This is a genomic window from Castellaniella ginsengisoli (assembly GCF_040955415.1).
In the GTDB taxonomy this organism is placed as follows: domain Bacteria; phylum Pseudomonadota; class Gammaproteobacteria; order Burkholderiales; family Burkholderiaceae_B; genus Castellaniella; species Castellaniella ginsengisoli.
This window is the reverse complement of the sequence record NZ_CP158257.1, coordinates 2,015,483-2,073,153: the sequence shown is the minus strand read 5'-3', so window position 1 is coordinate 2,073,153 and position 57,671 is coordinate 2,015,483. Positions and strand designations below refer to the sequence as shown.

Genomic DNA, 57,671 nt, shown 5'->3' with positions numbered 1-57,671 from the left:
CAGCCGGTACACCTCGGGCGCGTCGAGGCCTGTGTCTTCGGTGGCGATATCCGTGTACGGCATGGCGACAAATCATATAATCTGCCGACAATGCTAACACCTTGACCAAGGATGCTCCGTGGCCGCGCATGCCCCTGTTTTCTCGAAAACCCTGTCAACCCGCGTCAGGCTGATCCTGGCCTGCCTGTGCATGGCCCTGGCGGCGGGCTGCAGCTCGACCAAGGGCAATGTCGATCCGACCGCCGGCTGGAGCGCAGAACGTCTCTACAGCCAGGCCCGCTCCGACATCAGCTCAGGCAACTGGTCCGATGCCCGCAAGAACCTCGAAGCCCTCGAAGCCCGCTACCCGTTCGGTATCTATGCCCAGCAGGCCCTGATCGATCAGGCTTACGTCAACTGGAAAGATGAAGAGCCCGAGCAGGCCAAGGCCGCCATCGACCGATTCATGCAGCAATACCCGAACCATCCCGGCACGGACTACATGCTGTATCTGAAGGGCATGATCACCTTCACGCCGCCCAGCGCCATCCTGTCGAACTTCACGCGCCAGGATCCCAGCGAGCGCGACCCCAAGGGGCTGCGGGAGTCCTACGAGGCCTTCAACGAGCTGATCAAGCGCTACCCGGACAGCCGCTATACGCCGGATGCCCGCAAGCGCGCGGCCTGGCTGGTCAACACCATTGCCGAAAACGAAGTCCACATCGCCCAGTATTACTACGAGCGCGGCGCCTACGTGGCGGCGGCCAACCGCGCCCAGACGGTGGTCACCGACTTCGAAGGCGTGCCCGTCGCGGAAAAGGCTCTTTATCTGATGATGCTCAGCTACGACAAGCTGGGCCTTCCGGAACTGCGCGACGATGCCAAGCGCGTGCTCGACCACAATTTCCCGGACAGCAAGTATTACTCGCAGGGCCTGGACGAGCCGGCCAATCTCTGGAACCCTCTCAACTGGTTCTGAAGCGGCTTGCGGCTTCAGGCCGCCGGTTCAGCGCCCGGCGGCATCTTCCGCCGCCGCTTCCCGCGCGCCGGGTGGCTGGCCTAGAAAATCCAGGGCCACTTCGGCATCGCGCGTACGGGCAAAGGGCGGCAGCCCTTGCCACAATAAGCGCCCGTAGGGTTTGTCCACCAGGCGGCCGTCGCCCACCATCAGCACCCCCCAATCGGTCTCGGACCGGATCAGGCGCCCCGCCCCCTGCTTGAGCAGCAATGCGGCCTGGGGCAACTGGTATTCCATGAAGGGGTTGCCGCCTTCGGTCCTGCAGGCGTTCAAGCGGGCTTCCAGCACGGGATCGTCAGGCGGGGCAAACGGCAATTTGTCGATCGCCACCAGGGTCAGCGCATCGCCCGGCACGTCGATGCCTTCCCAGAAACTGGTGCTGCCCACCAGCACCGCATTGCCGGCCGCCCGGAAACGCTCCAGCAGCACGCCGCGCGAGGCCTCGCCCTGACGCATGACCGGCCGCTCCGAGGACAACATGCCGCGCAACAGGACATCGGCCACCCGGTCCACCGCGCGCAGGGTGGTGCACAGCACCAGCACCCCGCCCGCACAGGCGTCCACCAGCGGCAGCAACGCCTGGGCAAAGGCATCCGTGAACCCCGGATCGCCCGGCCAGGGCAAGGCCTTGGGCACGTACAACAAGCCCTGCGCCGGATAGTCGAACGGCGAGGCCCAACTGCGCGTCTCGGCGCCGCCCAGTCCCAACTGGCGCTGGAAGTGCTGGAAATCGCCGCGCACCGACAAGGTGGCCGAAGCCAGCACCCAGGACTGGCCGGGCCGGCGAAAACCCGAAAAAATCCGCGCCACCGACAAGGGCGCGCGCTGCAGCCGCACGGAATGCGCGCTGTGCTCGATCCACCGCACCGCCGCCTGCTCTTCTTCGGCGGCCGGTTCGCCCCGCCCGGGGTGAGCCCACTGCCACAACCGGGCGCGCAGCGTGCGCGCCGTGCGGGCGGCCGCCGCCAGATCGGGGTGGCGTTCTTCCTGGGCGCCCAGCGACTCCGTCAGACCGTCCAGCGCCTGCGCCAGGCGGTCCAGCGCGGGATCGAAGGTATCGGTTTCGGGAATCTGCTCGAAAGTCGCCCGGCCGCCCGGCAACCGTCCCACGGGCGCACTGACCAGGCGCAGATCGCGCGCCGCCGCCTCCAGGGCCTGGCACAGTTCGCTCCAGCGGACGGTCTCGCGCGCGTGCGCCAGCCCGGCCGCCTCGGCCTGCCGGGCGCAGTCCAGCACCTGGTGCAGCGACAGGCTCTGGCCAAGAAAGCGGGTAGCGGTGTCGGGCAACTGATGCGCCTCGTCGAAAACCACCAGCCGGGTTTCCGGCAGCAGATCGGTGATGCCCTCTTCCCGCAGCGCCAAGTCCGCCATGAAAAGAGCATGATTGACCACCACCACGTCGGCCTCCTGGGCGTGGCGACGCGCCTTCAGCAAAAAACAGTCGCGCACGAAGGGACATTCCTGCCCCAGGCAATTTTCCCGGGTGGAAGTGACCCGGCCCCAGATATCGGCCGTCTCGGGCACCTCGGGCAGGTCCGCGCGCTCGCCGCTCTCGCTTTCCCGCGTGAAGCGGCGGATGGCGCGCAATTGAGCGATTTCGTCGCGCGATTTCAAGGCGCGCTCGTCCTGCTCCAGGCGCTCCAAGTGGTAGTGGCACACATAGTTTGCGCGCCCTTTGAGCAGCGCGACATCCACCGGCAAGGCCAGGGCGGCGCGCAGGCGGGGGATGTCGCGGCGAAAGAGCTGGTCCTGCAAGGTGCGGGTACCGGTGGACACCAGGACCTTGCCGCCCGAGAGAAAGGCGGGCGCCAGATAGGCCCAGGTCTTGCCCGTTCCCGTGCCGGCTTCGGCGATCAGCACGCCGCCGCTGTCGAGCGTATCGCGGATGGCCTCCGACAGGGCGAACTGGGCCGCGCGCGGCACGTAGCCCGGCAACTGGCGGGCCAGCGGGCCGTCGGGGCCGAAGAGGTCGGCAAGATCGTCGGAAAACATGGTGCGGGGCGCGGCGGAAATGCGGATCAACCCCCGGATGATACGCCAGAGGATTCCGCCATGGCGGGGTGGGTATGGCAAAATGCGCCGCTTGTACCGGCCTGAAACGACTCCTATGACCCTGACCTCTTCCGACTCCCAGTCCCACACCGTCGATCCCGCCCGCGTCCTGCGGCTGCTGACGGCGGAACTCGACGCCCGCCCCGCCCAGATCCAGGCGGCCGTCGACCTGCTGGATTCCGGCGCCACCGTGCCTTTCATCGCCCGCTACCGCAAGGAAGCCACCGGCGGGCTGGACGATACGGTGCTGCGCCAATTGGAAGTCCGCCTGCTCTACATCCGCGAACTGGAAGGCCGCCGCGTCGCGATCCTGGACGCCATCGAGGGCCAGGGCAAGCTCGATGACGCCTTGCGGGCACAAATCCTGGAGGCCGACAGCAAGCAGCGGCTGGAGGACCTGTATGCCCCCTACAAACCGAAACGCCGCACGCGCGCCCAGATCGCCCGCGAGGCGGGCCTGGAGCCCCTGGCCGACGCCCTGCTCGCCGATCCGGCGACCGTGCCCGACAGCCTGGCGGCCGGCTACTTGAACGCGGAGGCGGGCTTCGGGGACGCCCGCGCCGCCCTGAATGGCGCGCGCGACATTCTGGCCGAACGCTTCGCGGAGGACGCCACGCTGCTGGACACGCTGCGCACGGAGCTCTGGAACACAGGCCGGATCACCGCGAAAGTCGTGGAAGGCAAGGAAACCGAAGGCGCGAACTTCCGCGACTGGTTCGATTTCAGCGAGGCCTTGCGCACCCTGCCCTCGCACCGCATCCTGGCCCTGCTGCGCGGCCGCCAGCAAGGCATCCTGGACCTGCGCCTGGGGCTGGATCCCGAGCGCGAAGCCGAGACCCCGCACCCTTTCGTGGCGCGGGTGGCCGGGATCCTGGATCTGGACGCGCGCTTCGATGCCCACGCCACCCCGCGCCAGCACTGGCTGGCCGAGGTCTGCCGCTGGACCTGGCGGGTCAAGCTGCTGACGGGCTTCGAGACCGAGCTGATCGGACGGCTTCGGGAGACGGCCGAGGCCGAGGCCATCCGCGTGTTCGCCGCCAACCTGAAGGATCTGCTGCTGGCCGCGCCGGCCGGCCCGAAAGCCGTGCTGGGCCTGGATCCCGGCATCCGCACCGGCGTCAAGGCCGCCGCCATCGACGCCACCGGCAAGCTGCTGGAAACTGCCACGATCTACCCTTTCGAACCGCGCCGTGATGTGGAGGGCAGCCTGCGGACCCTGGCCGCCCTGGTCGCGCGCCACCGGATCGACCTGGTGGCCATCGGCAACGGCACCGCCTCGCGTGAGACCGAGCGCTTGGTCGCCACGCTGCGTGAACGCCATCCCGAACTGGTGTTCGAGCGCGTCGTCGTGTCCGAGGCGGGCGCCTCGGTCTATTCCGCCTCCGAACTGGCCGCCCTGGAATTTCCCGAACTGGACGTCAGCCTGCGCGGCGCGGTCTCCATCGCCCGCCGCCTGCAGGATCCCCTGGCCGAACTGGTGAAGATCGAACCCAAGGCCATCGGCGTGGGCCAGTACCAGCACGACGTCAACCAGCGCGAACTGGCCCGGTCCCTGGACGCCGTGGTCGAGGACTGCGTGAACGCCGTGGGCGTGGACGTCAACACGGCCTCGGCGCCGCTGCTTACGCGCGTGTCCGGGCTGAACCAGTCGCTGGCGCGCAACATCGTGCAATGGCGCGAGGCAAACGGCGCCTTCCGCAACCGGCGGGCTTTGCGCGACGTGCCCCGCTTCGGCGACAAGGCGTTCGAGCAAGCGGCCGGTTTCCTGCGCATCCCCGGATCCGACAATCCGCTGGATGCCTCGGCCGTCCACCCCGAGGCCTACCCCGTGGTCGAGCGCATCCTGCGGAAAATCGGCCAGCCCGCCGCTGCGGTGATGGGCAACGCCCAATCGCTGAAAGGCCTGTCGCCCGCCGATTTCACGGACGAGCGCTTCGGCCTGCCCACGGTGCGCGACATCTTCGCGGAACTGGAAAAACCCGGCCGCGACCCCCGCCCCGAATTCAAGACGGCCCGATTCAAGGAAGGCATCCACGACATCAAGGATCTGGTTCCGGGCATGGTGCTGGAGGGCGTGGTCAGCAATGTCGCCAATTTCGGCGCCTTCGTGGATATTGGCGTGCACCAGGACGGCCTGGTGCACGTCTCCGCGCTGGCCGACAAGTTTGTCAAGGATCCGCGCGACGTGGTGCGCGTGGGACAGACGGTGCAGGTGCGCGTGCTGGAAGTCGACGTGGCGCGCAAGCGCATCGCCCTGAGCATGCGCAAGGACGATCCGGAACCGCGCCACGCGGGCGGCCCGGCGGGGACGGGCGCCGCGCGGCCGGGCAGGCACGCCGGGCCCCGCAGCGGACGGGCCGACAAGCCGGCCGCCGCGCCCCAGGGCGCCATGGCCGAGGCCTTCGCGCGGTTGCGCCCGTCCAAGGGCTGACCCTCTCCGGGCCGGGCGGCGGCCGCCCACGGGCCTCGCCTCAAGCCCGGGTTTTCTTGATCCGGATCAGTTCAGGAAAGCCGGCGGGCGGCTATAACAACGTCTTTCCAGCCCTTTTTCACGGCAGCCCCGCCATGGACGAACCGCTCTCCCCCTCCCCGCCCGGGCTCGCCGAAATCATCGGCCGGGCGCGCGGCCGCGAACCGATCCGCGTCGCTGTCGTACATCCCTGCGACGAACTGAGCCTGCGCGCCGCCCTGGACGCCCGCCAGGCCGGCTTGATCGACCCGATATTGGTGGCGCCGCGCGCACGGCTGGAGCAGGCGGCCCGCGAACTGGGGGGGTCTCTAGAAGGCGTCCAGACCCTGGATGCCCCGCACAGCCATGCCGCCGCCGAGCAGGCCGTGGCGCTGGTCCGCGCCGGCGGGGCCGAGGCCCTGATGAAGGGCAGCCTGCACACCGACGAACTGATGAGCGCGGTGGTCGCCCGCGAGGGCCTGCGCACCAGCCGGCGCGTCAGTCACTGCTATCTGCTGCAGACGCCGCACTACCCCCGCCCCTTCATCGTGACCGACGCGGCGATCAACATCGCGCCCGACCTGGAACAGAAGGCCGACATCATCCGCAACGCCATCGATCTGGCGCACGCCATCGGCGTCTCCGAACCGCGCGTGGCCATCCTGGCCGCCGTCGAGACTGTGAACGCCGCCATGCCGGCCACGCTGGATGCGGCGGCGCTGTGCAAAATGGCCGACCGGGGCCAGATCTCGGGCGCGCTGCTGGACGGGCCGCTGGCCTTCGACAACGCCATCTCGATCGCCGCCGCACGGGCCAAGGGCATCCGCTCCGAAGTCGCCGGCCGCGCCGACATTCTCGTCGTGCCCGACCTGGAAAGCGGCAACATGCTGGCCAAGCAGTTGATGTTCCTGGGCGAGGCCGCCAGCGCCGGCATTGTCCTGGGCGCGCGCGTGCCCATCATCCTGACGAGCCGCGCCGACGCCTATGAAACCCGCATGGCCTCCTGCGCGCTGGCGCTGCTGCTGGCGCACCACTACCGGAGCTCCCCGCCATGAACGACGCGCGGCGCTACATCCTGGTGCTGAACTGCGGCTCATCGAGCATCAAGTTCGCACTCTTTGACGCCGCCTCCGATCCGCTGCCGCGCCGGCCCGCCTGGAACGGCAAGGTTCAGGGCATTGGCGGCGCGCAGCCGGATTTCGGGGAAACCGGCGTGGCGCCCCGCCCCGTTGAACTGGCCCCCGCCCACCCCTACCGCGACGCATTGAATCTGATCCTGCGGCGCATGCGGGCCTGGCTGGGCGGCGGACGCCTTGCGGCGGTCGCCCACCGCGTCGTCCACGGCGGCAGCAAATATGCCGAGCCAGTGCGCATCGACAGCGCCATTCTGCGGGATCTGCGCGGCTACATCCCCCTGGCCCCGCTGCACCAGCCCTTCGCCCTCGAAGCCATCGAGATCCTGCTGGCCGAGCAGCCGGAACTGCTCCAGATCGCCTGCTTCGACACCGCCTTTCATCACACCATCCCCCAGGTCGAGCGCATCCTGCCTCTGCCCTACGATGCCTGGGAGCGCGGCTTACGCCGCTACGGTTTCCACGGCCTGTCCTACGAATACCTGTCGATCGCCCTGCGGGAACGCCACGGCGCGGCGGCCGAGGGGCGCGTGATTGCCGCCCACCTGGGCAGCGGCGCCAGCCTGTGCGCGATGCGCGGGCTGCGCAGCCAGGCGACCACCATGGGTTTTTCAGCGCTGGACGGCCTGATGATGGGCACGCGCACCGGCGCGCTGGATCCGGGCGCCGTCCTCTATCTGATGGAAATCGAGCGGCTCAGCCTGGAAGAAGTCGGCCGGATTCTCTATCACGAGTCGGGTCTGAAGGGTGTTTCGGGCATTTCGGCCGATCCGCGGGATCTGCTCGCCCGTGAAGCGGACGCCCCGCGGGCCCGGCTGGCCCTGGATCTGTACGTGCGCCGCGTGGTGCGCGAGATCGGCGCGCTGACGGCCGTGCTGGGCGGCCTGGACATGCTGGTCTTCACCGCCGGGATCGGCGAGCACAGCGTCGAGTTGCGCCGGCGGATCTGCACGGGCCTGGCCTGGCTGGGCGTGCAACTGGACGAAACCGCCAACGCTGCCCAGGCGGCCGTGCTGTCGGCGTCCGGCAGCGCGGTCCAGGTGGCCATCGAGCCCACCAACGAGGAATGGATCGCCGCGCGCCACGCCTTGGACCTGGGCGCCTGACGGCGGCGAACCACAGACGCAAGCCGTCAGATCCCGCCCATGCAGAGGTATTTGACGACCAGATAGTCGTCCAGGCCGTGGCGCGATCCCTCGCGTCCCAGGCCGGACTGCTTGACTCCGCCGAACGGCGCGGCCGGATTGGATACCACGCCCGCGTTGATGCCGACCATGCCGTACTCCAGGGCCTCGGCCACCCGCCAGACGCGGCCGATGTCGCGGCTGTAGAAATAGGCCGCCAGACCGTATTCGGTGGCATTGGCCAGGGCGATGACCTCCGCATCATCCTTGAAGCGGAACAACGGCGCCACGGGACCGAACGTTTCTTCGGTGGCGCATTTCATGCCGGCCCCGACATCGACCAGAATGGTGGGTTCGAAATACGTGCCGCCCAGGGCGTGCGGCTTGCCGCCCGCCAGAACGCGCGCGCCCTTGCCTACGGCGTCCTCGACATGGCCGCGCACCTTGCGCAGCGCTGCCTCGTCGATCAGCGGCCCCTGGGTCACGCCCTCGTCCATGCCGTTGCCCACCTTCAGCTCCGCCACTTTTCTGGCCAGACGGCGGGCGAACTCGTCGTAGACGGCATCCTGGATATAGAAGCGGTTGGCGCACACGCAGGTCTGCCCGGTATTGCGGTATTTGCAGATCATGGCGCCCTCGACGGCCGCATCCAGATCGGCGTCGTCGAACACGATGAAGGGGGCGTTGCCGCCCAGTTCCAGGGACAGCTTCTTCACCGTGGGCGCGCACTGGGCATACAGCAGGCGGCCGACCTCGGTGGACCCCGTGAAACTGAGCTTGCGGACCAGGGGATTGCCGGTCATTTCGCCGCCGATGGCGGGCGCATCCCCCGTGAGGACGGAGAACACGCCCGCCGGCACGCCGGCGCGCCCGGCCAGTACGGCCAGCGCCAGCGCCGAAAACGGCGTCTCGGGCGCGGGCTTGACGACGATGGGGCAGCCGGCCGCCAGGGCGGCGGCGGCCTTGCGGGTGATCATCGAAGACGGGAAGTTCCATGGCGTAATGGCGGCGCACACCCCGATGGGTTCGCGCACGACCACGACGCGGCGGTCGCCCGCCGGGCCCGGAATGACTTCGCCGTAGGCCCGTTTGCCCTCTTCGGCATACCACTCGAAATAGGCGGCGCCGTAGGCCACCTCGCCGCGGGACTCGGCCAAGGGCTTGCCCTGCTCGGCGGTCATGATGCGCGCCAGGTCTTCGGCATGGTCGAGCATGAGCTGGTACCAGGCACGCAGAATCTCGGCCCGCCGCTGGGCCGTCAGCGCCCGCCAGCCGCCCCAGGCGGCCTGGGCCGCCTCGATGGCCTCGCGGGCCTCGGCGGCGCCCATGACCGGCACCGTGCCCAGGATCTCTCCCGTGGCCGGATTGCGCACGGGCTCGGTGCGCCCGTCGGGGGCATCACGCCACTGACCGTCGATATAGCACTGCTGGCGCAGCAGGTCGGGTTCCTTCAGTTGCAACATGTCGTCCACTCCTCGTCATCAATGGCCCGGCGCGCGACGCGCCGGGCCGGGTCTCGGTCCTTTACACGACGCCGCGCGCGCGCAAGGCCCTGATCTCATCGGGCGCCACGCCCAGAATCTCTTCCAGCACCTCGGCCGTATGCGCGCCCAGGGCGGGCGGCGGCAGGCGATAGTCCACCGGCGTCTCCGACAAGCGGATCGGGCTGGCCACCAGCGGCACGCTGCCGGTTTCCGGATGCGACATGTCGATGCGCAGGCCGCGCGCGCGCACTTGGGCGTCGTCGAACACCTGCGCCACCGCATTGATCGGGCCGCACGGCACGGCGCGGGACTCCAGCGCCGCAATCCAGGCGGCCGTGGTGCGCGCCGTGGTCAGGTGCCGCAGGATGGGAATCAGCGCGTCGCGGTGCTCGACCCGCGCCCGGTTGGTGGCGAAACGGTCATCCTGCGCCAGGTCCGGGCGGCCGGCCTCTTCGCAGAAACGGGCGAATTGCCCATCATTGCCGATGGCCAGGATCATGTAGCCGTCCGCCGTGGGGAAATCCTGGTAGGGCACGATGCTGGGGTGGGCGTTGCCCAGCCGCTGCGGGCTCAGGCCGGTGGCCAGGAAGTTCATGGCCTGATTCGCCAGGCAGGCCACCTGCACGTCAAGCAGCGCCATGTCCACGTGCTGACCGACGCCAGTGTGCTCGCGCGCCGCCAGCGCGGCCTGGATGGCGTTGGCCGCATACAGGCCGGTCAGGATGTCGGTCAACGCAACGCCGGCCTTCATCGGCCCGCCGCCCGGCTCGCCATCGGGCCGGCCGGTCACGCTCATCAGGCCGCCCAGGCCCTGGACCAGGAAATCGTAGCCGGCGCGCGCCGCATAAGGGCCGGTCTGCCCGAATCCCGTGATGGAACAGTACACCAGACGCGGGTTGAGCGCATGCAGGCTGTCGTAGTCCAGGCCGTACCGCGCCAGCCCGCCGGCCTTGAAGTTCTCCACCAGCACGTCCGACTGGCAGGCCAGCCGGCGGATCAGCGCCTGGCCCTGCGCGCTGGCCATGTCCACCGTCACGGAACGCTTGTTGCGATTGGCGCACAGGTAATAGGCCGCGACGCGCGATTCGCCCCCTTCGGCGTCGGGCATCCAGGGCGGCCCCCAGCCGCGCGTATCGTCGCCCGCGCCGGGCCGCTCGATCTTGATCACGTCCGCCCCCAGATCCCCCAGGATCTGAGTGGCCCACGGGCCGGCAAGAACGCGCGACAGATCCAGAACGCGGATGTGGGACAACGCGCCCCGGGACGCGCCGCCCGGCTCGGTGCTTGCGTGCGGCATGGCCGGCCCCTCAGTTGGCGAAGGCGGCGATGCCGGTGATGGCCCGCCCCAGAATCAGGGCATGCACATCGTGCGTGCCCTCGTAGGTATTGACGACCTCCAGGTTGACCAGGTGGCGGGCAATGCAGAACTCGTCGGAAATCCCGTTGCCGCCCAGCATGTCGCGTGCCGTGCGGGCGATGTCCAGCGCCTTGCCGCAGGAATTGCGCTTGATGATGGAGGTGATCTCGACCGGCGCAGCGCCTTCGTCCTTCAGGCGGCCGACGCGCAGCACCGACTGCAGGCCCAGCGTGATCTCGGTCAGCATGTCGGCCAACTTCTTCTGGATCAATTGGTTGGCCGCCAGCGGGCGCCCGAACTGCTTGCGGTCCAGGACGTACTGGCGCGCCGTCTCGTAGCAGGCTTCGGCTGCGCCCAGGGCGCCCCAGGCGATGCCATAGCGGGCTGAATTCAGGCACGTGAACGGCCCCTTGAGACCCCGCACCTCCGGGAAGGCGTTTTCCTCCGGCACGAAGACTTCGTCGAGCACGATCTCGCCCGTGATCGAGGCGCGCAGGCCGACCTTGCCGTGGATGGCGGGCGCCGACAGGCCCTTCCAGCCCTTCTCCAGGATGAAGCCGCGGATGTCGCCGGCCTCGTCCTTGGCCCAGACCACGAACACGTCGGCGATCGGGCTGTTGGTGATCCAGGTCTTGGCCCCGCTCAGGCGGTAGCCGCCCTGCACCTTTTTGGCCCGGGTGGCCATGGAGCCCGGGTCCGAGCCGTGATCGGGCTCGGTCAGGCCGAAGCAGCCGATCCACTCGCCCGAGGCCAGCCTGGGCAGGTATTTTTCTTTCTGGCCGGCGGTCCCGAACGCTTCGATGGGCACCATGACCAGGGAACTCTGCACGCTCATCATCGAGCGGTACCCCGAATCCACCCGCTCCACCTCGCGGGCGATCAGCCCGTAGCAGACCGTGTTCATTCCCGCACCGCCGTATTGTTCGGAAATCGTGGCGCCCAGCAGGCCCAGCTCGCCCATCTCGCGAAAGATCGCCGTATCGGTCTTCTCATGGCGAAACGCCTCTTGCACGCGCGGCAGCAGGCGGTCCTGGGCGTAGGCGCGGGCGGCGTCGCGCACCATCCGCTCGGTGTCGCTCAGTTGCTGGTCCAGCAGCAGGGGATCGAGCCATTGAAACTGGGGACGGGAAGTGGACATGGAGGCCTCCGGAAAAATGGGAAAATAAATCAACTAGTGATGATTACGCATCCTATCGAGATATTTCCTGAGGGACAAACGATATAAACTGCGTTATTCATGATTTTTACTCACTATTAAAATGAGAAAGCGACTTCCCAGCACACAAGCCCTGCAGGCTTTCGAAGCGGCGGCCAGGCACGAAAGCTTCACCCGGGCGGGGCAGGAACTGTCCCTCACCCAAGGCGCGATCTGCCGCCAGGTCGCCGGCCTCGAAGCCCTGGTCGGCGTGCCGCTGTTCGAGCGCGTGCGCCGGGGCGTGCGCCTGACCGACGCGGGCGAACGCTACAGCCGCCTGGTGCGCCGGCAATTGGATGCAATCGAGCGCGACACGCAGGCCGTCATGGCCCACCAAAGCGGCGGCGTGCTGGAACTGGCCGTCGTGCCGACCTTCGCCACCCGCTGGCTGCTGCCGCGCCTGACGGCGCTGCACGCCGAGCGTCCGGGTCTGCAGATCAACATGGCCACCCGCACCCGTCCTTTTTTGTTCGAGGACACCGAGTTCGACGCCGCCATCCATTCGGGCGACCCGCGCTGGCCCGGCACCCAGGCCTATTTCCTGCTGCGGGAAAATCCCGTCCCGGTCTGCAGCCCCCGCCTGGCCGCCGGCCCACTGGACGCGGCCGGCATTGCCGCCCTGCCCCTGCTGCAGCAAAGCACCCGGCCCACCGCCTGGCGCGACTGGTTCGCCTCGGCGGGCATCGCAGCGCCCGCCGCCCTGGCGGGCATGCGGCTGGAGCTTTTTTCCATGCTCGCCCAGGCCGCTGGCGACGGGCTGGGCGTGGCGTTGATTCCGCCCTTTTTGATCCGGCGCGAACTGGCGCGGGGCGAACTGACCGTGCTCAATCCGCACAGCGGTCCCGGCCAGCGGGCCTTTCACCTGATTGTCCCCGAGCGCAAGGCCGCATCGCCCGCCTTGGCGCACTTTCGCGATTGGCTGGTCACGCAGGCGCAGGATGACGCCGGCGGCCGCGACGGCGCGCCGCGGGGGGCCAGCCGGAAGGCCGGCGTTCCCGCCTGAGCACAGTTTCACCGCGCCGTCCCCGCCTCGTCCAGAGACCGCTCGAAACGATCCGCCAGCGTTTCCGCCTGAGCCTCGGAGATGATGAGGGGCGGGCAGAAAGCCACGCTGTCCTGAATGCCGCGCAGGATCAGCCCATTGTCCTGCGCCTGGCGCACGACCTGGGCGCCGGCCTGGCCGGCCGGATCGAAAGGCGCGCGCGAGGCCTTGTCGGCCACCAGTTCCACCGCCGCAATCAGCCCGATGCCGCGCACTTCGCCGACCAGCGGATGTCCGGCCAGCGCGCGCAGCCGGCGCTGCAGCACCGCACCGGCCGCGGCGGCATTTTCCACCAGGCCGCGCTCCTCGATGATGCGGATGTTTTCCAGCGCCACGGCCGCCGCCACCGGATGGCCGCTGGCCGTGTAGCCGTGGCCGAAAGTGCCCAGTTCGCCGCTGTGACGGGTGATGACGGAGGCCACGCGCTCGTTCATCAGCACGGCGGCCAGCGGCTGGTACGAGGACGTCAGCTGCTTGGACAAGGTCATGAAATCGGGCTCGATGCCGAACAGATCCGAGGCGAACATCCGTCCCGTGCGCCCGAAGCCGGTGATGACTTCGTCGGCGATCACCAGGACGTCGTACTTGCGGCACACCGCCTGCATCTTGGGCCAATAGGTTTCGGGCGGCACGATCACACCGCCCGCGCCCATGACGGGCTCGCCGATGAAGGCCGCCACTGTTTCCGGGCCTTCGGCCAGGATCATCGCCTCCAGTTCGGCCGCCAGCCGATCGGCGAAGGCGGTCTCGGTCTCGCCGGGCAGGCCTTCACGGTACCAGTGCGGGCAGCGCGTGTGCAGAATGCGCGGCAAGGGCAGGTCGAAGCTGCGATGGTTGCCCGGCAGGCCCGTCAAGCTGGCCGAGGCGACGGTCACGCCGTGGTAGCCGCGCTGGCGGGCGATGATCTTCTTCTTGTCCGGACGGCCCAGGGCATTGTTGTAGTACCAGACCATCTTGACGATGGTGTCGTTGGCCTCCGAACCGGAATTGGTGAAAAAGGCCTGGGCCATGCGTCCGCCCGTCAGGCCGATCAGTTTTTCCGCCAGTTCGATGGAGGGAACGTTCGATTTGTGGCTGAAGGTGTGGTAGAAGGGCAGGCACTCCATCTGGCGCCGGGCGGCCTCGGCCAGGCGGGGTTCGCTGAAGCCCACGGCCACGCTCCACAACCCGGCCATGCCTTCGATGTATTCCTTGCCTTCAGTGTCGTACACATGGATGCCGCTGCCCCGGGCCATGATGCAGGGGCCCTCCGCGCGGTGCCGCTCGGCATTGGTATAGGCGTGCAACTGGTAGGCGACATCGCTGCGCGCCAGATGGTCGGGGGTCGTCATGACGGAATTCCTTTTTTCGAAAGTCAAAGATAAGCGCCGACCACGCGCGCGAGCGTGTCGAAGGCGGGCCGGATTTCGTCGGGCGTCGTCCCGGCATAACCCAGCAACAGGCCGGGGCGGGCATTCGCCCGCTCCGCGTAATAGGCGCTCAGGGCGCGCGTGACCACGCCCTGCTGCAACGCGTCGCGCACGACCAGGGTGTCGTCCACCCCGTCCGGCAGCGCCAGGATCAGGTGCAGCCCGGTCTCCCCCCCGACAACATCCAGCGCATCGCCGAAATGCCGGTGGATTTCCTCGATCAGGCAGGCGCGGCGCTCCGCATAGCGCCTGCGCATGCGGCGGATGTGCGAGCCCAGGTGCCCCTCGCGGATGAAGTCCGCCAGCACCGCGTGGGTCATCATGTTGCCCTCGCGATAAAGCTCGGCCACCGAATCGGCAAAAGCGCCGGCCAACGCCTGGGGCACGACCAGGAACCCGACCCGCAGACCCGGGCACAGTGTCTTGCTGAAGCTGCCGGCATACAGGACCCGGCCAGCTTCATCCATGCCCTGCAGCGAAGACAGCGGGCGCATGTTGTAGCGGAATTCGCTGTCGTAGTCGTCTTCCAGGATCCAGCACGAGACCTGGCGCGCGTAGTCGAGCAGCATGTGCCGCCGGGCCAGGCTCATCACCATGCCCAGCGGATATTGGTGCGAAGGCGCCACCACGATCAGCCGGGGCGGACGCACCCGCTCGGCCTCGCCCGGCCAGATGCCTTCCTCGTCCACGCGGATCGGCACCAGGCGCAGTCCCAGGGACGTCAGCAGATTGCGCACGCCCCAGTAGGCAGGCTCCTCGACCCACACCGTATCGCCCGGATCACACAGCAGCCGCGCCGCCACGTCGATGCCTTGATGGATGCCGGTCGTCATCACGACCTGCTGCGCCGTACTGCGCACCGAGCGCACGCTGCCCAGGTAGTCCGAAATCGCCTGGCGCAAGGGTCCATAACCGCCGGCCGGCGCGTAGCGCATCAGATCCCAGGGGCCGGAGCGCCATTGCCGGTTCTGGATGCGGGACCAGGTCTTCAGCGGAAACTCGCGCACATCCGGCACGCCGGGCATGAAGGCGCCGGCCTGGCGGTTGGAAAAACCCAGGCTGGACACGAGTCGGCGCCCCCGGCGCGAAAGATCATGTTTCGCTTCGACCTGCGCAGCGACCGGTTCGCCCTCGGCGCCGTCTGCGACGGACTCGAGCAGATCCTGGCGGATGTCCTCGACGTACGTGCCGCGGCCAACGCCCGCATGCACATAGCCCTCTTCAGCCAACTGCTCATAGACCTGCAGGACCGTATTGCGGGCGATGCCCAGTTCGGCCGCAAGGTCGCGCGTCGATGGCAAGCGGGTTCCCGCGGTCAGATGACCTTCCAGAATGGCTCTACATATCAGCCTATACAAGCGATGATATGCAGGACTATCATCGCTTGGAACGAAGTGCTGTTGCAACCATTCAGAGAGAATGAACGCTTCCAAATTGGCTCCATCAATTTTAATTAAATGGGTCTATTTGACAAACCAAAAGATCAGTATAGTGAAAAAAAAGCAGCGCGGAAACACCCGCCTCACCAGGAGACAAGCATGACGGAACGCAACCAGGACTGGCAGGCCCGCAAGAGCGCGGCAATCCCAAACGGCATTGGCATTGCCTGCGATTTCTATGCCAGCCGCGCCTTGAACGCCGAACTGTGGGACGTGGAAGGCCGGCGGTACATCGACTTCGCGGCCGGCATCGCCGTGGCCAACACCGGGCACCGCCACCCGCTCATCATCGAGGCTGTCCGGGCGCAACTGGACGCCTTCACGCACACCGCCTTCCAGGTCGCCCCCTACGGCTCGTACGTGGCGCTGGCCGAACGCATCAACCGCCTGGCGCCCGGCGATCACCCCAAGAAAACCGCCTTTTTCACGACCGGTGCCGAAGCTCTGGAAAACGCCGTCAAGATCGCACGCGCCGCCACCGGGCGAACCGGAGTCATCGCGTTCTCCGGCGCATTCCACGGCCGCACTTTCATGGGCATGGCCCTGACCGGCAAGGTGGCCCCCTACAAGCAGGACTTCGGTCCGCTGCCGGCCGAGGTCTACCACATCCCCTTCCCCAATCCGCTGGACGGCATCACCACACAGGATTCCCTGCGGGCGCTGGATCTGCTGTTCAAGGCCGATATCGCCCCCGGCCGGGTCGCGGCCATCGTCATCGAGCCGGTCCAGGGCGAAGGCGGTTTCAACGTCGCACCGCCCGAGCTTCTGCAAGCCCTGCGCGAACGCTGCGATGCGCACGGCATCCTGCTGATCGTCGACGAAGTCCAGACCGGCTTCGCCCGCACGGGCAAGATGTTCGCCATCGAGCACTCCGGCGTGATTCCCGACCTGATCACCATGGCCAAAAGCCTGGCGGGCGGGATGCCGCTGTCCGGCGTCTGCGGCCGCGCGGATCTGATGGATGCCGCCCCGCGCGGTTCACTGGGCGGCACCTATGCGGGCAATCCGCTGTCCATCGCCGCCGCGCTGGCCGTGCTGGACGTGATCGAAGCCGAAAACCTGAACACGCGCGCCGAGGCGCTGGGGCGGCGGCTGCGCGAGGCGCTGGCCGGCTTCGCGCATCCGCGCATGGCCGAAATCCGCGGCCTGGGCGCCATGGTGGCCGCCGAGTTCCGGCACGCGGACGGCCGGCCCGATCCCGACACCGCCGCCCGCATCCAACGCCGCGCCCTGGAACACGGGCTGGTCCTGCTGACCTGCGGCGCCTACGGCCAGGTCATCCGCTTCCTGTTCCCCCTGACAATCCCCGATGGTCTGCTGGAGGAAGGTCTGGCTATCCTCCAACAGGCCATGGCCGACTGAGACCCCCGGCCGAATCCCGTTCATCCGCATTCGGAGGTTGCCCCGATGTCCGCAGTTCCCACTTCCGAGCCCCTGGTCCGATTCCAGGGTGTCCAGAAATCCTACGACGGCAGCCATCTCGTCGTCCGGGATCTCAATCTCGACATCCATCCCGGTGAATTCCTGTCCCTGCTCGGCCCCTCGGGGTCGGGCAAGACCACCTGTCTGATGATGCTCGCCGGCTTCGAGTCCCCGACGCGCGGCGACATCTTCCTGGAAGGCCGCCGCCTGAACGACGTTCCGCCCCACCACCGCAATCTGGGCATGGTGTTCCAGAACTACGCACTGTTCCCCCACATGACGGTCGAGCGCAATCTGGAATATCCCCTGAAAGTCCGCAAGACGCCCGCCTCGCAGCGCGCGCAGCGCATCCACGAGGCGCTGTCCATGGTGCAGATGCAAGACTTCGCCAAGCGATATCCCGCCCAGCTTTCGGGCGGCCAGCAGCAGCGCATCGCCCTGGCGCGCGCGCTGGTCTTCCAGCCCAAGATCGTGCTCATGGACGAACCCCTGGGCGCGCTGGACAAGCAACTGCGGGAACACATGCAGCTCGAACTCAAGGCGCTGCACCGGCAACTGGGCATCACCTTCGTCTACGTCACCCACGACCAGAGCGAAGCGCTGACCATGAGCAACCGCATCGCGGTGTTCGACCAGGGCGTCATCCAGCAGGTGTGCGCCGCCGACACGCTGTACGAAACCCCCTGCAACCGCTTCGTGGCCGGCTTCGTGGGCGACAGCAACCAATTCCCCGGCACCGTGCGCGCCACCGAGGGCGACTTGTGCGTGGTCGAACTGGCCGGCGGCACGCAACTGCGCGGGCTCAACGTCCAAGGCCTGTCGGCCGGCGCGCCCTGCATCGCGGCCATGCGCCCGGAGCGCATCCTGCCGGCCGCCGAGGGCGAAACCAATGCGTTCCGCGCCCAGGCGGTCGACGAAGTCTACTTCGGCGACCACGTCCGGCTGCGCTGCCGCCTGGACGGCGGTGAAACTTTTTTCGTCAAAATGCCCCTGGCCGCGGACGCCGGGGCGCATGCCTCCGGAACCCGCATCCCCCTGCGGATCGATCCCGGGCACGTCCGCGTGTTTCTCCCCTGATACCTTCTCATAATGACAGGAGACATTCCATGAAGAACCAAGCTCTGCTCACGGCCCTGGCGCTCGCGCTACCGCTGGCTCTGGCCCAGGCGCCGGCCCAGGCGCGCGACCTGACGGTCGTGAATTTCGGCGGCGCCAACGGCGACGCCCAGAACGCCGCTTTCATCGAGCCCTATGAAAAGGAAACCGGCAAGAAGGTCATCCCCGTCGCCTACAACGGCGAGCAGGCCAAGGTCAAAGCCATGGTCCAGTCCAATAACGTCGTCTGGGACGTGGTCGAGGTCGAGACCGGCGACCTGGGCCGGGGCTGCGACGAAGGCCTGTATGAAAACATCGACTGGAGCACCATCGTCAACAAGGGCGACATGGTGCGCGGCGCGCTGAAATACTGCGGCGTGGGCACCTTCGTCTGGTCCACCGTCCTGGCCTACAACGCCGAAGCCCTGAAGACCCCGCCGACCGGCTGGGCCGATTTCTGGGACGTGAAGAAATTCCCCGGCAAGCGCGGCCTGCGCAAGGGGGCTCACTACAACGTCGAATTCGCATTGATGGCCGACGGCGTGCCGCCGCAGGACGTCTACAAGGTTCTGGCGACGCCCGAAGGCGTGGACCGCGCCTTCAAGAAACTCGACGAACTCAAGCCCCACATCCAGTGGTGGGAAGCCGGCGCTCAGCCGCCGCAGATGCTGAGCGCGGGCGACGTCGTCATGTCCGCCGCCTACAACGGCCGGATCGATGCGGCGCAACGCGAAGGCCGGCCCCTGAAGGTCGTCTGGAACCAGAGCGTCTACGACTTCGACTACTGGGTGATCCCCGTCGGTTCGCCCAACAAGGACCAGGCGATCGAGTTCATCCGCTACGCCAGTTCGCCCAAGGCTCAGGCGGCCTACTCGCAACACATCGCCTACGGCCCCGTCAGCAAAGCGGCCATCGGCATGCTCAAGCCGGAAATCCTGGCCAACGTGCCGAACTCTCCGGCCAACGCCCGCAACGCCTTGTTCAACGACCTGGAGTTCTGGACCGATCACGGCGAAGAGCTTGAACAGCGCTTCACGGCCTGGGCCGCCCGCTGATCCGGCAAGGGGTCGGCCCGAAGCCGGCCCCGCCCGCATCCTTGAGGAATCCCGCCATGGATACGACCTTCGACGACCCCGGCGCCATCCGGCGCGCGATGCAAGCCGCGCAACGGCGACGGACCTGGCGCGCCCTCCTGCTGGTCGGGCCGCTTGCCCTGTTTTTGCTGGCGATCTTCGTCATTCCGATCGCCTCCCTGCTGACCCGGGCGGCCGACAACCCCGAAGTCACCGATACCCTGCCCCGCACATTGCAGGTGCTGGCCGGCTGGGACGGTCATTCAGAGGTGCCCGGCGCCGCCTTCCAGGCGCTGGTCCAAGACCTGACGGACGCCAAGAACACCCCAGACTCCGGCGAACTCGCCCGCAGGCTCAACTATGAAATCTCCGGCTACCGCTCGCTGATCTTCAAGACCCTGCGGCGCATGCCCCTCGAAGTCGCCGGTGACGCCGACGCCCGCGACCAGTTGATCAAGCTGGACAAGCGCTGGGCCGACCCCGCCTACTGGGAGGTGATCGCCAGTAACGACCGGACCTGGACGCCCTATTATTTGCTGGCCTCGCTGGACCTGAAGCTCGACGCCAACGGCAGCATCGTGGCGGTGCCCCCCAACACGTCGGCCTTTCAGGCCATCTTTTCACGCACTTTCGTCATCAGCCTGGTGGTCACGCTGATCACTCTTGCGCTGGGCTACCCCCTCGCCTACTGGATCACGCGCCTGCCCAAGCGGCGCGCCAACCTGGTCCTGATCTGCATCCTGATCCCTTTCTGGACCTCGGTGCTGGTGCGGATCGCCGCCTGGGTCGTGCTGCTGCAGCGCGAAGGCCTGATCAACAGCACCCTGGGTGACCTGGGCCTGATCGCCGAGCCCCTGCCCCTGCTGTTCAACCGCCTGGGCGTCTATATCGCCATGGTCCACATCCTGCTGCCCTTCATGGTGCTGCCCCTGTACAGCGTCATGCAGTCCGTGCCGCCCAGCTATCAGCGCGCCGCCATTTCCCTGGGCAGCCATCCTTTCGCCGCCTTCTGGCGCGTCTATGTGCCGCAGACCTACCCCGGCATTGCCGCCGGTTCGCTGCTGGTGTTCATCATCGCCATCGGCTACTACATCACGCCGGCCTTGCTGGGCGGCGCGGGCGACCAGATGATCAGCTACTACGTGGCTTATTTCACCAACCAGACCATCAACTGGGGCATGGCCAGCGCATTGGGCCTGATCCTGCTGGCGGCCACCTTGCTGCTCTACGCCTTGTACCGCCGGATCTCCGGCAAGGAACTGGCCCTGAACTGAGGACGAACAGATGTTCAAGACCGAATTTCCGCCCTACCTGTCGCTGACCGAGCGCACCTGGCACTACGCGTTGCGCATCCTGTGCGTACTGACCCTGGTGTTCCTGCTGCTGCCGATCCTGGTCATCATCCCGCTGTCGTTCAACCAGAGTTCGATGCTGCTCTATCCGATCAAGTCGTTCTCGCTGCGCTGGTACGAAGCCCTGTTCACGTCGGACGACTGGGGCCGGGCGGCCGCCAACAGCTTCATCGTGGCCCCCGCCGCCACCCTGCTGGCCACCGTCCTGGGCACGCTGGCCGCAGCGGGCCTGCACCGGGTGCAGTTCCGGGGCAAGGGGTTGCTGATGGCCGTGCTGATCTCGCCGATGATCGTGCCGCTGGTAGTCACCGGCCTGGGCATCTACCTCTTCTTCGCCCCCTACGGACTGGTCAACAGCTACGGCGGCCTGATTCTGGCGCTGGCCGCCATCGGCGCGCCCTTCGTGGTCACGACCGTATCGGCCACGCTGCAGGGCTTCGATCCCAATCTGCTGCGCGCCAGCTACAGTTTGGGCGCCGGCCCCATCCAGACATTTTTCCGGGTGACGCTGCCCATCATCGCGCCCGGCGTCATCGCGGGCGCCCTGTTCGCCTTCGCCACCGCGTTCGACGAAATCGTGATTACATTGTTTCTGGCGGGACCCGAGCAGGTCACGCTGCCGCGCCAGATGTTCACAGGCATCCGCGAGAACATCAGCCCGGTGATCGCCGCCGTGGCGACCATCCTGATCCTGTTCTCGACGGCGCTGCTGCTGGCCCTGGAATGGCTGCGGGGCCGCACGGAAGCCAAGATGGTGCGGCTGGACGACTGAGCGTCCGGGCCGCGCCTCTTCAGACCTGCGCCAGCGCCTCCTGCACCGCCGCCAGGCGGTCGGCCGGCACGCGCGCCCAGCGCAAGCCATCGGCTTCCAGGTCGACGTGGCCGTCGGCGCCCGGCGCCAGGCCCGACAGATCCCGCCCGGCGAAAGAGCGGCCCAGGCTGTTCAGGGTCTTCGGATCGCCAAAGGGCTCGGACAGCAGCAGTTCGGCCCCGTCGGCGCCGAACAGGCGCTGGCGGAACCGGCCGTCCTCGTCCCTGAAGGATACGATCCGCGCGCGGCCGGCGCGCGTCGCACCCGCCGCGCGCGGGACGCGGCCCGTCCCGGCGGCCCCGCGCAGGCCCACGGCTTCGCGCAGGCGGGCCATCAAGGGCGTCGCAGTGCGCCGCGCCTTGGCCGCGCCCGCCCGCAGGATGTCCTCGATGCGTTCCGGATGGGCCATCAGGTCCGCATAGCGTTCGCGCATCGGGCCGATCTGGGCCTCGATCCGCTCGCACAGCGCCTGCTTGGCCTCGCCCCAGCCCAGCCCCCCCTCCAGCGCGGCGCGGAAATCGGCCGCCTGCCCGGATGTGGCGAAGGCCCGGTACAAGGTGTACAGATGCGCGCCTTCGGCGTCCTTGGGTTCGCCGGGCAGGCGCGAATCCGTGACGATCCGCGCCACTGCGGCCTTCAGCGCTTTCAGTCCGCCCTCGAACAGGGGGATGGTGTTGTCGTAGCTCTTGGACATCTTGCGCCCGTCCAGGCCCGGCAGCGTGGCGACGTCCTCGTCGATCTGAACTTCCGGCAGCACGAAGAGGTCTTCGCCCCGGCCGTACAGGTGATTGAAGCGCTGAGCGATGTCGCGCGCCATCTCCAGATGCTGGATCTGGTCGCGCCCCACCGGCACGCGATGCGCGTTGAACATCAGGATATCGGCGGCCATCAGCACCGGATACGAAAACAGCCCCATGGTGACGCCGTCGTCCGGCTCCACGCTTTTGGCGACATTGGCGTCCACGGAAGCCTTGTAGGCATGCGCGCGGTTCATCAGCCCCTTGGCCGTGACGCAGTTCAGCATCCAGCACAGCTCTGGAATCTCAGGAACGTCCGACTGGCGGTAAAAGGTCGTTCGGTCCGTGTCCAGGCCGGCTGCGATCCAGGTCGCGGCGATCTCCAGCCGCGATCGCGCGATGCGCTCGGGATCGTCGCATTTGATGAGCGCGTGGTAATCGGCCAGGAAGAAGAAAGCGTCCACCCCCGGCTGGGTGCTGGCCTGGATCGCCGGGCGGATGGCGCCGGCGTAATTGCCCAGGTGGGGAGTGCCCGACGTGGTGATGCCGGTCAGGACGCGGGTGACGGGTGTGCTCATGGGATTTCCAGGCGGAGAATATGCGGACGGCCGGGGGTATCCGTCTCTACAGGACGACCGAGGCCCGACGCGTTTCGGCCAGGTATTCGCGCGACTGCATTTCCATCAGGCGCGACACGGTGCGGAAGAACTCGTTGGACATCGGGCCTTGAGTATAAAGCTCATCGGCCGGGCACTGGGCCGACAGGATCAGCTTGACCTTGTGGTCGTACAGCACGTCCACCAGCCAGGTGAAACGGCGCGCTTCGGAGGCCTGGCGCGGGCTCATGCGCGGCACGTCCGATACGATCACGGTCTGGAAGCGGTCGGCCAGGTCCAGGTAGTCGTTCTGCGAGCGCGGCGTGCCGCACAGGGCCTGGAAATCGAACCAGACCACGCTGCCCGCCAGCGCCACCGCCCGGATCTCGCGGTCCGCGATGGTCAAGACGGGTTTCTGCTCGGCGGTATCGGCCAGGCGGTCGAAGGCCGAACGCAGTTCGTCGTGGGTCGCGGCCACGATGGGCGTGATATAGGTGCGCAGTTGCGCCAGGGTGCGGCGCCGGTAGTCCACCCCGGCATCGACATTCAGCACGTCCATCTTTTCCTGGATCAGGGCGATGGCCGGCAAAATGCGGTCGCGGTGCAGGCCGTCCGGGTACAGGGTGGACGGCTCGTAGTTCGAGGTCATGACGAAAGACGTGCCGTGCTCGAACAAGCCAAGCAGCAGCCGGTACAGGATCATGGCGTCGGCCACGTCGGAGACGTGGAACTCGTCGAAGCAGATCAGGCGGTAGCGCGCGGCGATCTTGCGCGCCACGTGGTCCAGCGGATCGGATTCCCCGCTGACGGCGCGGATCTCGCGGTGCACTCCGCGCATGAACTCGTGGAAATGCAGGCGCACCTTGCGCTTGACGGGAACGGTCAGGTAGAACGCATCCATCAGGAAGCTCTTGCCGCGCCCGACGCCGCCCCACAGGTAGACCCCGCGCGGCACGGCCGGGCGCAGAAACAGCTTTTTCAGGCCATTCGAGCGCTGGCGCTTGAACTCGATCCAGTCATCATAGTAATGCTGCAGGCGCTCGACCGCTGCGCGCTGGGCTTCGTCGGCGACAAAGCCCCGCTCGCGCAGGGCCTGCGCGTAATACGCGCTGACATCCATGGGTAGAAGTCAGCGGCTTACAGGTTCAGCGTGCGCTTGTCGACGGCCAGGGCGGCTTCCTTGACGGCTTCGGACAGGGTCGGATGCGCATGGCAGATGCGCGCGATGTCCTCGGCGGCGCCGCGGAATTCCATGATGGTCACGGCTTCGGCGATCAGTTCGGAGGCCATCGGGCCGACGATGTGCACCCCCAGCACTTCGTCGGTCTTGGCATCGGCCAGGATCTTGACGAAACCGGTGGTGTCGCCCAGTGCGCGGGCGCGGCCGTTGGCCATGAAGGGGAAGCTGCCCGCCTTGTAGTCGCGGCCCTCGGCCTTGAGCGCCTGCTCGGTCTTGCCCACCCAGGCGACTTCGGGAGAGGTGTAGATGACCCAGGGGATCGTGTCGAAATTGACGTGCCCATGCTGGCCGGCGATGCGCTCGGCCACCGCCACGCCTTCCTCTTCGGCCTTGTGCGCCAGCATCGGGCCGCGCACCACATCGCCCACCGCCCAGACGTTGGCCAGGTTGCTGCGGCAATCCTCGTCGACGGCCACGAAACCGCGCTCATCGAGCTTGAGACCCACCACGTCGGCACCCAGGCCCTGCGTGTTGGGCACGCGGCCGATGGAGACGATCAGATGGTTCACCGCCAGTTTCTGCTCGGCGCCGGAGGCGTCCGTGTACTGCACGTTCACGCCCTTGGCGGAGGTCTTGACCTCGCCGATGCGCACGCCGGTCTGGATGTCCAGGCCTTGCTTGACCAAAGCCTTCTGGGCTTCTTTGGCCACGTCGCGGTCCACCGCGCCGAGGAAATCGGGCATGGCTTCCAGGACGGTGACCTCGGCGCCCAGGCGGCGCCAGACGCTGCCCATTTCCAGGCCGATGACGCCGGCGCCGACGATGCCCAGCTTCTTGGGCACGGCGGGGATGCGCAAGGCGCCATCGTTGGACAGGACCAGTTCCTCGTCGAAGGGCAGCCCCGGCAGTTCGCGAGGGCTGGAACCCGTGGCGATGATCACGTGGCGGCCTTCGAGGTCTTCCTCGGTCTTGCCGGCGACCTTGACGGACCAGCCGAAGTCGGTCTTGGCGGCCAGCGAGCCCGTGCCGTGGAAGAAGGACACCTTGTTCTTCTTGAACAGATACAGGATGCCTTCGTTGTTCTGCTTGACCACCGTGTCTTTGCGGCCGATCAGCGTGGCCAGATCCAGGCTGACGCCTTTGGCGGTGATGCCGTGCTCGGCGAAATGATGATTGAGCTGCTCGTAGTGCTCGGAAGACTGCAGCAAGGCCTTGGACGGGATGCAGCCCACGTTGGTGCAGGTGCCGCCGGGCGCCGGCTTGCCGGCCGCGTTCGTCCAGGCGTCCACGCAGGCCACGGCCAGGCCCAACTGGGCGGCGCGGATGGCGGCGATATAGCCGCCGGGGCCGGCGCCGATCACGATCACATCAAATTGTTTTGCCATGTTCTTCTCTCAAAACGACGCACCCCGAAGGGTGCGTCTTGTCACTTTACATCAGATTGCCGATCAGACGCCCAGCAGCATGCGTTGCGGATCTTCCAGGGCCTCTTTCATGGCGACCAGGGCCAGGACGGCTTCGCGGCCGTCGATGATGCGGTGATCGTAGGACAGGGCCAGATAGTTCATCGGGCGGATGACGATCTGACCGTTTTCCACGACCGGACGCTCCTTGGTGGCATGGATGCCGAGGATGGCCGACTGAGGCGGGTTGATGATCGGGGTGGACAGCATGGAACCGAACACGCCGCCGTTGGAAATGGAAAAGGTTCCGCCGGTCAGCTCGTCGAGCGTGAGCTTGCCGTCCTGGGCGCGGCGGCCGAAGTCGGCGATCTGCTTTTCGATGTCGGCCAGCGACAGTTGATCGGCGTTGCGCAGGACGGGCACCACCAGGCCGCGCGGACTGCCGACCGCCACGCCGATGTCGAAGTAGCCATGGTAGACGATGTCCTTGCCGTCCACCGACGCGTTGACGATCGGGTAGCGCTTGAGCGCGGTCACGGCCGCCTTGACGAAGAAAGAGGTAAAGCCGAGTTTGACGCCGTGCTCTTTTTCGAAGGAATCCTTGTATTTCTTGCGCAGGTCCATGATGGCCTGCATGTTGACCTCGTTGAAGGTCGTCAGGATGGCGTTTTCGGATTGCGACTGGATCAGGCGTTCGGCCACGCGGGCGCGCAGGCGGCTCATGGGCACGCGCTGTTCCGGGCGGCCGTCCAGGCTGACCGGCACCGGAGCGGACGCCGCTGCGGGCGCCGCCGTGGTTTGCGCGGCGCCCAGGGCGTCGCCCTTGGTCACGCGGCCGCCGCGGCCCGTACCCTCGACCGTGGCGGGATCGATGCCCTTCTCGGACAGGATCTTGCCGGCGGCGGGGGAAGCCACCGAGGACTTGGCGGCCGGAGCGGACGGAGCGGCCGCCGGAGCCGGCGCGGCTTCAGCCTCGGCCTTGGGCGCGGCGGCGGCGGCGGCGGCCTTGGCGGCGGTGTCGATGCGGGCCAGGACTTCGCCCGAGGTGACGGTGCTGCCGTCGCCCTTGACGATCTCCGAGAGCACGCCCGAGGCCGGCGCCGGGACTTCCAGCACGACCTTGTCGGTTTCGACTTCGATCAGGATCTCGTCGGCCTCCACGGCTTCGCCGGGCTGCTTCTTCCAGTTGAGCAAGGTGGCTTCCGACACCGATTCGGAGAGTTGCGGAACGAGAACTTCGGTAATGGCCATGATATTTTTTCCGTGTTGTCTGTATTGGAAAGGGGTCGGATTATTTGATCAGCGAGAAGCTCTTGAGCTTGGCGGCGAAAGCCTGCTCAAGCAAGGCGCGCTGCTGCTCCTGGTGCTTGGCCAGGTAGCCGACGGCGGGCGAGGCCGAGGCCGGGCGGCCGGCGTAGCCGAGTTTCTGCCCGTCGCTCATGTTCTCGTACAGGTGATGCTGCACGTAGAACCACGGCCCCTGGTTCTGCGGCTCGTCCTGCACCCAGACCAGTTCCTTGGCGTTGGGGTATTTCTGCAATTCGGCCTGGAAGGATTTGTGGGCGAAGGGATAGAGCTGCTCGATGCGCAGGATGGCGACGTCCTTGCGTTCCTGCTCGGCGCGGGCGTGCACCAGGTCGTAGTAGACCTTGCCGGAGCACACCAGCACGCGCTTGACGTCGGCCGGCGCGATGTTCGCATCGGCTTCTCCGATCACCGGCTGGAAGGTGCCCGTGGCCAGGTCTTCGAGGGGCGAGGTGGCGGCCTTGTTGCGCAACAGCGACTTGGGCGTGAAGATGACCAGCGGCTTGCGGAAGGGCCGGATCATCTGGCGGCGCAGCACATGGAAGATCTGCGCGCCGTTGGTCGGCTGCACGACCTGCATGTTGTTGTCCGCGCACAGTTGCAGGAAACGCTCGATGCGGGCCGAGGAGTGCTCGGGCCCCTGGCCTTCGTAGCCATGCGGCAGCATCAGGGTCAGGCCGCACTGACGGCCCCACTTGGCCTCGCCCGACGAGATGAACTGGTCGATCACGACCTGGGCGCCGTTGGCGAAGTCACCGAACTGGGCTTCCCAGATGGTCAGCACGTTGGGCTCGGCGGTGGCATAGCCATATTCGAAGCCCAGCACGGCCGCTTCGGACAACACGGAGTCGATCACCGTGAATGGCGCCTGGCCCTCGGCCACATTCTGCAGGGGCACGTAGCTGCCGTCGTCCCAGCGCTCGCGCTTTTGATCATGCAGCACGGCATGGCGGTGGGTGAAGGTGCCGCGGCCGGAGTCCTGGCCGGTGATGCGGATGGCGTAACCATTGGCCACCAGCGTGGCGAAGGCCAGGTGTTCGCCCATGCCCCAGTCGATGGGATGCTCGCCGCGCGCCATGGCCAGGCGGTCGCCCAGCAGTTTCTTGACCAGGGGGTGCACGGTGAACCCCTCGGGCACCTGGGTGAGCTTTTCGCCGATGCGGGTCAGCTCGGCCAGAGGAACGCCGGTATCGGCGTGATCCGTCCATTTGGCGCCCAGGAACGGCGACCAGTCGGTCGAGTACTTGTTCTTGTAGTCGGTCAGCACGGGTTCGACCGTGCGCTGGCCGTCTTCCATCAACTGGCGGTAGTCCTTGACCATCTGGTCGGGTTCGTCGGCGGCGAGAATGCCCTGGGCCACCAGGCGGTCGGCGTAGAGCTTGCGCGTGCCGGGGTGTTTGCCGATGCTTTTGTACATCAACGGCTGGGTCAGGGACGGCGTATCTTGCTCGTTGTGGCCCAGCTTGCGGAAGCAGACGATGTCGATGACGACGTCGTGCTTGAACTGCTGACGGTAGTCGAGGGCCAGGCGGGTAGCGAAGACCACGGCCTCGGGATCGTCGCCGTTGACGTGGAAGACCGGGGCTTCGATCATTTTGACCACGTCCGTGCAGTACAGCGTGGAACGCGTATCGCGCGGATCGGAGGTCGTGAAGCCGATCTGGTTGTTGATGACGATATGCAGCGTGCCGCCCGTGCCGTAGCCGCGCGTCTGGGCCAAGTTCAGGGTTTCCATCACCACGCCCTGGCCGGCGAAGGCCGCGTCGCCGTGCACCAGCACCGGCAGGACCTGATCGCCGTCTTCGTCGCCGCGGCGGTCCTGGCGGGCGCGCACACTGCCCTCGACCACCGGGTTGACGATTTCCAGGTGCGAGGGGTTGAAGGCCAGGGACAAGTGGACCGGGCCGCCCCGTGTGGACAGATCGCTGGAAAAGCCGTTGTGGTATTTGACGTCGCCGTCGCTGAGCGCCTGGCTGTGCTTGCCTTCGAATTCGGCAAACAGGTCGCCGGGCATCTTGCCCATGATATTGACCAGCATGTTCAGGCGGCCGCGGTGGGCCATGCCCACGACGATCTCCTGGACGCCGTTATCGCCGGCGTGGTTCACGACCTCGTCCATGGAGGCGATGAAGCTCTCGCCGCCTTCCAGGGAGAAGCGCTTCTGGCCGACGTACTTGGTGTGCAGGAAGCGCTCCAGGCCTTCGGCCTCGGTCACCTGGCGCAGGATGTGGCGCTTTTCATCGACGGACAGCTCGGGCACGCCCAGCGTGGATTCCAGGCGCTCCTGGATCCAGCGTTTCACCGCCGGATCTGAAATATGCATGAATTCGGCGCCGACATTGCGGCAGTACGTGTCCCGCAGGGCCTTGAGGATGTCCCGCATGGTCATCGTATCGGCCTTGGTGAAATACGTATTCGTGGCCGAATAGATCTGATCGAGGTCAGCCTCGGTGAGGCCGTAGAAAGCGGGATCCAGTTCCGGGATTTCCGGACGGTCGCGGCGCTTCAGCGGATCAAGCTGGGCGATGCGTGAACCCAGCGAGCGATACGCGGCGATGATGGACTGGACGTAGACCTGCTTGCTGGCGATGGCCAGGGCCTGGTCGGAAGCCTGCGCGGGACGGACCTGGAAGGTGTTTTCGCGGGCGCGCTGGGCGAAGGAGGCGACAATCGGGGCGTGAGCCTGGTCCCGGGTGGCCTCGCGGCCATCCGCGGCGGGTTGATGCTGCAACTGATCGAAATAGGTGCGCCACTGATCCGGGATGGCACCTGGGTTGTCCAGGTAGGTTTCGTAGAGTTCTTCTACGTAGGGCGCGTTGGCGCCGAATAAATAAGAATTGGACTGGAGTTCTTGTTCCGTGGACATTGTGCGCTTCACCTGACGGGTGCTTCACCCGAAACGATGCAGATTGAGAAACCTTCCGCGACTCGGCCAGACCGATGGGCGGATAGCAGGGGCAGAAGGCAGCGGTACGACGCCTTGCATAAGCCGTATTAAGGTCAAAGTATACCCGTCCGGCGGCATGGGTTTAAACTGATCGGCCGAAAACGCCCATTCCAGGCCGCTTTTCGCCGGTTTGGCGTTGGGATTAACAAACACTCGGGCGAAACCCGCCTCGCGCCACGCAAAACCCGAAACGGCCCGGCGAACAAAAGACGAACAGCAAAAATCATTCCCTCACCGATACCCACGACATAAAACCTCGCAGGAGCACAGGCATCCATGGACCTGAAAGACGACCGCGCCAAGATGGCGCTCGATTATCACGCGTTCCCCACCCCGGGGAAAATTTCCGTCGTGCCCACCAAACCCCTGGCCAACCAGGATGACCTGTCTCTGGCCTACTCCCCGGGCGTGGCGACCGCCAGCATGGCCATCCACGCCGAGGGCGAGGCCGCCGCGGCCCAGTACACCTCGCGCGCCAACCTGGTGGGCGTGGTCACCAACGGCACCGCCGTGCTCGGCCTGGGCAACATCGGACCGCTGGCGGCCAAGCCCGTGATGGAGGGCAAGGGCTGCCTGTTCAAGAAATTCGCCGGCATCGACGTCTTCGACATCGAGCTCAACGAGCACGACCCCGACAAGTTGGTGGACATCATCGCCGCGCTGGAACCGACGCTGGGCGGCATCAACCTCGAAGACATCAAGGCGCCGGAGTGCTTCTATATTGAAAAGAAGCTGCGCGAGCGCATGAAAATCCCCGTCTTCCACGACGACCAGCACGGCACCGCCATCATCTCCTCGGCCGCCCTCCTGAACGGGCTGAAGGTCGTGGGCAAGGACATCGGCCAGGTCAAGCTGGTGTGCTCGGGCGCGGGCGCCGCCGCCATCGCCTGCCTGGACCTGATGGTCAAGCTCGGTGTTTCCCAGCGGAACATCACCGTCGTCGATTCGCGCGGCGTGATCTGGCAGGGCCGCGACGAGCACATGGAGCCCAACAAGGCCCGCTACGCCCAGAAGACCGAGGCCCGCACCCTGGCCGACGTTTGCAAGGGCGCTGACGTGTTCCTGGGCTGCTCGGCCCCCGGCGTGCTGACCCAGGACATGGTGCGCTCCATGGCCGAACACCCGCTGATCCTGGCCCTGGCGAACCCCGACCCCGAGATCCGCCCGGAAGACGCCAAGGCCGCCCGGCCCGACTGCATCATCGCCACCGGCCGTTCGGACTACCCGAACCAGGTCAACAATGTGCTGTGCTTTCCCTTCATCTTCCGGGGCGCCATGGACTGCGGCGCGACCGTCATCAACGAAGAGATGAAGCTTGCCTGCGTCAAGGCCATCGCCGATCTGGCCCAGGCCGAGAGCAGCGCCGAGGTGGCCGGCGCCTACGCCGACCAAGACTTGTCCTTCGGACCGGAATACATCATCCCCAAGCCCTTCGACCCGCGCCTGATCATCCAGATCGCCCCGGCCGTCGCCCAGGCGGCGGCGGATTCGGGCGTGGCCCGCCGCCCCATCGAGGACATGGATGCCTATCGCCAGTCCCTGATGAGCATCGTCTACCACTCCGGCCAACTGATGCGCCCGCTGTTTCGCCAGGCCAAATCCGCGCCCAAGCGCGTGATCTACGCCGACGGCGAGGACGAGCGCGTCCTGCGCGCCGCCCAGACGGCCCTGGACGAGAAGATCGCCTTCCCGATCCTGGTCGGCCGCCCCTCCGTGATCAACATGCGCATCCAGAAATTCGGCCTGCGCCTGCAGCCCGGCCAGAACATCGAGATCGTCGATCCCGAAGACGATGCGCGTTTCAACGAAACCTGGAGCGCCTACTACAAGCAGCGCGGCCGCGAGGGCGTCACGCCCGACATTGCCAAGGCCATGGTGCGCAAGCACAACTCCCTGATCGGGGTGATGCTGCTGCAGCGCGGCGATGCCGACGCCATGATCTGCGGGGTGGCCAGCCGCTTCGACAACCAGTTGAAGTACGTCGAGGAAATCATCGGGCTCAAGCCCACGGCCCGCACCTATGCGGCCATGAACGTGCTGATGCTGCCGACCCAGACCTTGTTCATCTGCGACACGCACGTCAACGAAGATCCCACCGCCGAGCAGATCGCCGACATGACGATCCTGGCCGCCGAGGAAGTCCGCCGCTTCGGCATCGTGCCCAAGATCGCCCTGCTCTCGCATTCCAACTTCGGCAGCCGCCCGACGGCGTCCTCGCGCAAGATGGCCGAAGCCCGGCGCCTGATCGCAGAACGCGCGCCCGAGCTGGACGTCGATGGCGAAATGCATGCGGATTCCGCCCTGTCCGAGGCCATCCGCATCAAGGCCTACCCCGATACGACGCTCAAGGGGCCGGCCAACCTGCTCATCATGCCCAACCTGGATGCCGGCAACATCACCTACAACATGCTGAAGATGACCGGCAGCCACGGCGTGGCCATGGGCCCGGTGCTGCTGGGCGCCGCGCGCCCGGTGCACATCCTGACCACCAGCTCCACCGTGCGGCGCATCGTCAACATGACGGCCCTGGCCGTCGTGGATGCGCAGCAGGAGGCGGGCGAAGCGGTGTGACCCCGCTCGCGGGATCCCACCATGGCCGACCGGCTGGCGCGACCTTCAATGCCGCGCCAGCCGGTCGATGAATATCCTGCCGGCCGAATTGATCCGCACACTGATCGAAAAAGGCAGATCCGGCGCATCTGCGCGGCTGGCCGCCAACAGGCCGCTTAACTCGAAACGCAAGGCGATCACGTCCCGATGCTCGGACGAAACCGAAATCCGGCATTGCCGCAATCTCGGCTCGTACAGGCTGATCTGGCGCAGAATGGCTTCGGACAAGGCCTCGGATGTCCCGACGGCGAAAGATCCCGCGATATTGCTCATATCGGCCAAGCCATACTGGGCATCGATGGGCACCGACCCTGCTCGGGTATTGAGCAGCCGCGTCAGATGCCGCGCAATGGAATCCGCCAGTTGACGATCCGGCGGCGCACCCTCGGACAAGCCGGGGTCTTCAAAATGGGTCAGGCGTTCCAACAGGCGAATCTGGCTCATGCCGGGCTATCCTCGCGTCAGCGCCGCCCTGAATGGGGCGCAAACCCGCATACTACTCTCTTGACACCCATCCGTGGCATCCTGCACCATCGATGGCTCGATTGCCTCTGATCTTGCCCATGGCCACCCGCTTCAACCGGTTCTACGCTACCGAACTCGCCCACCTGCGCACCCACTCGCTGGAATTCGCCCAGGCCAACCCCGCTGTCGCTCCGATGCTGGGATCGGTCTCCACCGACCCGGATGTCGAGCGTCTCCTGGAAGGCGTAGCCTTCCTGAACGGCCTGACGCGGCAGAAACTGGACGACGAGTTCCCCGAAATCGTCCAGGAACTGGCCAGCGTCCTGGTGCCTCAGTTCCTGAGGCCGCTGCCCGCCACCTCCATGGTGGCCTTTGCGCCCAAGGCTGCGCTCAATGAAACGGCCGTGATCGAGGCCGGCACCGAGATCGCCGCCACGCCACTGGAAGGTATTTCCTGCCTCTTTCGCACCACGGCCAGGCTGCACATCTCGCCCCTCACGCTGGAAGCCGCGAGCGTGGAAAAAACCCAGGACGGCAATCACGTCCTGCAACTGCAGTTCCACGCGCCCGGCGCCTCGGACGCGCCCGCCCTGCCGGATCGCCTGCGGCTGTTCCTGACGGGCGACCCCGTCGATGCGGCTAATCTTTTCATGCTGCTCAACAGCCAGGTCCAGGCCCTGCGTCTGCGCGACCAGTCGGGCCGCACCGTACCGCTCTCCCCGAAACTCGGCGCTCCCGGCTTCGACGAACCCCTGCTGCCCTATCCCGACAATGCATTTCCCGCCTTCAGCTGGATGCAGGAACTGCTGTTCATGCCGCAGAAATTCCTGTTCATCGAACTGAACGGCCTGCACAAGGGAAATGGCATTCTTCAGGGCAGCCGCTTCCGGATCGAGTTCTTCCTGTCCAGACACAGCCAGGATCTGCCATCCCTCAGCACCCGCAATTTTGCCCTGCACGTCACGCCGGTGGTCAATCTATTCTCCGCCGAAGCCGAGCCCATCAAGCTCGATCACGAGCTGTCCGAATATCCGATCCTGCCCCACGGCACGCAGCGCGCCTATCACCAGATCTACTCCATCGACTCGGTGAGCGGTTACCAGCAAGGCGGCGCGCCGCCCCGATCTTACGTTCCGTTCTCTTTGCTGTCCCACGCTCGCCAGTCGGCCCAGGCCAGCTATCGCACCTCGATCCGGCCAGCCATCGTGGGCAACACCATCGACACCTACCTGTCCGTGGTCTACGATCAACAGAACGTGCCGGCCAACGAAACGCTCTCCCTCACCCTGACCTGCACCAATCGGACGCTGCCCGAGCGGCTGAAACTGGGCGATATTTCCCGCCCCACCAGCTCCTCGCCCGAACGTTTCACCTTCCGGAACATCACGCCCATCACGGCGGCCATCGATCCGCCGCACGGCGAAAAGCTGTTGTGGGACGTGATCAGCCATACCACGCTGAACCTGCTGTCGCTGGCCAGCATCGACAACTTGCGCGCCATCCTGCACCTGTACAACTCCACCTGCTCCCACGACAACAGCGTGCGCAGCGCCAATGAACGCCAGATCGAGGGCCTGCAGGACATCACCATCACGCCCGAGTCCCGCCTGGTACGCGGCAGCCTGTTGCAGGGCCAGCACATCGTGCTCAGTTGCGATGAGAAAAACTGGCCGGGAACGGGCACCCTCTATCTCTGGGGCTGCGTGCTGGACCGATTCCTCGCCAGCTACATCAGCATCAACACCTACACCCGTTTCGAAATCCACGACAAAAACACAGGAACCCGATTCACATGGCCGATGCGCATGGGACTCAAGACAGTTCTTTAAAGACACGGCTGCTCTCGCAGGGCGAGCGGTTCGCATTTTCGCAGGCCTACCGGTTGCTGCGGCTGCTGCCGCGCCCGGCCCCGGACAGCACGCCCGACATCCGCGCCCGGCCCCATCTCAGCCTGGACTTTCCCGGCATGGACCTCAGCGGCATTGAGGAACTCGCCCCAGGACAGTACCGCCTGACCGCCAATTTTCTGGGCCTGTACGGGGTCACATCCCCGCTGCCGAACTTCTACACCGAAGACCTGCTCGACGAGCGCCACGATGGCCGCCACAGCAATCGGGACTTCCTCGACATCATCAGCCAGACGCTGTACCCGCTGTTCTTCCGGGCCTGGCTGAAATCCCGCGCCCACATCCGCATCAAGGAGTTCGGCGATAACCGGCTGCTGGAGATCTTCCACACCTTCGTAGGCATCTGCCGCCCCCTGCGCTACCTGGACCGCCCCGGAGTCTCGCACCTGCTGCGCTTCGCCGGCCTGTTCAGCCAATACCCGCGCTCCGCCATGGGCCTGCAGACCATCATCGCCGCCCTGTATCCGGACACGGACGTCGAAGTCATCCAGCAAGACATCCGGAAACAGCCCATTCCACGTCCGCAGCGACTGGCCCTGGGCCGGCAGAACTGCGCCCTGGGCGAAGACGCCCACCTGGGCAGCGAAATCCGCTGCCGCACCAGCAACCTGACTGTGCACATCCGCCGGGTCGACGAAGCCTTGTTTGCACGCCTGCTCCCGGGCGGCGAAGCTTTCGAGGAACTAAAGTTCCTGGTTCGTTACTACCTCATTACCCCTTTGCACATCCGTCTGGTGCTGCAACCGGCGCCCGGCGTGGTGGGCCCGCTGCATCTGGGCACACAAGCCTGGGGGGCGCTGGGCAAAAACAGTTGGTTGCCGGCTCGTGACGCGCACGCCTACCAGTCGCTGACCTTCACGCTATGAACCATGACGCGAAGATCACCGGGGCGGCAGCCGCGCAGGCCTTTTCTGCTGCCCAAAGCCAGTCTCACGAAGGATCACCATGGCCATCGCCGACAAAGAACTGATCTTCACCTTCGAGCTCTCCCCGTCTTCCGCCTCATTCCAGGTCATCCGGCTGGAAGGCCACGAAGGCATCTCCCAGCTCTTCGAGTTTCAACTGACTCTGGTCTGCGACCAGCGCGACATCGACCTGGATGCCGCCCTGCAGGCCTCGGCCACCCTCACCATCCGATCCCGGGACGCGACCCGGACAGCGCCCTACCACGGCATGCTGGCCAGCATCGAACAACTGGGTTGCGTCGATCAGTACTATTTCTATCAAGCAACCCTGGTGCCCCGGCTCTGGAAGGCCGGCCTCAACCAAATCAACGAAGTCTATCTGGACGAACAGACCCTGCCGCAACTGATCCCGAAAATCCTGCAGCGCAACAACCTGCGCGGGCCCGATGTGCGTATGCTGCTCAAGAACCCGCAGGCCTACCGCGAACGCAGTTTCATCTGCCAGTTCCAGGAAAGCGACCTCAATTTCCTCTCGCGCTGGATGGAGCAGGAGGGCCTGTACTATTACTTTGATCACGACAGCAGCCCCTCGGGCGAAGTGCTGACGATCCTCGATCACCAAGAAGCGCAGCCGGCAACCGTCACCACACTGCGCTACACCCCGCCCGAAAATGTTCAGACTGACCGCCAGGACAGTTGCGTCACCGCCTTTACCTGCCGCAAGACACATCTGCCGGGCGCCACGCTGGTGCAGGACTTCAATTACCGCAAAGCCAGCCTGGCCGACGACGTCCGGCATCAGAGCCGCATCCCGCAGGGCACCCAGGGAACATACATGCTCTACGGGCAAAACTTGCGTACGCCGGAACATGCCCGCCAGCTCGCAGACATCTGCGCCCAGGCCATCGATGCTCAAGGCAGCGTCTATCATGGCAGCACCCCGGCGACAGGCCTGCGCAGCGGTTACTTTCTGGAAGTCACCCATCATTTCCGGGAAAGCTGCAACGCCCGTTACCTGATCACCGGCGTGCAGCATCGAGGCTCCCAGGCCGGCGTGGTGCTTGCAGGAAAGAACACCGCCTACAACCGCAACGAACAAGGCTCCATCTATACAGCGGAGTTCCAGGCCATCCCGGCGGCCCTGCAATACCGGTCGGCCCGAATAACGCCCCGGCCAGTCATCAGCGGCGTCCTCAGCGCCTGGGTCGATGCCGAGGGCAGCGGCAAGCTGGCCGAAATCAACGAGTTCGGGCAATACAAGGTCCAGCTACCCTATGATCTGTCCGACAAACCTCTGAACAAGGGCTCTTCATGGCTGCGCATGGCTTCACCCTATGCCGGCAGCAGCGAGGGTATGCACTTTCCACTGCGGCGCGGCTCCGAGGTGCTGCTGGCCTTTAACCAGGGGGATCCGGATCAGCCCATCATTCTTGCCGCCGTGCCCAATTCCGAACACCCGAGCATCGTGAGCCGGGTCAATCAGACCAGCAACGCGATCCGTTCGGTCAGCGGCAACTACCTGAATATGTCCGACAAACCCGGCCAGGAATCCTTCGGGATGTATTCGCCCGTCAAGCACACCATGGTCTACATCGGCACGATCCCGCAAGCCCAGTCGGAATCCCAGTCGCCCTCTCCGCCGGTTGACCCCACAGCCGCCCTGAACACGCTCTAACCCATTCTCTTCTTCCGAAAAAATCATGGCAGATGACAGCGACAAAAACGGGCTGGTCCAGTACACCCAGGGCAAATACTTCGCCTGGTACGGCAGCGGCGCCTGCACCATCACATCGGCTTCCAGTTTCGATCTGACGTACGGCGTCAAGAACAGCGTCACGATCGGTCTTTTCACCGATCTGACGATCGCGATGAAAACCGACGTGTTCCTCGGCGGCCAGATGTCGGCCAATCTGTCTACCAGCGTCGAATTCAAGAAAAGCCACGCGATCGCGGAGGCCCAGGATGCCTCTAGTCACGGCTTGAACAACAACGTCCTGTCCGCAGGAAACGACATCCCCAACGCGACAAAAATCGCGACGCTCCGAACCATCCTGAAGGTGCTCCTCAGCGCACAGGTCGTTGCCTTGCTGGCGGCGACGACCACTGCCATCGCCATGGACAAAACCAAGGTCGAGGAAAGAGTCAAAGAAGCCGACGCGGCCACGCCGCCCGACGAGCCCACGAATACGCTGATGCTGGAGAATCCGATTCCAGGCCATGTGTTCTCCCTGATCAACGGGGGCATGAACATCCTCAGTGCAATCAGCCTGATCGTCGGCACCATCATTTCCAAGGTTTCCGGCAACCAGCAATCCGACAACCCTCCTGCCGTCCTGTCCCTGGACAAACTATCCACCGCATTTCTCGGCGTCCGCAGCCCCACACCCGCCAACAGCGGAACAGCGGGGCTCTCGGTCAGTACCACCGCCCTCGAAATTTCAGCCACCGCCACACAACGCGGCTATGAAAAAAACCAGGCCCTCACCACCATTACCGATTTCAACCCGGCACAGGCGCCCGATGCCGCACTGATCCCCGGCGCGCGGGTCCGGCTCAATGCGACTGGAGACATCCAGTCCTGGGGCAGCAACTGGCTAGCCACCATGAGCGGTGAAAATCAGCAGGCGGCGCCCAGCCATCTGCTTCAGGTCACGGACGCGCAAGGAGTCAACTCCACTACAAAACTGACGGCGGACTCGAACGGGGTCGCCCTGACCGCCGATCCCAACAACGTCGTCAGCGCGACGCCAGGCGGCGTCAGTGCAATCGCCACGGCGTCCTTCATGCGATTGACGGCGGACGCAGCCTCGCTCGGGCAGGGTGGCAACACCGTGGGCGCAACAGCCGATCACGTCCAGCTCAAATTCGGCCCATCCACCACCCTGACACTTGACAGCACCGGCATCTCTATCGGCGGGGCGCTGACCATTCTGGCGCCGGGCGGACCCTTGCCCACAGGCCCCGATCTGGCGGCACTCAAAGCCCAGATCACGCAAGAGATTGCCGCTCAAGCAGCCAGCCAGGCCAAGATCACGGCCAAGATCGCCCGCCTGGCCGTCGCAGCCAATGCAAGCGCACTGTATGCGCAAACGCTGCTCCAGACACGGGCACTGACCGATTCAGTGACAGACGACACCCCCACCAAATGAACCCAAGGCTCCCATCCCTCCAGGTTTTTTTGCCGCCCCGCATCGAACTTCTGCAACGCAGTCTGAAACTGGGCGACGACCGCTACGCCATGGCACTGGGTGTGATCCAGCCCTTTGCCCTGCACCCGTCAGGCCCAGAGGCCGCTGGCGTCCCAGAGGGAAATCTCTGGGACGCGGTCGGTCAGGTCCTTGGAAAAAACGGGGAAATCGATGAAGGCTGGCCCAAGGTCCGCGGCGAATGGCTGGCGTTCGGCCAGTGCCACCCGCCGGCCGGCTACACCGAATGGCCAGTGTCCGCCCGCATCACGGCCGGGCCGCTGGACAAACAGTTGGCCATTGCGCAGGATCAGCCTGTGGTCCAGGGCTTTGCGCCATTGGCGCCCGACGACCCCGAACGCCAACAGCATCAGGGCCGGCACGATGATGCCTGGCTGGCCAAACGCTGGCCGCACCATCCCGTCGATACCGACCCCGCCTTCTTCCAACTGGCGCCGCCGGATCAGCGGCTGGACGACGGCTATTGGCAGGGCGGTGAAACCATCCTGGTGCGCAATATGCACCCGCAGTACCCGGACCTGCATGGCCGCGCACCCGCACAACGCCCACGTTTCTTCGTCCACCAGACACCGCCCGACGGCCCCCCTGATTTTGTCGAACTTCAGGTGCATGCCGACACGCTCTGGCTGCTGCCCGAGGCGCAGCTCGGCCTGATGATCTACCGCAGCCTGGTGCCTGTCCATACACCGGACGGCCGAGATCTGAACGCCTTTCTGGGAACCTTCGAGGATCCGGCCAGCCCAGAGCAATCACCGGAGCACTATCTCCAGCAATACCTGGCACTGGCGGCACCGAATCTGGCGACACAGCAACAGGCGTTGTTCGCGCAGCGGCAGCAAGAGTACGCACAACTGTCCGGCCCCGAGCTTCTGGAAAAAATCACCGAACAGAAAACGCTATTCAAAGACATGCTGAAGCAGCATGGCACGGATGACGAAACCCTGATGCAGCAGATGCTGGCCACGCCCCAGACCCGCCAGTTCGCACAGGCCATCGCACAACGCAGCGGCACGCTCAGCGGTTTTTTTACCGAGATCGAGTCCTTGCTGCGCGAGATCGAAAGCATAGACGCGCCCCAGGCCGCCCCCAGCCCCACGCTGGAATCCGTCCAGCCCCAGCCGATGGTCACGGCCTCCCAGGCCCCCGAGGCGCCTCCGTCCCCTCCCCGCCAGGATCTGATGCTGCAGGATCAGGCCCTGGCGACACGCCATCGCCTGGCCGTCCAGCGACGCCAGGCGCAGGGTCAGTCCTGCGCCGGCATGGATCTGAGCCAGGCCAATTTGGCGGGTCTGGATCTGGCCGGCATGGACTTTACCGGCGCCGTGCTGGCCGGGGCCAATCTGGCCGGCGCCCAATTGCCGGGCGCGATGCTCAACCAGGCCATCCTGCAGGGCGCCCGGCTGGATGCGGCCAATCTGGCCGGCAGCCAGATCATCCAGGCCACCCTGGACCGGGCGACACTGACAGGTGCCACTCTGAAAGGCGCCATACTGGATGACAGCAACTGCTATGGCGCCAATTTTGCCGGCGCCGACCTGACCGGCGTCAGCCTGAACCGCACCACCCTGACCCAGGCTTGGCTACAGCAGGTGCAGGCACCGCAAATCCAGGCGGACGACGCCAATTTCTCGCACGCCAACCTGGAAGGCTGCAATCTGTCGCGGTCCCGACTTCAGCAGGCCAATTTCACCGGCGCCCGGCTGGCGCGCATCCAGTTGGACGATGCCGACTGCAGCCGTGCCAATTTCACCCTGGCTGATCTCAGCCAGGCCAGCCTGCAGCGCTGCACGCTCAGCGACAGCCAGAGCACGGCCGGATCCCAGTGGCAGGGCGCCAACCTGCAGCAGGCCGTCCTGAACGGCGCCAGTTGGGTCGGCGCCGCCCTGGAGGGCGTGCAGATGGACGGCATCCTCGCCCAGGGAGCCGACTTCTCCGACACACAGCTGACCCATGCCCGCCTGGCGCAGGCTGACCTGCGCCAGGCCCGCTTCGACCGCGCCAGCCTGTGCCATGCCGTGCTGAACCGCAGCAATCTGATGGAAGCCTCGTTCAACTATGCCGATCTCCGCCACTGCCAGATCCAGGACGCCAATCTGTACGCCGCCAGTTTCATCGACACCGAACTGACGCACGCCGCCTTGAAAGGCAGCCAGATCGACGCCACCATTCTGCCCGTGCGCCTCGGCGCCCCCACCTGAGCCCCCGACCATGACCGCTCCGCAAATTATCGACGGCGTCCTCGAAGACGCCAATCTTCGCCAGGCCAAGCTGGCCGGCACGGATTTTGCCGGCATCCGGTTTCGCCACGTGGACTTCAGCCAGGCCGACCTGACCGAGACCAACTTCACCCAGGCCGATTTCCAAGGTTGCAATTTCACCGGCGCGCAACTGAACGGCAGCCTGCTGCTGGGCGCATCGTTCAAGGAGTGCGTGCTGGATCAGGCCTGCCTGGCCAACGCCAATCTGTCCACGGCCACCCTGACGCAGGTCAGTCTCGACGGGGTCCAGGGCGACCAGGCGGATCTGTCCGCCTGCCTGCTGGACCAGTGTTCGCTGAACGAGGCCACGCTCACTGCGGCCGATCTGTCCCTGACACGGCTGAAGGCATGTTCTCTGGACAATACCGATCTGGGCGGCGCCAACCTCAAACGTCTCATGGCACTGGACACAGACCTGAGCCACGCCCTGTTTCGCGACAACCCCATGGCCAGCGCCATGCTCATGAAAACCAAGCTGACGGGCCAGCGCTTTCCTGGCTGCACGCTGGATCTCACCCTCTTCATCGAGGCCGACCTGCAGGGGGCGGATTTCTCCGGCGGCCAACTGACGGACACGCAGTTTGCCCAGGCCAAACTGACGGGCGCCAGCTTCAAGGGCGCCCGGCTCGCCAACGTCAGCCTCGTCCTGGCCGACCTGACGGGGGCCGATCTGTCCGAGGCCCAGTTCGAGCTCTGCGATTTCACGGCGGCGATCCTGAACAGCGCCCGTTGCCAGAACAGCCGCTTTTCCACCTGCCTCATGCTCAAGCTGCAAGCAGCATCCAGCATCTGGGACCAGGCCTCTCTGCGGCTGTGCGACTTGTCCCATGCCGTACTGAACCAGGCCAGCGCCCGCCGCGCCACGCTGGACATCTGCAATCTGCATGAACTGCAGGAAGAAGGCACCTTGTGGGACGGCGCCACTTTCAATGACAGTGCGCGCACCAATCCCGCCCGCGCTGCCGCCGAAACCTGGGCCCCTCCCCTGTAACCCCCCGAGACGCGACGCCATGCCCAATGTCCTGCCCCTGTTCCAGCCCGCCCCCGATCACGCCAGCCTGCTGCAGGCCTACGTCACCGGCCAGAACGGCTCCGATTACCTCACCAGCCATCCGGACTGCCCCGCGGCCCGCCCGGCTTTCAGTTGCCTGGTGGAACCCCAGGAAGGCGATCTGGTGCTGTTGGCGTGCCCCACAGGCGAAGCGTCGGGCCATATTCTGGCCATCCTGACCCGCCCGGGAACGCAGCAGGCCAGCCTGACGCTGCCGGGGGGCGCCCGCCTGCAGGCGGGTGACGATCAATTGCGCCTGCAGGCCGGGCTCCTGCAACTGGATGGCCGCGAGTCCCTGCATCTGCAGGGTACCCGGATGGATATTCGCGCAGTCCACGCCCAGACCACCATCACCCACTGGCAAGGCTGGTTCGACACGCTGCAGGCCCACGCCGTCTCCATCCAATATGGCGCCAAGACTCTGTCCGCCACGCTGGGCCGGCTGCTGTCGCGCTCGATCGAGAGTTTCCGCTCCGTGCAGGGTCTGGACGAGACCCGTGCGGGCCGCAGCAGCACCATCGTCCAGGACCACCATCAGCTCCAGGCCGGCCACATCACCGCCCGCGCCGAGGGCTTCGTGAAAATCGACGGTCAGAAGATCGACCTGGGTTGATCCCGCCAGGAACTGCCATGCCCTTTGTCGCCACCATCCAAGCCGGTCAGACCAACTGCACCCCGGACGTCTGCAAGACCCCGGCCCCGCCGGGGCCGCCCATCCCCACCCCCTATCCGAACTTCGGCATGACGACGCTGGCCACCCCGCCGACCACCAAGGTGCTGGTGGGCGGAGCGCCCGCAGTGACCAAGTCGTCCAAAATTCCGCTCAGCAACGGCGACACCGGCGGCACAATGGGCGGCGTAGTCTCGGGAACCATCATGAGCGAGTGCGAATTCATCACCGCCAGCTTCAAGATCAAATTCGAAGGCAAGCCCGTCGTGCGTCAAGGCGACAGCGTCAAGGCCAACAAAGGCAATGCCATCGGCGCTTTATTGCAGCCCAGTCAGGTCAAGGTCAACTGCAACTAGGGACGTTCATTGAGGGACTTCGCGCATCCGAACGAGCGAGGCAGGGGACGGCGGCGCCTGCACCGGCCAGCCAGCGGCATCCAGTTCAATGGTCTCGCCGGGAAAACGCGACACCATGGCGGTACGCCGCTCACCCCGATAGACGTAGGCCACACGGTAGGCGCTCTCGGTGTATTGCACCTGGGTTCTGGGCAGGCAACTGGTCTCGATGTAGAAATGCTGTTCCGGCAAATAAACGCCGGGGGCTGTGGAAGCCAGCAGATTCGAAGAGACCGCATCCGGAAACAGGAAGTTGAACACCACATTGCCCAGGATGGCGCCCACCAGGGAGACGCCGGCCACCACCGGCAGCTTGGTCGGGAAATATTCATAGGCCAGCGTCCCCAAGCCGTAGCCGCCCATCACCGCGCCCGGACCTGCCAGCGCGCCCACCGCCATGCCGCCCGCCACCGTGGGATACACCCATTTCCGGTGGTTCGGACCATAGTGAGCCGTGTAGTGATAGCCCAGCGCCCCCCCCAGAATGCCGCCCAGGACCGGCTTCCAGTATTTGACCACCCAAGACTGCTGCTCGTACTGGCGCCGCGCCCGCTCGCGGTCGCTGACGATGACATCCCAGCAGACCTGCGGACGGCTGATCCGGGCCACGGTATCATGCGTAACAGTCAGTACGTGCACACGCGGGCCCGCCACGGCGGAACCGCCGGCACAACTCATGAGAAACCACATGGACAACAGCGTGCAAGCGCCTGATTTTCCGTGCCTGAAGGCCCTCATGCGGCACAGCCGAGAGATCAACATAAGATATACTTCCATGTTCTGGAAAAGAGTCTCTCCATCCAGGGGCAGTGTATTTTTTTGCCCACCTTTGCACAAGGTTTCATTTTGCATGCCCCTTTTGCGCCTGTTTTCACTGTGGATGCCGGCCTGCCTGCTGTCGCTGACGGCGGCGTGCACCAGCGTGAATTCCGCTCTCGGCGGCAATACGGCCACCGAAGCCAAAGCGGAAGTCCAGTGGGATTACGCCCGGGATGCCATCCAGATTGAACTCGACAGCAGCCCTGATCTCAACGAATTCTTCAGCCAGCCCCACACAGCGGTTCTAGGCGTATTTCAGGTCGCCGACGCCAAGACCTTCGCCGCACTCCTGAAAGACACCGACAAGCTCAAGCAAATCCTGGCCAGCGGCCATGCGGGTTCCGACGTGCTGCAACTGGATCGCTTCGTCGTCAGCCCCGACAAACACGTCATCCTGACGCTCGACCGGGTCCAGGAGGCCCGCTATGTGGGTCTGGTCGCGGGCTTTTATTATTTTCAAATCGACAACGCGGCCCGACTTTTCCGCATTCCACTCAACATGGACAGCAGTGGAATCATCAGCACCACGTACACAGCGCAACCCGCACATCTGGCTCTGAAACTGCAACTGGGTCGGCAGCGCATCACCAATGCCCGCAGCCTGACCTTCGATGCCGACAGCAAACCCAATATCGAAACCGTTCCGCTGAATAACGACAAGCTGGAAGTCGATATCGACCAGCAGGCCAGGGACGCGGCGCATGCGTCGACCTCCGCCGCCCGAAAGCTGAGAAACTAAGGATCTTGCACATGGACTTCCGCACGTCCACATACTGGCACCAGGGATTATTCCTGCAACCCCAGCACTTGCAACGCCAGGATCTGCATCAGCAGTTCTTGCAAAAACCGCTCTACGACCTGGGCGCCCCGCACGCCTGGGGGGTCGGCAAACTGGAGTTCGCCCCGGACGGTCTGGCGGCCCAGCATATCGACATCCGCGAAGCGCGGCTGATTTTCCGCCCCAACACTTACGTCGAATTCCCCGGCAATGCCCTCATCGCGCCGCGGGACTTCAGCACGGCCTGGACCGACACCGATCAGCCCCTGGATGTCTACCTGGGTTTGCGCAAACTGACTACCGCTCACCCGAACGTCACCGTCGTCGATGCATTCGAGGATGCCACCAATGCGTCCACCCGCTATGCTTCGCAGGCCGACGGCCAGGAAACCCCCGATCTGTATGGCGACGGCCCGGTCGCCCAGATCCCCATCCTCATGCACATCGTGCGGGTGTTTTTCGGTACCGAACTCGATTCACTGGATGACTACGATCTGATCCCCATCGGCCAGTTGCAGCGCGTCAACGACATGGTGCAGTTCAGCGCCACCGTGATGCCGCCCTGCTATCGCCTGTCGGGCTCTACCCTCCTGCCCAACCTGCTGCGCGACATCCGGGACGAGCTTTCCGGCCGCATGCGCCAGCTAGCCGAATACAAGGTTTCCCAGGATCTGCAGCAGCAGGAACTCGACCCCGGTTACTTCATGCTGATGCAGGCGCTGCAGGCCCTGAACCGTCAGGTACCCACCCTGACCCATCTGGCAGAAACCCCCCAGGTCCACCCCTGGACGATTTACGGCGCCCTGCGCTGCTGCGTGGGCGAGCTGAGCACGTTCAGCGAGCAATACGATGCCCTGGGCCGACGCCGCGATCTGCCCACCGACGAAGGTCTGCCGGCCTACGACCATCTGCAGCCCTATCCTTGCTTCCAGGCGGCACGCCAGTTGATCAGCCGGTTGCTCAACGACATATCCGCCGGCCCGGAATTCCGCGTCACCCTGGAACCTGTCGACGGCTATCGCGTCGCCACGATCGCACGCGATCATTTTGCGGCACGCAACCGTTTCTATCTGATGTTGCAATCTTCCAAAAAATGGGACGGCACCACCCAGGATTTTCTGCGCCTGGCCCGGCTGGCGGCGCCCCATGCCCTGCCTGCGCTCATCGACCATGCCCTGCCCGGCACCGATCTCATCGAAATCAACACACCGCCCCAAGGCATGCCCAAGCGGGCCAATGCGCGCTACTTCCGTATCGAGCAAATGAGCGCCGAATGGGAGCAAATCGTCCAAGCCGCGGAAATCGGCCTGTTCTGGCCTGACGCCCCGGACGATCTGCGGGCGCAGATCATCGTACTGCGAGGCTGAGCCATGACACTCGTCGACTGCTTCACGCTTCTGATGGCCCGTATCCAGGACTTCCAGCGCCAACCCGAAGACGTCTCGCCCGAAGCGTTCTCCCGCAGCCTCGATCAATTGATCGACCAAGCCCAGTCCCAGTCGCTCCAGAACCGCGTCGATACGGACACGTTCCGAGCCGCCCTCTATCCCGTACTGGCCTGGGCCGACGAAACCATCTCACGCAGCCATCGCTGGGCCGACGAACACGCCTGGCAGCCCTTTCTGCTGCAGCGCCGCTATTTCCAGACCGGCCTGGCCGGCCGCGAATTCTTCGAACGCCTGGAGCAGCTCACCCCCCAGGATCACGCCTTGCGCGAAGTCTACCTGCTGTGTCTCTGCCTGGGTTTCCAAGGCCGCTACAGCTCCGCCAGCAGCATGTCCGACCTGGCGAACATCCGCATGAAACACTACCGCCTGCTGCCCCAGACCGGCCCCCATACGCCCCAGGCAGACGCCCATCTGTTCCCCGAGGCCTACCCCGGGCACGGCGCCGCGACGGCGCGACGCAACCGATCCCGGCGCCTCACTCTGCAGCGTCTGCTCCTAATCCTGGCGCCCCCCTTGATCGTCCTGGCGCTGGCGCTGATCATGCACACCCGATTAACGCAGGCCGTGCTCGAATTCCGCCAGACCATCAACCTATGAAAACCTTCCTGCTCCAGTTTCTGCTGCTGATCGCCCTGGCCTTGTTCAGTTGGATCCTGGCCATGTATCTCATGTGGCCCGCATGGGGGGCGCCCGCCATCTTCTTCGGCCTGATCGGCGGCTGGCTCAGCTACAAGCTGTTGCGGCGGTTGTGGCGGGTGGCCCGCTCACGCGCCAAGCTGGCAGCCTCCGAGGCGCACGGACGCACGCGCTCCGATACGCCCACCAGCCTGACCCGCCTCAACCAGAAATGGAAGCAGGCCATCAACCTGCTGCGTCATTCCAGTCTGCGCCGCCACGGCAATCCCGTCTACGCCCTGCCCTGGTTCATGGTCATCGGCCAACCGGGCAGCGGCAAAACTGCGGCCATCACCCAGTCCCAGCCCGGCAGCCTGATCCGCGGCACAGCCCCCCAGGACGCCACGGGCGCAACCGAGAACTGCGAATGGTGGTTTCTCAATCGTGCCGTCATTCTGGATACGGCGGGCCGCTATGTGGCCCCCGGCAACACGGACACCGACCAGGCAGAATGGCTGCGCACGCTCGAACTGCTGTCGAAATATCGCGTCCGTGAGGGCATCAACGGCCTGGTGCTGTGCGTCACGGCTGACCAGGTGCGCCACACGCCCGAAGACGTCCTGGCTCGCCAGGGACAGGCCCTGCGCGAACGCATCAACCAACTGATCCGCCTGTTCGACCGGCGGTTTCCCATTCATCTGCTGGTCACTCAGTGCGATCACATCCCCGGATTCGAGGCCTGGTCCGAGATCCTCCCGTCCGATCAGTTGGGCCAAGCCATGGGCTTTACGGGCGTGCTCACGGAGGGCGACGGCGCCGAGGCCCGTTTCGCCGATCAGGCGATCGACACCATCACCGCTCGCTTGCGGCAACTGCGTCTGGACAGGGGCATCCAGGGGCAGGACCTCAGCCCGGAACTGCTGCTGTTTCCCGACGAGATCGAACGGCTGCGCACCGGACTGAAGCAGTTCCTGGCCGCCTGCATGGGCAACAGCCCCTATCTGGAGCAGCCCTTGCTGCGCGGCGTGCACTTGACCAGCGCCAGCCAGGACGGCCAGCATTGGGCCGACATTCTGAATGACCGAGCGGGCGCGCCCCGCCCCGCCCCGCCCCGCAAAGGCCTGTTCCTGCACGACGTCTTCGAATACGTCCTGCCCGCTGACCGGAACGCCTGGCAACCCACCGTCATCATCGACCGCTGGCGTCTGGCGACTCGCAATCTGGCCATGGTCGCCTGGTTCTGCCTGTGTCTGGCCGCCCTGGTATTCCTGCTGGTGTCCTACTATCAGACTCGCAGCAGCCTGCGCGAGATCCAGAACGCCTACCCCAGGATCGCCCTGGACCAGCGGGATCAGCCGATCGCGCATCGTGTCCAGGCGCTGCAGGACATCTTGCGCATCATCAACCTGATCGGCGATCACGAACGGCAATGGACCAGCCGCTGGCTGGCCTTCAGTCCGGAGTTGCTAGGCCTCGAGAACGACATCAAGGCCAAATATGTCGAGGGCTATCGCAGCTTGCTGCAGCGCAACCGACATGATGTCATCGTCCCGGCATTGCAATATGGCGGCACAAAGGACGAACAAGCCTATACCAACGCCATCCTCACGCTGGTGCGCGGCATCAACCAGACCCAGGCGCGCATCGACGGCGCCGACTACAGGCAACTGCTGCAGATGCCGCAAGCTCCGGCACAGATCAGCACCACGCTGGGCATGGATCTGCCGTCTTCGCTGGAAGACGCCTCGGCGCAGATGGCGGCGGCCTTCAAGGCTTGGAGTCCGAGCCAAGCCTCCTGGCTGCATGACAACCTGGATTCGGACCGCGCCTTGCTGCAGCAAGCTGTGGGACAGATCGACCATCTGCCCTGGCTGCTGGATTGGGCCAACCGCCAACCCGGCCTGACGCCGGTCACCCTCCGCGATTTCTGGCTGCCCGGTTCGCAAGGCCCCAACCAGGGCGAGATTCCGCCCGCCATGACCTGGGCCGGCTACCAACGCATCGAAGCCCTGCTGGACGAAATCAGCCAGGCTTTGAATCAGTCTCCCGATTTCCAGACCAGGAGAGGCGCCTTTGAAGCCTGGTACGCCAGCGAGCGCATGAACGCCTGGCGCAGCTTCGTCTGGTCGTTCGACCAAGGGGAAAAGCTCATTACCAACGAGCCTGCCTGGCGCGACCTGGTCACCCGGGTGGATACCATCACCAGCCCGTATTACCTGCTCCTCGATCGCCTGAACACCGAGTTCAGCACCATGCCGCACACCACACTTCCCGGCTGGCTGCTATTCGCCCGCGAATTCAGTTCCCAGCGGCGGGCGGTGCAGGACAACATTTCGCTGGATCGGGCCACGGCCATCATCGAGACCATCAACACCATCGGCACGCGGCTGCTGCATCCGGCGTCCAGGGATCTCGTCGACACCACGAACCCGATCAGCGTGGGCCGTTCGATCCACGGCGTGCAGGCCTTCGCGGACTACACCAAGCAGTTCGACGCCGCGGCTGCCCAGGCTCTGGAAGGCCCGGGCCAATCCTACCAACTGATGAGCAGCTACTTCAGCCAGGGTTCCGATCCCAAGGCGGCCAGCTCCGCCCTGCAGGCCACGCAAGACAGCCTGAACGCCTTTCGCCAGGCCTCGGGTTTCAATCTGCCGGATGACCAACTGATCTGGAAACTGGTCGGCGGCCCCTTGCGCGTCCTGACGCTGTATGCGCTGGAACAGACCTCGTGCCAGATCCAGCAGGACTGGGAACACGATGTCCTCTGGAAAACCCAACTGGCCGTCAGCCCGCGCGAGGCCAACGATCAGCTGTTCGGCGATCAGGGCTCAGTCTGGGCTTTTGCCGACGGCCCGCTCAAACCCTTCGTCCAGCGCCAGGCGGCGGGCTTCACCCCCATCAAGAAAAACAGCTACAGCGTCCCGCTGAACCCCGACTTCCTGCCGTTCCTCAACCGCTCGGTCGACACACGGGTCGACTCCGTCGTCAAATCCAGACAGGCGCAAGCCGCCAAGGGAAAAAGTGCCACGATCCTGATTGCAGCCCGGCCGTTGGGCGTCAATCCGGGCGCCCAGGCGAAACCCTATGCTGCGACTCTCTCCATCCAGTGCGCGCAGCAAGAAATCACGCTGGACAATTTCAACATGGATGTCACCAACAGCTTCGACTGGTCGCCGGAGCAATGCGGCGACGTGACATTGCGCGTGGACATCGACGACCTGACCCTGACCCAGCGTTATCCCGGCCCTATGGGCATGGCGCGTTTCCTGGCGGACTTCCCGGACGGCGAGCATATTTTCACCCCGGCCGACTTTCCTCAGTCCCAGGATCGCCTCGAAGCTCTGGACGTGCGCACCATACACGTGCGCTATGCCTTTACCGGCGCGGAGCAGTTGCTGGCCATGGCGGACCGGCTGGATTACCTGGCCGCAACCGAAACGCCCGCAGTCGGCGCCGTGCCGGCCCGAGTCGCCTTGAAAGTCCCCGAACGGGTCGGCCAATGCTGGACGGCTGGTACGCCCCAGCAGCCGGACAGCGCCCTGCCTCTCTATATCCGCCAGCGGGCCGAACAATTGCTCAACCCGCCGCCAGAACCCGAGCCCGAACCGGCCCCCGAGCTCCCGCCCCCTCCGGCCGCCAAGCCTGCGCCCAACCGCACGCACCGGGTGCGTGAAGGCGACACCTTGTACTCCATTGCACGCAGCTACGGCACCACCGTCCAGATCCTGCAACAACTCAATCACATCAAGAATGACAATTTGATCGTCACGAACCGGGTGCTCCAGATCCCGCCGGCGCCGTGATGACGCGCGCTCTCATGATTGACAGATAAAGTAACTCCAGCCACACTTTTTAAACTCGGTTTTTACCCGGCTCGCCATCACAGGAGACTCATATGGCTACAGAAGGTTCCGTCGCACCCAAGGAACGCGTCAATATCACCTACAAACCGGCGACAGGCGATGCTCACGCAGAAGTCGAGTTGCCGCTCAAGCTCCTGATCCTCGGGGATTTCACCCAGCGCGCCGATGACCGCAGTGTCGAAGAGCGTGCGCCCATCAATGTCGACAAGGACAACTACAACGATGTCCTCAAGGCTCAGAACTTGTCGCTGGACCTCTCCGTCCCCAATCGCCTGGAACCCGATTCGGACGACAATATCCCGGTCAACATCAACTTCGAGTCGCTGGCGGATTTCCAACCCGACAGCATCGTCGAAAAAGTCCCCGAACTGCGCTCCATCGTGCAGTTGCGCGATGCCCTCAAGGCCCTGAAAGGTCCGCTGGGCAACATCCCGGATTTCCGCAAGAAGCTTCAGGAGCTCGTTCAGGACGAAGGCGCCCGCGACCGGTTGCTGCAAGAACTCGAAATCAAAGACAAATAACCCTCCGTCTCCCCCTACGGGATCTCACCCGAACATACGCAGGATGCAAGCATGAGCGAAGAAGCAGCAAAACAGGAACAGACAGGCGCAGCTCCAGAAGCGAGCGGCTCCCTGATTGATCAACTCCTGGAGACCACTCGGGTCCGCCCCGGCGATGAATCCTACGCCATTACGCGCCAAGGCATTCAAACCTTCATTTCTTCCCTGCTGGACCCGGCACGCACCACGGATCGCATCACGGCCTCGCTGGCCGACGACATGATCGCCGAGCTCGACAAAAAGCTCTGCCGCCAGGTCGACGAGATCCTCCACCATCCGGATTTCCAGCGCCTGGAATCTTCCTGGCGCTCGCTGAAGTTCCTGGTCGACCGCACGAACTTCCGTGAAAACATCAAGATCCAGATCATGAACGTCAGCAAGGACGATCTGCTCAGTGATTTTGAAGACTCGCCCGAAGTCACCAAATCCGGCCTGTACAAGAACTGCTATACCAGTGAATTCGGCCAGTTCGGCGGCCAGCCCTTCGGCGCCATCATCGCCAACTACGAATTCGGCCCGGGCTCCTCCGACGTCAAGCTGCTGCAATATTGCGCCGCAGTGGCCTCCATGTCGCATGCACCCTTCATCGCCGCCGCCGGTTCGCAGTTCTTCGGCCTGGACGACTTCTCCAAACTGCCCGACCTGAAGGATCTGTCCTCGATCTTCGAGATGCCGCAGTACACCAAATGGAACGGCTTTCGCGAAAGCGAGGACGCGCGCAACGTCGGCCTGGTGATGCCCCATTTCCTGCTGCGCACGCCCTATGGGAACGAGACCACGCCATCCAAAAAATTCAACTACGAAGAAGACGTATCGGCTGGCAATCACGCTTTTCTGTGGGGCAACGCCGCATTCGCCTTTGCCTCGCGCCTGACGGCCAGCTTTGCCGACTACCGCTGGTGCGCCAACATCATCGGTCCCCAAGGCGGCGGCACGGTCGGCGATCTGCCGATCTACAACTTCCAGGCCATGGGCGAGATCCAGACCAAGATCCCCACCGAGGTCCTGATTTCCGAACGGCGTGAATTCGAGCTGGCCGAACAAGGCTTCATCGGCTTGGCCATGCGCAAGAACAGTGACAATGCGGCCTTCTTCTCGGCGAATTCCTGCCAGAAGCCCAAGTTCTTCGGCAACACCAAGGAAGGCAAGGAAGCCGAGACAAACTACAAGTTGGGAACCCAACTGCCGTATATCTTCGTGGTCAGTCGTCTGGCACACTACATTAAAGTGTTACAACGTGAAAATATTGGCACTTGGAAGGAACGCGCGGACCTCGAAGGCGAACTCAATAACTGGATACGCCAATACGTCGCCGACATGGACGCTCCGGGACCGGAAGTCCGCAGCCGCCGCCCCTTGCGCACGGCCCAGATCAATGTCGAAGACGTAGAAGGCGATCCCGGCTGGTATCGCGTGTCCATGCTTGTGCGTCCGCACTTCAAATACATGGGCGCTTCGTTCACGCTGTCCCTGGTCGGCAAGCTCGACCGCAAGTAAACACTGACCTTGCCAACAGAAAACGGCAATCCTCATCTTTAAGGAGTTTCACCATGCCCATGCCCGGCTACCTGACCCTGACCGGCCAAACTCAAGGCAAGATCGACGGCAGCTGCACCATCCAAGGCCACGAAAACACTATCCTGGTCCAGGCGGTCGATCACACCATCGAGATTCCCAAGTCGATCCAGACGGGTCTGCCCACGGGTAAGCGCATCCACGGCCCCCTGACGATCACCAAGGAAATCGACAAGGCCTCTCCCAAGCTCTTCCAGGCCCTGACCTCCGGAGAGCAACTGACCGACGCCAAGCTCGAGTACTACCGCATTTCTCCGCAAGGCAAGGAAGAGCTGTACTACACGGTGGAAATCAAGAACGCCATCATCACTTCCATGCACAAGTACGTGCCCATTTGCCTGGACCCCGCCAACAAGTCCATGGGTCACATGGAAGCCGTGTCGTTCACCTACGAGACCATCATCGAGACCTTCTCCCCTGACGGCATCGAGGCTCAGGACTCCTGGAACGCACCCAAGTCCTAATCGCATCACCCCGGCAACCAGGCTCCAGCCTGGTTGCCGTTTTTTCACGCGCTGCATTTCCCTTTCTCTTTTCCTTTTCCCGGATCGTCATCCATGCAAATCGTCGAGTTCAGAGCCTTGGTCGAGCGTCTCAATCCCGCCTGCCGGGACGCACTGGAAAATGCCGCTGGCCTCTGCCTGAACCGCACGCACTACGAGATCACCCTCGAACACCTGCTGGTGCGGCTGCTCGATGACCCCAACGGGGATATCCAGCTCATCCTGCGCCAGGCCGAAATCGACCCCGGCCGTTTGCAACGCGCCCTGGAGCAATCCCTCGAATCCTTCAAGACCGGCAACGGAGCTCGGCCGCAATTTTCGCCACTCCTGCCCGATCTGTTCTCCGATGCCTGGATGGTGGCCTCAGTCGATCTCTTCGAATCGTCCATTCGTTCCGGCGCCCTGCTAGCCGCCTTTGCCGCGCGCGCCTCGTTCTACGCCAACACCAGCTACGCCGCACTGCTCGACAAGCTCGACAAGGAGCGCGTCATCCAACTGCTGGGCACAATCGCCCCGCAATCCCGCGAAACCGCGCTCGCCGGCGCGGGGCCGGCCCACGCCACCGCCGCCGCAACGGGCGCACGCGGCGACAGCCACGGCTCCTTTCTGCAACGATTCTGCGAAGACTTCACCGCCAAGGCCCATGCCGGCAAGATCGACCCCGTGTTCGGACGCGACCCCGAAATCCGTCAAATGGTCGACATCCTGGCCCGCCGGCGCAAAAACAACCCCATCTGCGTGGGCGACCCTGGTGTCGGCAAGACCGCCGTCATCGAAGGCCTCGCCGTGCGCATCGCTGAAGGCGACGTCCCCGATCTTCTGCAAAACGTCACGATTCTGGGGCTCGATATGGGCGCCCTCGAAGCGGGGGCAGGCGTCAAGGGCGAATTTGAAAACCGCCTGCGTGGCGTCATCACCGAAATCAAGGCCTCGCCCACCCCTATCATCCTGTTCATCGACGAAGCCCACACCCTGATCGGCGCCGGCGGTGCAACCGGCTCCAGCGATGCCGCAAATCTTCTGAAGCCCGCTTTGGCGCGGGGCGAACTGCGCACCATCGCGGCCACCACCTGGAGCGAATACAAGAAATACTTCGAAAAGGATGCGGCCCTGGCGCGCCGCTTCGAACTCGTCAAGCTCGATGAGCCCAGCGTCGAGATGGCGGTGCAGATCCTGCGCGGCCTCAAGGAACGCTACGAGCAGGTCCACCAGGTCATCATTCGCGAAGAAGCTTTGGCATCGGCGGCCAGTCTGTCCAACCGCTATATCACGGGCCGCCAGTTGCCGGACAAGGCCATCGACCTGCTGGACACGGCCTGCGCACGCATCAAGATCAATCTTTCGTCCAAACCCGACTTCATCGAAGATCTCGAACGTCGGCTGCAAATGCTGGAACGAGAAAAACGCGGTTTGTTGCGCGACATCGAAAACCACGTGCCCGCCGAGCCGGCCCGCCTGGACGAAATCGAGCATGCATTGACGCAAACGCAAGCCGAGCTCGACGCGGCCCGCCAGCGCTACCAGGCGCAGTTCGAAGCGGCGCACCGCGTTCTCTCTCTGCGCGCAGAGCGCAGCCAGGCGGCCGCTCCTCAAGGCGCGCCGCCCCGCGCGGACGCGGAGGACGCCGATGCGCCGCCGCCCGGCCCCGAGGCCGCTGCGCCCCGTGACAAGGCAGCCATCGAGATCGAGCTGATTCAAGCGGAGCAGGCGCTGGAAGCCCTGCAGGCCCAAGAAAAGCTCATCTACATCGATGTCTCCGGCGACACGATCGCAAAGGTCGTCTCCGATCGCACCGGCATCCCGCTGGGCAAGATGATGCGGGATCAGGCTTCCGCCGCCCTGACCCTCGAAGCCACGCTCAAGGCCCGCATCCGTGGCCAGGACCATGCCTTGCACACCCTGGCCGAAGTCCTCAAGTCCGCCCGTTCCGGCCTGCGCGATCCGGATCAGCCCATGGGGGTGTTCCTGCTGGTCGGCCCCTCGGGCACCGGCAAGACCGAAACCGCGCTTTCGATCGCGGACGCCATGTTCGGCGGCGAGCAGTCCATCGTCACCATCAATATGAGCGAATTCCAGGAAAAGCACACCGTCAGCCGGCTGGTGGGCTCGCCCCCGGGCTACGTGGGTTATGGCGAAGGCGGCGTGCTGACCGAGGCCGTGCGTCAGCGGCCCTATTCCGTGGTATTGCTCGACGAGGTCGAAAAAGCCCACCTGGACGTCGTCAACCTGTTCTATCAGGTGTTCGACAAGGGCGTGCTCTCCGATGGAGAAGGCCGCGAGATCAATTTCCGCAATACCGTGGTGTTCCTGACCTCCAATCTGGCGCTCGACGTCATCACGGAACTGTGCGCGGGCGATACCATGCCGCCCCTGGAAGCCATCGAGGCGGCCATCCGACCCATCCTGTCGCAACACTTCAAGCCCGCATTGCTGGCTCGCATGACCGTCGTTCCCTTCCTCACCCTGAAGGCCGATGCCCTCAAGGGAATCGTCCGCCTCAAGCTGGACAAGCTGGCGCGCCGCATGCAGCAGAACAATAAAATCCGCCTGGAGATCGATGAGGCCGTCATCGATGCCATCACACAACGGTGCACCGAGGTCGACACGGGGGCGCGCAACATCGACTTCATTCTGCGCGGCACTCTGCTGCCCATGCTGTCCAATACCTTGCTGACGCACATGGCCGAAGCTCGCGATATCAGCCAGGCACGCCTGGCAGTCGACGATCAGGGCCAGTTCTTGGCAAGCTTCAACTGAGCGGATCCGACATGGCCAACACATGCGCATGGTTCATCAATCTGTCCGACGACGAGGGCACGGCCCAGGCCGCCGCCCGGCAACTGCGGCCCTACGGCCTGCCTGTCAAGGGGCAGCGCTGGCCGCAGGGCCTGTCCTGGCTGGCCGCCGCGCAAGAGGCTGCCGCCGCTGACGCGGCCGTCATCGTGCTCATCGGCAGCGCCCAGCGGTTTGCCGATCCCGGACTACGGCGCGATCTGGCGCTGTTTCGTCTGATGCTGCACAGCCGCGCCGGCCGCCCCCTCAACGGATTCACTCTCCTGAGCGGCGAACCGCCCTCCGCCACCGGGCGCAAGACGGAACTGTCCGTGCTGGACGATTGGGAGCCGCTGTCTGGCAACTGGCCCGCCAAGCTCGTGGCGCGCGCCCACGCGCCGATCGCACCCGCCTGGCCGGTTCAACTGGGCCTGCATGCCCATGAACGCCTCGGCGTCTGGCTGGAAACCCACCCGCACGCGGGTGGGACCACGGACGGCGCGCTGGTCGGCGTCTCGGGTCACGGCGCCAAGATCGACTTCCATGCAGTAGGTCCCAAGGGCGGTCTGCCCGCAGCCACTGACAACCAATACGAGATCAAAGGCCTGCAGTTCACGGCTGCCGGTACCGCCTTCGAGGCCTGGGGCTTGCGCAATCCGATCACACCGGACGAACGTTACTACGTCCGCCTGGAAGGCGACCCCGATCTCATCGCGCTCGGCACCCTGCCGGATGGCGAACTCCAGGACGTCACCCTGATCCGCCTGGGTTGATCCTCCGGCATCACCAAATCCCGCATGACCATCGATACAGAATCCCTGCTGCTCCCCATTTCCGAGCAAGCTCCCGGCGGGACCGACATCCGGTCCGGGGAAGAATACGACAGCCTGACCGCCGAAATCGACAAGATGTCCAATCCGTCCAGCACAGGGCAGATCGATTGGCTGAACGTCGAAACCGCAGCCAGCCGTCTGCTGGCCCAGCAGAGCAAGGATTTCATGCTGGCTGCCTGGCTGTCGGCGGCCTGGATGCAATCCCGTGGCATCAATGGCCTGGCGGCCGGCCTGCGACTGCATGAGCAATTGATCGCGCGTTTCTGGGACAGCGCCCAGCCGCCACTCAAACGACTGCGCGGACGCCGCAACGCACTGCAATGGTGGATCGAACGCGCCTCGGACTGGCTGGACGGCCAGGAGGAGATCGCCCCCCTTCAGCCTCGGCTTCATCAGGCCATGCTCGATGACGCCCAATCACTGGATACCCGATTGGGCGAGCTGGACCCTGAATGCCCACCGCTGCAGCCTCTGATCCAACGTCTCCGCCGCCTGTCACGCATCGAACCCGAGCCTCAGCCCGCCGCGTCCGCAGACACTGCACAGCCATCTTCCGCCCCAGCCGAAATGCCCACCGCTGCGGCTGCGACCCAACCGCAGGGCGCGGCCGCGCCGGCGGCCGCATCATCAGCGCCGTCTCCCGCGCTGGCGGCCTTCCGCCGGGGCGGAGACCCGCATACGGCCCTGGACAGCGAAGATGCCGTGCTGCATGCCATGCAGCCGGCTCTGGATCACATCGCCCAACTCGGCAACGCGCTCAGAACGCTCAACCCGCTCAATCCCGCCAGCATCGATCTGTGCCGCCTGACGGCCCGCGCCGCCATCCTGGCTGCCCC

At 65.2% G+C, this 57,671-nt stretch carries 43 protein-coding genes (2 of these 43 running past the window's edge); 29 read left to right on the top strand and 14 right to left on the bottom strand.

Annotated features, from left to right (window positions below; all coding sequences use genetic code 11):
- On the bottom strand, positions 1-63 hold the 5' end (the start) of the coding sequence (locus tag ABRZ00_RS09825) for an RluA family pseudouridine synthase (protein ID WP_368642136.1). 915 nt of this gene lie to the left of the window's left edge; only the first 63 of its 978 coding nucleotides appear in the window; its start codon is at positions 61-63; the stop codon falls past the left edge of the window.
- A gap of 88 nt (positions 64-151) precedes the next feature.
- On the opposite strand from ABRZ00_RS09825, the gene ABRZ00_RS09820 reads away from it, so the two are divergent.
- Positions 152-958, top strand: a complete 807-nt coding sequence (locus ABRZ00_RS09820) for an outer membrane protein assembly factor BamD (protein WP_368642756.1) — start codon at positions 152-154, stop codon at positions 956-958.
- Between the two features lie 27 nt (positions 959-985).
- Here the strand turns inward: ABRZ00_RS09820 and ABRZ00_RS09815 are convergent, their stop codons facing one another.
- Positions 986-2,989 (bottom strand): ATP-dependent DNA helicase, encoded by a 2,004-nt coding sequence (locus tag ABRZ00_RS09815; protein WP_368644653.1) that lies wholly within the window; start codon positions 2,987-2,989, stop codon positions 986-988.
- Positions 2,990-3,104: 115 nt separating this feature from the next.
- Here ABRZ00_RS09815 and ABRZ00_RS09810 point away from each other — a divergent pair, with 115 nt between their 5' ends.
- The 3 genes from ABRZ00_RS09810 (at position 3,105) to ABRZ00_RS09800 (ending at position 7,737) form a co-directional block, all read left to right on the top strand.
- Positions 3,105-5,480 carry a Tex family protein gene (locus ABRZ00_RS09810; RefSeq protein WP_368644262.1) on the top strand — a complete coding sequence of 792 codons (2,376 nt, stop codon included), beginning with the start codon at positions 3,105-3,107 and terminating at the stop codon, positions 5,478-5,480.
- 134 nt (positions 5,481-5,614) lie between these two features.
- Positions 5,615-6,553 (top strand): bifunctional enoyl-CoA hydratase/phosphate acetyltransferase, encoded by a 939-nt coding sequence (locus ABRZ00_RS09805; protein WP_368642138.1) that lies wholly within the window; start codon positions 5,615-5,617, stop codon positions 6,551-6,553.
- A complete protein-coding gene (locus ABRZ00_RS09800) occupies positions 6,550-7,737 on the top strand; it encodes an acetate/propionate family kinase (RefSeq protein ID WP_368642139.1) in 1,188 nt (395 codons plus the stop codon). The genes ABRZ00_RS09805 and ABRZ00_RS09800 overlap by 4 nt, the downstream gene beginning before the upstream one ends.
- Positions 7,738-7,763: 26 nt before the next feature.
- Here the strand turns inward: ABRZ00_RS09800 and ABRZ00_RS09795 are convergent, their stop codons facing one another.
- The 3 genes from ABRZ00_RS09795 to ABRZ00_RS09785 form a co-directional block, all read right to left on the bottom strand.
- On the bottom strand, positions 7,764-9,218 hold the full coding sequence (locus ABRZ00_RS09795; RefSeq protein ID WP_368644261.1) for an NAD-dependent succinate-semialdehyde dehydrogenase: 1,455 nt from the start codon (positions 9,216-9,218) through the stop codon (positions 7,764-7,766).
- Positions 9,219-9,279: 61 nt separating this feature from the next.
- Positions 9,280-10,536 (bottom strand): CaiB/BaiF CoA transferase family protein, encoded by a 1,257-nt coding sequence (locus ABRZ00_RS09790; protein ID WP_368647685.1) that lies wholly within the window; start codon positions 10,534-10,536, stop codon positions 9,280-9,282.
- 10 nt (positions 10,537-10,546) lie between these two features.
- Positions 10,547-11,734: an acyl-CoA dehydrogenase gene (locus tag ABRZ00_RS09785; protein ID WP_368642142.1), complete on the bottom strand. Its 1,188-nt coding sequence runs from the start codon at positions 11,732-11,734 to the stop codon at positions 10,547-10,549.
- 121 nt (positions 11,735-11,855) lie between these two features.
- On the opposite strand from ABRZ00_RS09785, the gene ABRZ00_RS09780 reads away from it, so the two are divergent.
- A complete protein-coding gene (locus tag ABRZ00_RS09780; RefSeq protein ID WP_368647684.1) occupies positions 11,856-12,794 on the top strand; it encodes a LysR family transcriptional regulator in 939 nt (312 codons plus the stop codon).
- A gap of 8 nt (positions 12,795-12,802) precedes the next feature.
- On the opposite strand, the gene ABRZ00_RS09775 is transcribed toward ABRZ00_RS09780, so the two are convergent.
- Together ABRZ00_RS09775 and ABRZ00_RS09770 are read right to left on the bottom strand one after the other, a co-directional pair.
- Entirely contained in the window at positions 12,803-14,164 is a 1,362-nt protein-coding gene (locus ABRZ00_RS09775) for an aspartate aminotransferase family protein (RefSeq protein ID WP_368647683.1), read from the bottom strand.
- Between the two features lie 23 nt (positions 14,165-14,187).
- Positions 14,188-15,675: a PLP-dependent aminotransferase family protein gene (locus ABRZ00_RS09770; protein WP_368642145.1), complete on the bottom strand. Its 1,488-nt coding sequence runs from the start codon at positions 15,673-15,675 to the stop codon at positions 14,188-14,190.
- A gap of 105 nt (positions 15,676-15,780) precedes the next feature.
- Here ABRZ00_RS09770 and gabT point away from each other — a divergent pair, with 105 nt between their 5' ends.
- Genes gabT through ABRZ00_RS09745 form a run of 5 tightly spaced genes read left to right on the top strand, consistent with a single transcriptional unit; the run spans position 15,781 to position 21,395 of the window.
- A complete protein-coding gene (gabT, locus tag ABRZ00_RS09765; protein WP_368642146.1) occupies positions 15,781-17,043 on the top strand; it encodes a 4-aminobutyrate--2-oxoglutarate transaminase in 1,263 nt (420 codons plus the stop codon).
- Positions 17,044-17,088: 45 nt separating this feature from the next.
- Positions 17,089-18,180, top strand: a complete 1,092-nt coding sequence (locus ABRZ00_RS09760) for an ABC transporter ATP-binding protein (protein ID WP_368642147.1) — start codon at positions 17,089-17,091, stop codon at positions 18,178-18,180.
- A gap of 29 nt (positions 18,181-18,209) precedes the next feature.
- Positions 18,210-19,253, top strand: a complete 1,044-nt coding sequence (locus ABRZ00_RS09755; protein WP_368642148.1) for an ABC transporter substrate-binding protein — start codon at positions 18,210-18,212, stop codon at positions 19,251-19,253.
- Between the two features lie 56 nt (positions 19,254-19,309).
- A complete protein-coding gene (locus ABRZ00_RS09750; RefSeq protein ID WP_368642149.1) occupies positions 19,310-20,545 on the top strand; it encodes an ABC transporter permease in 1,236 nt (411 codons plus the stop codon).
- Positions 20,546-20,555: 10 nt separating this feature from the next.
- Positions 20,556-21,395 carry an ABC transporter permease gene (locus ABRZ00_RS09745; protein ID WP_343838752.1) on the top strand — a complete coding sequence of 280 codons (840 nt, stop codon included), beginning with the start codon at positions 20,556-20,558 and terminating at the stop codon, positions 21,393-21,395.
- Positions 21,396-21,414: 19 nt separating this feature from the next.
- On the opposite strand, the gene ABRZ00_RS09740 is transcribed toward ABRZ00_RS09745, so the two are convergent.
- From ABRZ00_RS09740 to ABRZ00_RS09720, 5 genes are all read right to left on the bottom strand, one after another.
- On the bottom strand, positions 21,415-22,749 hold the full coding sequence (locus tag ABRZ00_RS09740; RefSeq protein ID WP_368642150.1) for a tryptophan--tRNA ligase: 1,335 nt from the start codon (positions 22,747-22,749) through the stop codon (positions 21,415-21,417).
- A gap of 46 nt (positions 22,750-22,795) precedes the next feature.
- A complete protein-coding gene (gene zapE / locus ABRZ00_RS09735; protein WP_343838747.1) occupies positions 22,796-23,887 on the bottom strand; it encodes a cell division protein ZapE in 1,092 nt (363 codons plus the stop codon).
- A gap of 17 nt (positions 23,888-23,904) precedes the next feature.
- The gene (gene lpdA, locus ABRZ00_RS09730; protein ID WP_343838745.1) at positions 23,905-25,332 is read right to left on the bottom strand and encodes a dihydrolipoyl dehydrogenase; all 1,428 of its coding nucleotides are present in this window, start codon (positions 25,330-25,332) and stop codon (positions 23,905-23,907) included.
- A gap of 63 nt (positions 25,333-25,395) precedes the next feature.
- Positions 25,396-26,601 carry a 2-oxoglutarate dehydrogenase complex dihydrolipoyllysine-residue succinyltransferase gene (gene odhB, locus ABRZ00_RS09725; RefSeq protein WP_368642151.1) on the bottom strand — a complete coding sequence of 402 codons (1,206 nt, stop codon included), beginning with the start codon at positions 26,599-26,601 and terminating at the stop codon, positions 25,396-25,398.
- A 40-nt stretch (positions 26,602-26,641) separates the two neighbouring features.
- Complete coding sequence (locus ABRZ00_RS09720; RefSeq protein WP_368642152.1) at positions 26,642-29,521, bottom strand: 2-oxoglutarate dehydrogenase E1 component; 2,880 nt, start codon at positions 29,519-29,521, stop codon at positions 26,642-26,644.
- A gap of 357 nt (positions 29,522-29,878) precedes the next feature.
- Here ABRZ00_RS09720 and ABRZ00_RS09715 point away from each other — a divergent pair, with 357 nt between their 5' ends.
- Positions 29,879-32,173, top strand: a complete 2,295-nt coding sequence (locus ABRZ00_RS09715; RefSeq protein WP_368642153.1) for an NADP-dependent malic enzyme — start codon at positions 29,879-29,881, stop codon at positions 32,171-32,173.
- A gap of 45 nt (positions 32,174-32,218) precedes the next feature.
- Here the strand turns inward: ABRZ00_RS09715 and tssE are convergent, their stop codons facing one another.
- Positions 32,219-32,656, bottom strand: a complete 438-nt coding sequence (gene tssE, locus ABRZ00_RS09710; protein WP_368642154.1) for a type VI secretion system baseplate subunit TssE — start codon at positions 32,654-32,656, stop codon at positions 32,219-32,221.
- A 119-nt stretch (positions 32,657-32,775) separates the two neighbouring features.
- On the opposite strand from tssE, the gene tssF reads away from it, so the two are divergent.
- The 8 genes from tssF (at position 32,776) to ABRZ00_RS09670 (ending at position 43,030) form a co-directional block, all read left to right on the top strand.
- Entirely contained in the window at positions 32,776-34,506 is a 1,731-nt protein-coding gene (gene tssF, locus ABRZ00_RS09705; protein ID WP_368642155.1) for a type VI secretion system baseplate subunit TssF, read from the top strand.
- On the top strand, positions 34,470-35,450 hold the full coding sequence (tssG, locus tag ABRZ00_RS09700; RefSeq protein WP_368642156.1) for a type VI secretion system baseplate subunit TssG: 981 nt from the start codon (positions 34,470-34,472) through the stop codon (positions 35,448-35,450). Before tssF ends, tssG begins: the two co-directional genes overlap by 37 nt.
- Before the next feature lie 79 nt (positions 35,451-35,529).
- Positions 35,530-37,164, top strand: a complete 1,635-nt coding sequence (locus ABRZ00_RS09695; RefSeq protein WP_368642157.1) for a type VI secretion system Vgr family protein — start codon at positions 35,530-35,532, stop codon at positions 37,162-37,164.
- Positions 37,165-37,189: 25 nt separating this feature from the next.
- The gene (locus tag ABRZ00_RS09690) at positions 37,190-38,638 is read left to right on the top strand and encodes a hypothetical protein (RefSeq protein ID WP_368642158.1); all 1,449 of its coding nucleotides are present in this window, start codon (positions 37,190-37,192) and stop codon (positions 38,636-38,638) included.
- Positions 38,635-40,893 (top strand): pentapeptide repeat-containing protein, encoded by a 2,259-nt coding sequence (locus ABRZ00_RS09685; RefSeq protein WP_368642159.1) that lies wholly within the window; start codon positions 38,635-38,637, stop codon positions 40,891-40,893. Before ABRZ00_RS09690 ends, ABRZ00_RS09685 begins: the two co-directional genes overlap by 4 nt.
- A gap of 10 nt (positions 40,894-40,903) precedes the next feature.
- Entirely contained in the window at positions 40,904-41,944 is a 1,041-nt protein-coding gene (locus ABRZ00_RS09680) for a pentapeptide repeat-containing protein (protein WP_368642160.1), read from the top strand.
- 19 nt (positions 41,945-41,963) lie between these two features.
- Positions 41,964-42,617: a DUF3540 domain-containing protein gene (locus ABRZ00_RS09675; RefSeq protein ID WP_368642161.1), complete on the top strand. Its 654-nt coding sequence runs from the start codon at positions 41,964-41,966 to the stop codon at positions 42,615-42,617.
- A 17-nt stretch (positions 42,618-42,634) separates the two neighbouring features.
- Positions 42,635-43,030 carry a DUF4150 domain-containing protein gene (locus ABRZ00_RS09670; RefSeq protein ID WP_368642162.1) on the top strand — a complete coding sequence of 132 codons (396 nt, stop codon included), beginning with the start codon at positions 42,635-42,637 and terminating at the stop codon, positions 43,028-43,030.
- A 6-nt stretch (positions 43,031-43,036) separates the two neighbouring features.
- Here the strand turns inward: ABRZ00_RS09670 and ABRZ00_RS09665 are convergent, their stop codons facing one another.
- Positions 43,037-43,747: a hypothetical protein gene (locus ABRZ00_RS09665; protein WP_368642163.1), complete on the bottom strand. Its 711-nt coding sequence runs from the start codon at positions 43,745-43,747 to the stop codon at positions 43,037-43,039.
- A 172-nt stretch (positions 43,748-43,919) separates the two neighbouring features.
- On the opposite strand from ABRZ00_RS09665, the gene ABRZ00_RS09660 reads away from it, so the two are divergent.
- The 10 genes from ABRZ00_RS09660 to tssA all read left to right on the top strand — a co-directional run.
- Complete coding sequence (locus ABRZ00_RS09660) at positions 43,920-44,627, top strand: type VI secretion lipoprotein TssJ (RefSeq protein ID WP_368642164.1); 708 nt, start codon at positions 43,920-43,922, stop codon at positions 44,625-44,627.
- An 11-nt stretch (positions 44,628-44,638) separates the two neighbouring features.
- Positions 44,639-46,033, top strand: a complete 1,395-nt coding sequence (tssK, locus tag ABRZ00_RS09655; RefSeq protein ID WP_368642165.1) for a type VI secretion system baseplate subunit TssK — start codon at positions 44,639-44,641, stop codon at positions 46,031-46,033.
- A 3-nt stretch (positions 46,034-46,036) separates the two neighbouring features.
- Positions 46,037-46,711: a DotU family type IV/VI secretion system protein gene (locus ABRZ00_RS09650; RefSeq protein ID WP_368642166.1), complete on the top strand. Its 675-nt coding sequence runs from the start codon at positions 46,037-46,039 to the stop codon at positions 46,709-46,711.
- On the top strand, positions 46,708-50,532 hold the full coding sequence (locus ABRZ00_RS09645) for a type VI secretion protein IcmF/TssM N-terminal domain-containing protein (protein WP_368642167.1): 3,825 nt from the start codon (positions 46,708-46,710) through the stop codon (positions 50,530-50,532). Before ABRZ00_RS09650 ends, ABRZ00_RS09645 begins: the two co-directional genes overlap by 4 nt.
- A 92-nt stretch (positions 50,533-50,624) precedes the next feature.
- Positions 50,625-51,113: a type VI secretion system contractile sheath small subunit gene (gene tssB / locus ABRZ00_RS09640; protein WP_368642168.1), complete on the top strand. Its 489-nt coding sequence runs from the start codon at positions 50,625-50,627 to the stop codon at positions 51,111-51,113.
- A 51-nt stretch (positions 51,114-51,164) separates the two neighbouring features.
- Positions 51,165-52,649: a type VI secretion system contractile sheath large subunit gene (tssC, locus tag ABRZ00_RS09635; protein WP_368642169.1), complete on the top strand. Its 1,485-nt coding sequence runs from the start codon at positions 51,165-51,167 to the stop codon at positions 52,647-52,649.
- A gap of 53 nt (positions 52,650-52,702) precedes the next feature.
- Positions 52,703-53,191 (top strand): Hcp family type VI secretion system effector, encoded by a 489-nt coding sequence (locus ABRZ00_RS09630; RefSeq protein WP_368642170.1) that lies wholly within the window; start codon positions 52,703-52,705, stop codon positions 53,189-53,191.
- Positions 53,192-53,284: 93 nt separating this feature from the next.
- Positions 53,285-55,987, top strand: coding sequence for a type VI secretion system ATPase TssH (gene tssH, locus ABRZ00_RS09625; protein ID WP_368642171.1), 2,703 nt, complete (start codon positions 53,285-53,287; stop codon positions 55,985-55,987).
- Positions 55,988-55,998: 11 nt separating this feature from the next.
- On the top strand, positions 55,999-56,775 hold the full coding sequence (locus tag ABRZ00_RS09620) for a hypothetical protein (RefSeq protein WP_368642172.1): 777 nt from the start codon (positions 55,999-56,001) through the stop codon (positions 56,773-56,775).
- A gap of 24 nt (positions 56,776-56,799) precedes the next feature.
- Positions 56,800-57,671, top strand: the 5' portion of a protein-coding gene (tssA, locus tag ABRZ00_RS09615; RefSeq protein WP_368642173.1) for a type VI secretion system protein TssA. Its footprint extends 766 nt past the window's final position; the window shows 872 of its 1,638 coding nt (coding positions 1-872); it begins with the start codon at positions 56,800-56,802; its stop codon lies off the right edge, out of view.

Excerpts from the sequence above, each read along its gene's own strand:
- ABRZ00_RS09680 (WP_368642160.1), top strand. The coding sequence starts at position 40,904 with ATGACCGCTCCGCAAATTATCGACGGCGTCCTCGAAGACGCCAATCTT.
- ABRZ00_RS09650 (WP_368642166.1), top strand. The coding sequence starts at position 46,037 with ATGACACTCGTCGACTGCTTCACGCTTCTGATGGCCCGTATCCAGGAC.
- ABRZ00_RS09750 (WP_368642149.1), top strand. The coding sequence starts at position 19,310 with ATGGATACGACCTTCGACGACCCCGGCGCCATCCGGCGCGCGATGCAA.
- ABRZ00_RS09780 (WP_368647684.1), top strand. The coding sequence starts at position 11,856 with ATGAGAAAGCGACTTCCCAGCACACAAGCCCTGCAGGCTTTCGAAGCG.
- tssE (WP_368642154.1), bottom strand. The coding sequence starts at position 32,656 with ATGAGCCAGATTCGCCTGTTGGAACGCCTGACCCATTTTGAAGACCCC.
- ABRZ00_RS09670 (WP_368642162.1), top strand. The coding sequence starts at position 42,635 with ATGCCCTTTGTCGCCACCATCCAAGCCGGTCAGACCAACTGCACCCCG.
- ABRZ00_RS09720 (WP_368642152.1), bottom strand. The coding sequence starts at position 29,521 with ATGTCCACGGAACAAGAACTCCAGTCCAATTCTTATTTATTCGGCGCC.
- ABRZ00_RS09775 (WP_368647683.1), bottom strand. The coding sequence starts at position 14,164 with ATGACGACCCCCGACCATCTGGCGCGCAGCGATGTCGCCTACCAGTTG.
- tssK (WP_368642165.1), top strand. The coding sequence starts at position 44,639 with ATGGACTTCCGCACGTCCACATACTGGCACCAGGGATTATTCCTGCAA.
- tssB (WP_368642168.1), top strand. The coding sequence starts at position 50,625 with ATGGCTACAGAAGGTTCCGTCGCACCCAAGGAACGCGTCAATATCACC.
- ABRZ00_RS09620 (WP_368642172.1), top strand. The coding sequence starts at position 55,999 with ATGGCCAACACATGCGCATGGTTCATCAATCTGTCCGACGACGAGGGC.
- ABRZ00_RS09810 (WP_368644262.1), top strand. The coding sequence starts at position 3,105 with ATGACCCTGACCTCTTCCGACTCCCAGTCCCACACCGTCGATCCCGCC.
- tssH (WP_368642171.1), top strand. The coding sequence starts at position 53,285 with ATGCAAATCGTCGAGTTCAGAGCCTTGGTCGAGCGTCTCAATCCCGCC.
- ABRZ00_RS09675 (WP_368642161.1), top strand. The coding sequence starts at position 41,964 with ATGCCCAATGTCCTGCCCCTGTTCCAGCCCGCCCCCGATCACGCCAGC.
- ABRZ00_RS09745 (WP_343838752.1), top strand. The coding sequence starts at position 20,556 with ATGTTCAAGACCGAATTTCCGCCCTACCTGTCGCTGACCGAGCGCACC.
- ABRZ00_RS09740 (WP_368642150.1), bottom strand. The coding sequence starts at position 22,749 with ATGAGCACACCCGTCACCCGCGTCCTGACCGGCATCACCACGTCGGGC.
- zapE (WP_343838747.1), bottom strand. The coding sequence starts at position 23,887 with ATGGATGTCAGCGCGTATTACGCGCAGGCCCTGCGCGAGCGGGGCTTT.
- ABRZ00_RS09760 (WP_368642147.1), top strand. The coding sequence starts at position 17,089 with ATGTCCGCAGTTCCCACTTCCGAGCCCCTGGTCCGATTCCAGGGTGTC.
- ABRZ00_RS09805 (WP_368642138.1), top strand. The coding sequence starts at position 5,615 with ATGGACGAACCGCTCTCCCCCTCCCCGCCCGGGCTCGCCGAAATCATC.
- ABRZ00_RS09795 (WP_368644261.1), bottom strand. The coding sequence starts at position 9,218 with ATGTTGCAACTGAAGGAACCCGACCTGCTGCGCCAGCAGTGCTATATC.
- ABRZ00_RS09685 (WP_368642159.1), top strand. The coding sequence starts at position 38,635 with ATGAACCCAAGGCTCCCATCCCTCCAGGTTTTTTTGCCGCCCCGCATC.
- ABRZ00_RS09690 (WP_368642158.1), top strand. The coding sequence starts at position 37,190 with ATGGCAGATGACAGCGACAAAAACGGGCTGGTCCAGTACACCCAGGGC.
- tssC (WP_368642169.1), top strand. The coding sequence starts at position 51,165 with ATGAGCGAAGAAGCAGCAAAACAGGAACAGACAGGCGCAGCTCCAGAA.
- ABRZ00_RS09755 (WP_368642148.1), top strand. The coding sequence starts at position 18,210 with ATGAAGAACCAAGCTCTGCTCACGGCCCTGGCGCTCGCGCTACCGCTG.
- tssG (WP_368642156.1), top strand. The coding sequence starts at position 34,470 with ATGGCCGATGCGCATGGGACTCAAGACAGTTCTTTAAAGACACGGCTG.
- tssF (WP_368642155.1), top strand. The coding sequence starts at position 32,776 with ATGGCCACCCGCTTCAACCGGTTCTACGCTACCGAACTCGCCCACCTG.
- ABRZ00_RS09800 (WP_368642139.1), top strand. The coding sequence starts at position 6,550 with ATGAACGACGCGCGGCGCTACATCCTGGTGCTGAACTGCGGCTCATCG.
- lpdA (WP_343838745.1), bottom strand. The coding sequence starts at position 25,332 with ATGGCAAAACAATTTGATGTGATCGTGATCGGCGCCGGCCCCGGCGGC.
- ABRZ00_RS09790 (WP_368647685.1), bottom strand. The coding sequence starts at position 10,536 with ATGCCGCACGCAAGCACCGAGCCGGGCGGCGCGTCCCGGGGCGCGTTG.
- ABRZ00_RS09815 (WP_368644653.1), bottom strand. The coding sequence starts at position 2,989 with ATGTTTTCCGACGATCTTGCCGACCTCTTCGGCCCCGACGGCCCGCTG.
- ABRZ00_RS09785 (WP_368642142.1), bottom strand. The coding sequence starts at position 11,734 with ATGTCCACTTCCCGTCCCCAGTTTCAATGGCTCGATCCCCTGCTGCTG.
- ABRZ00_RS09695 (WP_368642157.1), top strand. The coding sequence starts at position 35,530 with ATGGCCATCGCCGACAAAGAACTGATCTTCACCTTCGAGCTCTCCCCG.
- ABRZ00_RS09715 (WP_368642153.1), top strand. The coding sequence starts at position 29,879 with ATGGACCTGAAAGACGACCGCGCCAAGATGGCGCTCGATTATCACGCG.
- odhB (WP_368642151.1), bottom strand. The coding sequence starts at position 26,601 with ATGGCCATTACCGAAGTTCTCGTTCCGCAACTCTCCGAATCGGTGTCG.
- ABRZ00_RS09665 (WP_368642163.1), bottom strand. The coding sequence starts at position 43,747 with ATGAGTTGTGCCGGCGGTTCCGCCGTGGCGGGCCCGCGTGTGCACGTA.
- ABRZ00_RS09660 (WP_368642164.1), top strand. The coding sequence starts at position 43,920 with ATGCCCCTTTTGCGCCTGTTTTCACTGTGGATGCCGGCCTGCCTGCTG.
- ABRZ00_RS09630 (WP_368642170.1), top strand. The coding sequence starts at position 52,703 with ATGCCCATGCCCGGCTACCTGACCCTGACCGGCCAAACTCAAGGCAAG.
- gabT (WP_368642146.1), top strand. The coding sequence starts at position 15,781 with ATGACGGAACGCAACCAGGACTGGCAGGCCCGCAAGAGCGCGGCAATC.
- ABRZ00_RS09645 (WP_368642167.1), top strand. The coding sequence starts at position 46,708 with ATGAAAACCTTCCTGCTCCAGTTTCTGCTGCTGATCGCCCTGGCCTTG.